The organism is Methanobrevibacter sp., assembly GCF_045116495.1.
GTDB lineage: Archaea > Methanobacteriota > Methanobacteria > Methanobacteriales > Methanobacteriaceae > Methanocatella.
Genome location: NZ_JBGULU010000089.1, coordinates 1 through 42220 on the forward strand (window position 1 = coordinate 1; position 42220 = coordinate 42220).

A 42220-nucleotide genomic window follows, 5' to 3' on the forward strand; every position below is an offset into this window, starting at 1 on the left:
ATAAATAAGGATTCTGGAGTTATACAAGTGGGTAATGTATATGCAATTGTTAGTACTGCTAAACTTCAGGGATTAGAAGGGCAGACAGTCACCGTAAAAGGTTATTTTGTTAATGATAAAGTGGATGCAGATACAGTGCTAATAAACAATAAATATGTCACTGGTGAAAGTTTTTGTATTGAAGAAGTTATTTAAATAAGATTCTTATAATAAATCTAACGGGGCCTAGAACACGCAACAGCAGAACCACAGGAAACTAAACAAGAAAGTGGTTCATTAATGTGGTTTAGATACTACACGTGTTGTGACTTCTTCTACAGTATGGCATTCACTGTCTTTTTTCATAGCTAATTCAATCTGGAAAGTAATGATGTCATTTTTAAGTTTATCTTCCAAAATGAAATCTTTAAACTCACTAATGACCCTGTCAAATTGCAATGATCTTCTAAGCAAATCTGCTTTTATAATCTGTAAATTGTTCTTTTCTTCATCACTTTCAACAACAATCTTGTCCATTGATTTTATAGCCATTTTTCTCATTTCAACTGCAAGCTCGTCATCAGCATCATCACAGGTCCATGCACAATGCAAAAGGGATAGGAATTCGGAACCAAAATCATTCTCTGCTCTGGATATTAAATAATGCTTGTAAAATCTTTCTGATAATCTGGATTTGAACTCATTGCCTTCACAGGTCAAATATTCATCACTTTTCAATATGTCCTGTGATGCTTCAAGTTCATTTTCAAGATTACTTGCTACATATCCACAGTGAGGACATTCAACAAGCCATGTGGACATTGTGCTTCTTTGCATTTCAGAAGGTCTGAAATCAAGGTCAGGGTAGCCCCAGGCGTTGGTACTCATCAAAACTGGTTGTTTACTGGTTTTGCCGCAGACGGCACATTTTTTTTCAAATTCTCTAATGATGGTCATACTCTACAAATAGTTTCAGATTATATTTAAACGTTTGTTTTTAGGAAGATATCAGCAATCAAGTGTAAAGTAAAATCTTTAATTAGATGTTTTTCAATATTTATAATTAGTCAGGGTGTTTGCTATGGGCATTGAAAAACATCAGGAAAAATTATCCGAATCATGTAAGAATTTTAAATATCTGGATGATTTGATTCATAGCGGAGAAAAAAAGATTGTTATCGACTCCGATATAATTTTAAATGAGGATGAGGTCTCCAGATATCTGGATGGAATTAAACTGAATGTTAAAGATTGTGTTATAGATGGTAATGGACATACTGTAGATGCCTGTGGAAAAACACGGATATTCGAATCCATGGGGGAGAATATCAGAATAAAAAATCTTGTTTTAAAAAATGCATTTGGAGGATTGGGCGGTGCTATAATTGTTACGGGAGGAGACCTGTCAATAATAGAATCCAGATTTACAAAAAATACCGCAGAAGGATTTTATGGCGGTGGAGCAATACTTAACTTTGGTGCAAAATTATCCATAATTGATTCCAAATTCTGTCAAAACACTTCAAGCAAGCATGGTGGCGCAATTCTTAATGCAGGAGGGGAACTGTCAATAATTGGTTCTGAATTCAATAGAAATTCCGTAAAAAATTCAGGCGGTGCTGTTAACAATGATGGCGGTAATTTGAATATATCCGATTCCACTTTCATGGAAAATAACTCTAAACATGGTGGTGCGGTTAACAATGACGGTGGCAATTTGACTATAAGCGGTTCTTCTTTCAGTGACAATACTTCAGAATATGGCGGTGCGGTTAACAATAATAACGGCACTCTAACGATTGATAATTCTCCATTTACACATAACTGTTCAAAACATGGCGGAGCTATTAACAGTGACAGAGGCAATTTTACAATAAACGGATCTAAACTCATCAAAAATTTCTCAGATGATGGCGCTGCAGTAAATCACAGTGAGGGTGATTTTAAAATTATTGGCTGTGAAATTTTAGAAAACGAATCTGAAAATAATATAATCTTAAATAATGATTCTCTACAGGTTTACAGTACGGATTTCAAAAATAACAAATCAGAATATATCATAGCTAATGAAAATGAATCTAAAACAGGTATTTTTTATGGAAAATTCGCTGAAAATAATTCTGAAAAATCGGTATTGCTCAATAAGGGCAAGTCCTGTGCTATAGAAAAAACTCTTTTTGAAAACAATTCATCAAATGAAAATCATAAAAACATCATAAACCAAAGCGAGTTGACTTTGATAAATCCTAAAATAAAGGATGAGGGGCTGTCAATATCAAATGAGGGATATATTCTTATAAAAAATCCACCGCAGGGCATTGAAAGCAAGATTTATGGTGACGGCGAAGTTGAAATTTACGGAAGGATTCCACCAGGCCAGAAATTTGATTTCGGATATCTGGATAAACTAATCAGCGAAAGCAAAACAGGAGAAATTATTCTAAAGCAGGATATTCACCTTGAAAATTATGAAAGGGACTTTTTTGAAGGCGGAATTGATTTGGATATTGATGATTTGGTCATTGACGGTAAAGGAAAAACTATCGACGGGTCAGGCAAGTCACGCATCTTTATAGTCACAGGAAAAAACATCACTCTGAAAAATATCATTTTCAAAAATGGACGCTCACATCAAAATTATGAAAATCAGTCAAATAATGATGGAGGCGCTTTTAAAATCAACCATAATGCTGAATTGACCTTGATAAATTGTGAGTTCATAAATAACATCTCGGAAGAAAGTGGCGGAGCTATTAAAACCATGGGGGATTTAACAATATATGATTCTACTCTAACGGAAAACCAAGCAAGCATGTTTGGAGGAGCAATATACAATTATGACGGCAAGCTAAAAATAAGACATTCCACACTGACTAAAAACATTTCAAACATGTATGGCGGAGCAATTGACAATGACATTAGTCTGCTGTCAGTAATTGACTCTACATTCTCTGAAAACTTCTCAGAATATGGTGGAGCAATACGAAATTATGATGCCCGGCTGATAATCATGTCTTCAAAACTCACCAATAACCGTGCAGCCTATGGTGCGGCTATAAATCATCGTGAAGGTGACTTTAAGATTTACAATTGTGAATTTTCAAATAACAAATCTGAAAACAGTATTGTTTTGAATAGAGGGTTAATGTATTTTAATAAGGCTAATTTTAAGGGCAATCAGTCACAATATGATATATTAAATGAGGAGGAAATATTTGCCTTGAGCATATTTGACGGGAATTTCACTGAAGATAAAGTTGATGAATCGATAATCTGCAATTATGGCAAGTCATGCACAATAGAGAATGCTGTTTTTGAAAACAATTTCCCCGATTCGAAGAATATAGTTAATTTCAGTGATTTGACTTTGATAAATCCCAAAATAAAAAATGATGGAAGGACAATATTGAACAGGGGACATATGATTATAAAGGAGTTGTCTGAAGAGATTGAAAATAAGATTGAAGGTAAAGGTGAGGTAGAAATTGAAATGATGAATAATCCTACGGTTGATTAAAAATCATATCAAAAAGTATATTTGAAGAAAATTTTATATTCTTATTTAAATTTTGATGGGGAAGAGCAATGATTTTCGAAGATGATTATACATATATTACTCGTAAAATTAGGTCTGATTCTGCATTTGTTTTGCTGGAAAGGGATATAGACTTGAATAATCCTGTTTCTATTCGAAATGATTCATTGGTTATCGATGGAAACGGATATACCATAAATGCTAACGGAAAAACACGTATTTTCAATATCACTGGAGGAAATATCGTTTTAAAAAATTTTATATTTAAAAATGGCAACGCTTCTGTGGACATTCCTGACGATGGTGGTTTTGGGGGCGTTATTCGAAATGAAAGTCACTTGAAGTTGGAAAATTGTCTTTTTTTCAATAATGAAGCCGAAAAAGATGGAAATGACATAATAAATCATGGGGAATTGGAAATTTCAGACTGTATGTTTTCTAGAAATAGTTCAAATCATTCCATTTTTAATTTAGGTTCCATTAAAATATCCGAAAATCAGTTTGAATCAATAAAACCCCTAATAAATGGAGGTGAAGTTAGCCTTCTTTCAGAGTCCCCTAAAGTTGAATCAGTTAAAGTTGAAACTGTACCTAATTTTAAATATTTGGATGATTTGATACACAGTGGTGAAAAAACTATCTGTTTAAATTCTGATATTTATTTAGCTTCCAATGAAGCTTATGATTATATTCATGGAATACCAATTGATGTGGATGACATTACGATAAAGGGAAATGGGTATGCTGTTGATGCCGATTTTTTAACAAGGATATTTTCTGTCAGCGGAAAAAATATTACAATTGAAAATCTGAATTTTGTGAATGGCTATTCATCTTCCAGATCAAAAGAAGAGGTGCAGGATTCTAATTATAGAACATATGGGTCAACTAGGGGTTATGGTGGTGCCATATATAATCTGGGGGAATTGAAGTTGATAAATTGTTCCTTTTCTCAAAATAATTCACTCTCATTTGGAGGTGCAATAGCAAACATGTATGGATTGTTGAAAATAATGGACTGTAATTTTTCATATAATAGTGCATATAATGGAGGAGCAATATTCTCCAAATCAAAACTGGAGATTGAAAATACTGCATTCAGTCATAATGGCGGACCTTTGTATGAAAGGGAAAATCTTCAAAAACCTGCACTATCTTTTAAGGATTATACCAGATATGGCGGTGCAATACTCAATGAAGATCAATTGGTAATGAGCAATTGTGATTTCAAATATAATTATGCAAGGCATGGTGGGGCTATTAATAATTTCTATTCAGGAGATTTAAAAGCATCAGTGTGCATGTTTTCGAGAAATGCTTCAAAATTTGTAGGTGCAATCAATAATTATAAGGGCGAAATTGAAATTGCAGATTCCGCATTTATAAATAATATTCCGTTAAAGGAATGGGGTAGGGATTCAGATATATTTGATTATTTTGATGTACATATCTACGCAGGTAGGAAGCCTCAAATATGTATTGGTGCTATACGAAATGAGGGTGTTGCCAATTTAAATGGATGTAAATTCATATCCGATGAGAATTTTCCAAAATCAATTGAAAATGTTAAAAGATGTTTGTTGAATATTAATGAATCATATTTCAGCCGCACCCGTCGTGATGAAATAAAAAACAGGGGATATTTCAAGGATAATGATTGTGTATGTGGTTGTGATGAATTCCTGAGAAAGGAAATGAACTTATAATCGATTCCAGTCCCTATAAAAAAATAAAAAGTTGATGTTCTGGAAAATTCATTTCCAGAAATCTAATTCTTCTTCACTAAATCCAACGTCAGTTGCTTTAAAAACAGGATTTTTTCCTTCTTTTTTCTGGGTTTCGTAATCTTTCAAACAGTCGAAAGCTATTTTACCCAGAAGCATACATACAGGCAGGTTTATCAGGGTCATTCCGCCCATTGTAATGTCTGCCATAGCCCATGCAGCATCCATTGGAATAATAGCTCCAACAAAAACAATTAATGAAGCTGCAATATTGAATAGTTTCATAAATCTTTTTGAAGGCATTGTTTTTCCATTTAAAAAGATTAAAGCATTATCCACATAATAAAGGTTCCCTATCAATGTTGTAAATGCAAACAGAACCATTGCAACTGTGATGAATATTGGTCCTGCAACACCAAAGACTGTTGAAATTGACATTTGCACATATGGGGCTCCGGAAACGATAGGACTAGGTGCAACGCCAGTGGAAAGGCACATCAATGCTGTAGCTGTACATAAAAGTAGCGTATCAATATAAACTGATAATGTTTGAACCAATCCCTGTTTTGCAGGGTGAGATACATTTGCGGATGCGGATGCATTTGGAGCAGAACCTACACCTGCTTCATTTGAAAACAAGCCTCTTTTGATTCCGTATACCATACATGAACCGGCCACTCCTCCGAAAATGGATTGGAAATCAAATGCATTTTTTAAAATAAGTGAAAACATTGCAGGGATATTTTGATAGTTCAGAAGGATAATGATTAGAGCAACTCCTACATACGCAAAGCCCATAAACGGCACAACAGTGCCTGTAATTTTAATAATTCTTTTACCTCCTCCAAAAAGGCAATATGCGGTTAAGATAGCCAGTATTGCACCAATGATTATGGGGGTTGTGGAATTATAAAATGGATAATCCATGAATGTAGACTGGAGGTTGAAAGAGCACAGCATATTAAATCCTACCGCATATGTGGCTATTAAAAATATGCAGAAAAGCGCTGCTGTTTTTGGCATGTTTAACCCGTGTTCGATATAGTATGCAGGACCCCCATATGCATGGCCATGATGATCTTTTTGCTTGAAGACTTGAGCTAGTGTACTTTCAATGAATGCGGAAGATGCTCCTATAATACACATGAGCCACATCCAGAAAACAGCTCCCGGACCTCCAAGACAGATTGCTGTTGATACTCCGATGATATTTCCGGTTCCTACTCTTGAAGCAGTGGATACCAGCATGGCCTGCAGAGATGATACGGAGTTTTCATCATGACTTGGCTCTAGTATGAGTCTTAAAGATTCTCTAAATAATCTGATTTGAACTCCTCTTGTTCGCAGTGTGAAATACAATCCCGCAGATGCCATGATAATTATCAGGATAGGAAAGTACATTATCTCATCGATTTGATTTAAAAGATATACAGGGTCTAACATAAATTCCTCCTTTTTTAAACTAAAAATATTTTATCGTGTTCATTTTGTTAAGAATATTTTAAAATATGTTCATTTTTACATATTATTGTATTTTTTAAAGCTATTTGTTTTCTATAATTATTATTTTGTTTTTTTTTTCATATAATAATTTATTCTATTTGTATGTTATTGTTTAAATCGTTTAATGTTGAATACTTCGAGGATTCTATTTAAAAAAACTGTTGAAATTAAATATGTTGTTTAGATATATGAATTTTAGAAAAAAACTTTTGTATAAATAGATGAAATTGATGTGAACATCATTTAACATTTAAATATTTTTTTTATTCTTTTTTTTAAATAATATAAATTATTTTTTATTTTTTAATAAATTTTTATCTTTTTTATTATTTTTTAAATAATATTCACTTAAATAAGTAATATTTAAATATTTTCAAATGCATAATTATAGTATATGTTGTGTTAATTCAACATCTAAAAATTTATTGGGAGAAAAAATTATGAGAGGACTTGCAAGAATAGACCAAGATGTAATGGACTGGGTTGAAAAACCTGATCCTGAATGTGGACCATATGATGCAATTGTAAAACCTATTGCTCTTGCCCCTTGTACTTCTGATGTACATATCGTTTGGGGAAACGCTTACATGAGCGATGCTCCAAACAGGATTTTAGGTCATGAAGCAACAGGTATTGTTGAAGAAGTTGGAAGCCACGTAAAAGACTTCAAACCTGGAGACCGTGTAATCGTACCTGCAATCACTCCTGACTGGCTTACAGTTCCAGGACAAACAGGATTCGGTCAACACTGTTACGGAATGGGTACTGGAATGAGCTTCATTACTTTTAAAGACGGAACATTCGCAGAACACTTTAATGTAAATCAAGCAGACGGTAATTTAGCACACTTGCCGGATAATGTTTCACTTGATCAGGCTGTAATGATTTCAGATATGATGACAACTGGTTTTTACGGTGCGGAACTTGCAGAAATCAAACCTGGTGACACAGTGGCTGTATTTGGTATTGGTCCTGTAGGACTTATGGGCGTAGCAGGAGCACACTTTATGGGAGCTTCAAGAATTCTTGCTGTCGGAAGTAGGCCTGTGTCAGTTAAAGTCGCAAAAGAATATGGTGCATCAGACATAGTTGATTATCATGACGGTGATACAGTACAGCAAATCATGGATTTGACTGATGGTGCTGGTGTAGATAAAGTAGTTGTTGCCGGTGGTGGCGCAAATACTGTTGGTGAAGCTTTAGAAGTACTTAAAGTCGGCGGTGTTTTAGGTAATGTAAACCACTATGACGGCGTTGCTGAAGTTCCATTGCCTGCACTTGCATGGGGTGCTGGACTTGCAGATAAAACAATCCGTGGTGGAGTATGTCCTGGTGGACGTGCTAGAATGGAACAACTTGTAAAATTAGTTGAATACGGAAGATTCGACTCAAGTAAATTAATCACTCACAGATTCACTAACTTCGATGACATCTACGAAGCTATGATCATCATGAGAGACAAACCACGTGATTTAATTAAACCTGCTGTTATTTTAGAATAAAGCTATATTATTATAGCTTTTTTATTTATTTTTTTTAGTTTAACTTTAACTGTTTTTGAAAACAAAATATTTTTATACTAATTTTTCTTAAAAATAATTTTACATTTTTTTAAGGTGATACTATGGCTCGCAAAAGCTTCAATGAAAAGTTACAAAACTCTAAAGACATGCCGAAAATAGTTGTAATCGATGATGAAAAATCTATTGAAAGATATGGTGGCTCTCAAATGTTGATTGCTCCGCCATTGGAATATAATGAGATTATGGCTCAAATTCCAGAAGGTAAACTTATTACCACTCGTGAAATAAGAGAATATTTAGCTAAAAAGCATAATGCTGAGTTTACCTGTCCGATGACTGCTGGAATTTTCATTAGCTTGTCTGCTCAAGCCAGCTGGGAGAGGACTGAAGATAGAATTCCATTCTGGAGAACCCTAAAAACTGATGGTGAATTAAATCCGAAATATCCTGGTGGAATTGAATATCAAAAGGAGAAATTAGCCTCTGAAGGCCATACATTTACAACAAAAGGTCGCAAAAACATCAGATATTTTGTTGAAAATTATGATAATTTCTTATATGATTTAGAATAAATATTAATACAATGAAGACTCTTGAAAAAACAATGAAATCTGTGACTGAAAATCCGAAATATATTTTCCGATTAACCGTTCAGGGTGTAATGGTAGGTATATTTGCAGGATTAATGGTATGTTTATATCGTTTTTTACTTTACGGCTCAGAACATGTTTTAAGAGGATATTTGACAATAATCCGCGGAAATGTATTCTATATTGTATTATTTTTCATTGCCCTGGTCATCATGGGCATTTTAATTGATTTGCTGACAAAATGGGAAGTTGACTCTTCCGGAAGCGGAATACCTCAGGTTTATGCTGAAGTAAAGGGTCACATGGAAGCCAACTGGGCAAAGGTACTTTTTTCTAAAATTGTTGCAGGTGTACTGACAGCTTTGGGCGGGCTGTCACTTGGTCCGGAAGGTCCGTCCGTCCAGATTGGTGGTATGGCAGGTAAAGGTGTTGCAAAACTTTTCAAAGGATCCAAAACCGATGAGCTGAGACTGATTCTTGTAGGTTCGGCAGTAGGTATTACAGCAGCATTCAATGCGCCTCTTGCAGGGGTATTGTTTGTTCTGGAGGAAATCAACCACGGGTTTGACAAGACATTGGTGTTCATTGCACTGGTGTCTGCAATCGTATCAGATTTCATCTCAAAACTGATATTTGGCCAATCTACTGCATTGACATTTGTAGTTCCGAATATTCCGCTTGAACATTATTGGCTATTTGTACTTCTGGGTGTTTTAATTGGTCTTTTAGGTTATGTCTATAATGTTGGAATGATAAAATCATCCGATTTGGTTTCCAACTTGAGAATGCCGTCATGGCTCAAGTTCGTATTGGTATTTATGGTATCTGGTGTTGTAGCCCTGACCATTCCTGAAATAAGCGATGGGGGACACTTCATGATGGACATGCTGGATATTGCTATGCCGTCACTTGGTGTGCTGGTGTTGCTTTTAGTGTTAAAGTATCTTTTTTCAATGTTTTCATTCTCATCAGGAGCTCCTGGAGGAATATTTTTACCAATTCTCGTATTGGGTGCATATATCGGTGCAGTATTCGGCTCTGCAGTAGTTCCAATTTTTGGATTTGAACAGGACATAATCTACAAGTTCATAGTCATTTCAATGGCAGGATTTTTCGCTGCAACTGTCCGCTCTCCAATCACAGGAATCGTGCTGATTGCAGAGATGTGCGGTTCAACAGAATCTCTTGTGGCGATGATTATAGTGTCTCTGATAGCTTACATGGTTCCGACACTTTTAGGCAACGAACCAATTTATGAATCATTATATGACAGACTGCTTTTGAATAAAAACAGGGAATTTGTAAGGGAAACTTCCAAACATGTTTTATCTGAATATCTTGTTCCTCTGGACTGCAATTACATTAACTTTAAAGTTAAGGACATTCCATTCCCGAAAAATGCTATAGTGGTGTCTGTCATCAGAAACGGCAAATACATTATTCCAACTGAAGATTTCCACATTAAATATGGTGATCAGATACATGTATTGACTGACAGCAATGATTATCCTTATGTCAGAGAAGAAATTGAAGAGTTATTTGGTGGTTAAATGAGCATAATCTTCAAAAGACAAAGCATTCGCAAATTCAAAGATGAAAAAGTCCCTGATGAGTTGATTGAAAACCTCTTAAAGGCAGGTATGCAGGCTCCCTCTTCATGCAATTCACAGCCGTGGGAGTTTATTGTGGTATCAAAAAGCGAAGACAAAATTGCAATTTCTGAAATGCACAAGTTTGCAAAGCCGGCTGCTAATGCATCACATTTAATAATTACTTTGGGAAACTTGAATCAGGCAAAGGTCATTAGGATGATAGAACAGGACCTTGGAGCATGCAATGAAAATATACTGCTTCAGGCAACCCATGAGGGATTGGGTGCAGTCTGGTTGGGTTTCCATCCGATAGAAGAGAGGACATTAAGACTGAAAGAGTATTTGGAAATCCCAGATTATTGCATTCCGTTTTCAGTAATCTGTGTTGGATGGCCTGCATATGAAAGCGAAGTAAAACTGAGATATGACAAATCCAAAGTTCATTTTGACAGGTTCTAGAAGACTGTGATTTTTTTTAAAATCCCTATAAAATTTTGTTCAGTCAAATGGCTCTGATTGATGATTTGACTCATCATCAGGTTAGTGAGTTAAGGTACTTTTCTTGATTTCTAAAATATAGTTTAAATATTTTAAAAACAAAATATAATTATCTAAATTCAAGATGGTAATATGATTAGTAAGCAACTTAGAGAATTCGAGCTATTAAATACAACCACTCAAAGCATTTATGAATTGAATGAATTAAATGTTTTAATAATCCTTAAAGACGGTTCTAATTTAACAAGATGGGAATATGTGGATGATAAAGAAGATATTATCTACATAAGTGAAGATTTGTTCGGTAAAACTGATTTGGCAAACAGATATGCAGGACTTACTTCCCTTAAAGCTATTGTAGCATTCGGTTTTGGGGATGTTAAAAACATGGAAGGAATGTTTGCAGGATGTGAAGAGCTTGCAGATGTCTCCTCTTTGAAATCATGGGACGTATCCCAGGTAACAAATATGAGCAGAATGTTTGAAGGTTGCAGCTCCCTGGAGGATATTTCATCACTTGAAGGATGGAACGTCTCCAATCTCGAAAACATGTCCAACATGTTTAGATATTGCTCAAGTCTTGAAGAATTGACCGGCCTTAATGACTGGGATGTTTCCAATGTCACTGACATGCATTACATATTCTCTGAATGTTACTCATTATATGACATTTCAGCATTGAAAAACTGGGATGTCTCCAATGTAAGGGATATGGCATGCATATTTGATTTTTGTGAATCCCTCGTAGACATTTCCCCATTGAAAAACTGGAATATGGCAAGTGCATTCAACATAACTGCAATGTTTAGAAACTGCAGTTCCCTTAAAAAGATTTCAGCACTTAAAAAATGGGATTTGTCAAAAATGGCCAATAATTCAAGTTTATTGTCATTGTTTACTAACTGTTCTTCTCTTGAAGATATTTCACCAATTAAAAATTGGGACCTTTCAAATATAACCAGAATAAGCGGTTTGTTCTGTGGCTGCAGTCGCCTGACAAACATCAATCCCCTCAAAAATTGGGACGTTTCAAATATAGCATCAATGGAAAGGCTGTTTGCCGATTGTATTCAATTGGAGGATATCACTCCTCTCGAGAATTGGGATGTTTCCAGCCTGAGAAACATGATTGAAATGTTCTGCGGATGTGAAATGCTTGAAGACATTTCACCTGTCAGTGAATGGGATGTTTCAAATGTTAAATCCTTTGATGATTTGTTCAATGGCTGTGAATCATTAATAAACATTTCCGCCCTAAAGAATTGGGATATCTCAAACATCACCAAATTAAGCGGTTTGTTTAAGGACTGCAGTTTATTGGCAGATATATCTGCCCTGAAGGAATGGGACGTTTCCAAAATAATTTCAATGGAGGAAATGCTTGACGGCTGTGAAGAGCTTGCTGATGTAACCGCCATAAAAGATTGGAATGTAAATCATGTAGCCAATATCGACAGGTTATTCAACAACTGTAAATCGCTTGAAAATCCATCATGTCTCGATTTTTGGATGCTTAAAAGCATTCAAACTGCCAGTGATGTATTTGAAAACTGTCAAAGTCTGAAATTCTATCCTATGTGGTATGCAAACGGTCAATTCACAGGTTTAAATAAATGGGTACAGGAATTCAATAAGCTCAACAGAACCACAGACAACATATTTGATTTGGGCGATTTGGAAGTTTTGATTATCCTGAAAGATGGTACTAACCTAACCAGCTGGAGTCAGGTGAAAAACAGACAGGACATATTGTTTGTTAATGAAGATTTATCCGGCAAAACAGATTTGGGTGAAAGATATGCCGGTATGACATCACTTAAGGCCATTTTTGCATTTGGAGTGGATAAGGCAGAAAAGATGATAGGAATGTTTTCAAAATGCCAGTCTCTGGAAGACATTACATTTTTAAAATTATGGGATGTTTCCAATGTTCATGAAATGAATTTCCTTTTCCACGGCTGCAGGGCATTGCGTGACTTTTCACCTTTAAGAGATTGGAATGTTGGCAATGTCGAAAATATGAACGGAATGTTTTTAAATTGCCTGTCCTTAATAGACAATTCCCCATTTAGAAACTGGAATGTAAGCAATCTTAAATATATGAGAGCGATGTTTTGGAATTGTGTCTCTTTAATTCATGTAATATCTCTCGGAAACTGGAATGTTAGCAATGTCGAAAATATGAATGGAACATTTTTCGGTTGTGTTTCACTGGAAAACATCACTTCATTGGGTAACTGGGATGTATCTAATGTAAATAACATGGGCGGAATGTTTGAACACTGCAGGGCACTTCCGAATATTACCGCATTAAGCCAATGGAATGTGGCAAATGTAAAAGCTATGGATCATATGTTTTGTGATTGCAGAACCCTGGAAGACGCTTCAACCATCAGTAACTGGGACGTGTCCGGTGTTGAAAACATGGATGCAATGTTTGAAGACTGCGCAGCACTAAATGAAACTCCTTCATGGTATAATGTTGAAAAAATTGAGGATGAAGAAGCAATAGAAGATGAAACCGAACCTCAGGAAGAGGACTCTTCAGACTAAAATGTAAAAATTATTTTTCATTTAAAGCAAAACCTTTAGTTAATTTAATTATCATTAGGTTCATATAATTAACCATAATTAGATTATCGAGGTTGTTATTTTGAAAATTTATAAATTTCTGATAGTTGGCATTCTGCTGGCTATTTTAACAATGGGTGCCGTAAGCGCATCTGATAATATAACTCAGGATGACGCAGTTTCGGCTGTAAGTGATTCATCTGACACTTTAGTCGGTGAATCTTACTGGGATGACGATTTTTATATAACAGTTCAGGAAAACTATGCCCAAGACAAGGACAAATGGAATTCAACAGATATAATGTATATTTCATCATCCTCCAAGGATAATGGAACATTCTCCATTTTGGTGGACGATGTTGAAAAGCAGTCCTTGAAGATTACAAACGGCTATTTTTCAATTGAAGATAACGGGTATGGTGGAACCTATGAAAAATACTTGCAGTATATTTATCCAGGCGATTTGGGTCTTGATTTAGGAAATTATAATGTTAAAGTTAAATACAATCAAAAAACTTTAATCGACAGCTCTGTTGGCCTAAAAGAAAAAGAGGATTTTGACATTTACATGTTTAATCCGTATTATTGCCATCAGGAATACTGGTCTACATCTAGTTTTATTACAATTGATTCCAATCATGCGAATACAGGAACATTGGAAATTCTTGTAAACGGCAACAGAAAAGTTTCATATGCCGTAAATAAAGGCGATTTTGAAGAGATTGCAGACTGCAGCAACAAATCAAGATATATATCTGCATCAGATTTATTTGATGACTATGGAACCTATGAAATTAAGATTACATTTACTGAAAATGGAACAACTAGAACTCTTAAAGATGAGAATGTTGTTGTAGCCGAAAGGGAACCGACAACAAACCCTAAACTGGAATTGTATTTCGATTTGTATACTGTAAACTTGCCTGCAGACAACAATGCTCATATTTACTTGCCTTGGGAGGCAACAGGAGTATTGAACATAAAATTCAATAATGTTGATGAAAACATAACCTATTCAAATGGACGAGCGTCCTATTTTATTCCTGCATGGAATTTAAACCATTTGGGAGAAAATGAAATCACAGCAACATATACAGGTGATGATTTCGGAACATTGACAGCTACAGAAACAGTTATTGTAGTTCCAACAATAACAGCTCCATTTTTTGTAAGTGATGGTGAAAACTTTACAATTACCATATGCACTCATGAATGGGTTAACGGTAATTTCAATGTGTATGATTACAATACTGGCAAAAAAGGTAAACTTCTGGCTTCAAATACAATAGCAAACAGATATTCAACTGTTGAACTGTCAAGCAACGTAATAGGTTTGAATAAATATTATCTGGAATTTGACTATCCTGGAGGAGACTATCCTATTGTTCAGGATGTTTATGTGGTTAAAAATTCTGAAAACATCTCAGCAGAGGTTCCAGATGCTGTGGAACTTGGATTAGATGCGACAGTTAAGTTAACTGCACCTGCCACTCCATTCGGCTTTGTATACATTTCCGTCGACGGCGGTGAAAATGAATTCTTCAGTCTGGAGTCCGGTGAAGTATCAAAAGTCATTTCCGGACTTTCAGCAGGTTGTCATAAGATAGCTGTTCAGTACAATGACGGTTATTTTGAAAACGGCAAATTGCTTGGGGAGGTATATTCAAACACTTTCAATGTTAATGTCGGAAAAATAACTGCAATAGCTGCTCCGAATATTTCAACTACTTACAACAATGCCAAAAATTTAGTTGTTACCTTAAAGGATGCAGACGGCAATGTTTTAAATGGTAAAAAAGTCACTATTGTTTTGAACGGTGAAACCTACAATAGAACCAGTGACAGCAATGGTCAGGTAAAATTATCAGTTAAATTGCCTGCAAAAACTTATAATGCAAATTTCAGATTTGATGGCGACAGCACATATTTGAAATCAAGCGGTTCTGCAAAAATCGTTGTTAAAAAAGCAACTCCAAAACTTGCTGCTTCTTCCAAAACATTTAAGGTAAAAACAAAAACCAAGAAAGTAACAGTAACACTTAAAAACAACAAGAACAGCCCTATTAAAAAGACCAAAGTTACTTTAACAGTCAACAAAAAGACATACAATGCTAAAACCAATACAAAAGGTGTAGCTACTTTCACAGTTAAATTAACTAAAAAAGGCAAATTTAATGCTGTTTATAAATATAAAGGAAGTTCCAACTATAAGGCAGCAAGTAAAAAGGTTAAAATCACAGTTAAATAAAGAGTTTAATTTCTCTTTATTTTTCACTTTTTTTAAATATTTTCAAAAACAAATAGTATTTCAGGGGTTTTTAACATGGACTTGGAATTTGATGACATGCTTGAAGAGGCAAGAAATCAGACTGATGAGGATGTTTTAGCCAATTTGGCTTTAAATGGTCCACATTGGACTATAAGAAAAGAAGCAGTTAAAAATCCTAATTTATGCAACCCGTCTGTTTTTGAAAAGGTATTGCTAAGGGAAAAAGACGATTATGTTTGTTTTTATGCTTATAGGAAGTTAAGATATTTTAACCCTGATTCCAAATTACTTATAGAACCTATAGAAGTTAGAAGATGCTCTGATGAAGGAAAACTAATAGATATAATAAAAAATTCTATTTACAAGGCACCTGCTATTGCCGGAGGAAAAAGAATCAGGCTCTGTACTGTATATCCGTATCTTGTATGTCCCGATAGACGATGGGAGGTCAGATATGAAGCGGCAAACAGCCCCATATTGGCGGATGAAGGATTATTGACTGATATAGCTTTAAACGATTATGATTTGCGTGTACGGTGCGGTGCAATTAACAATCCGAATTTAAATAATGAAGAACTTTTCTCATATCTTGCATTAAATGACTGTAAATATTCAGTTCGATATGATGCTGCTAAATACATTAAAAATGAGGATGTTTTAAAGCAAATAATAGAAAATGACTCAAAAAGCAGCGTCAGGGTCTCGGCCATTTACAATCCAAATTTGCAGGATCGGTCCTTTCTGGAAAAACTGGCATTGGATGATTATGATTATAATGTCAGGATAGCGGCCCTATTAAAGATAGAAGATGAAGAGGTTCTAAAAAATATATTTTTCAATGACGGTCATGGTTCTGTCAAGAAAGCCGTTTGTGAATGCATAAGCGATGAATCATTTTTAAATCAAATTGTAAACGGCAGAAACAAATATAGTTTGGCAAGTGCAGCGGGCTTAAGATTACATAAGCTGCACAATCCTGATTGGGATAGGGTTGATTTCGATAAAATGCATCCTGTCCACCAATTTGAACATTTAAACACTACATGTGATAGCATTTTTGATTTGAGGTATTTGGATGTTCTTATAATATTGAAGGATGGGACAAACCTGACCAGCTGGGATGACGTCAGCTATAAAAGGGAAGTCCTCTTTGTAAGTGAAAATCTCTCAAAAAAGGATGATTTGACTGAAAAATACAAGGATTTATCCAGCATGAAAGTCATTGTCACTACCGAAATATCAGATAATGTAACATCACTTGAAAACATGTTTTTCGGATGCTTTTCACTTGAACACATATTATTTGCCCCAGACTGGGACGTATCCAATATACAAAACATGAATGGAGTATTCAAGGAGTGCAACAGTCTGAAAGATCTTTCACATTTAAGGGATTGGGATGTATCGAACGTGACCAGCATGAATTCGATGTTCGAAAACTGTTTTTCATTGGGAAGCATTTCGCCGCTGGGGCAGTGGAATACTCATAATGTATGCGATATGGGGCATATGTTTGATGATTGCCATTCTCTGGAGGATATTCACGGTTTATTCAACTGGGATGTAAAAAATGTGGAAAACATGGAATACATGTTCAGCTGCTGCAACTATCTGGAAGACATTTCTTCACTGGAGTTCTGGGACATTTCAAATCTTAAGAATATGGCGCATATGTTTGACGGATGTGATTATCTCCGTGATTTTACTCCAATAAGCGCATGGGAATTTGACAAGGTGGAAAATACCGAAGCAATGTTTGCAAATTGTGCAATAAAAGAAGAGGAAATATTTGAAATTTTTAAAGAATTGGAATCTGTAAGACAAATAGATTTAAAAAGCAGGCACTTGCCTCTGGGGTAGTGGTGAAATTGAGCAAATATTTCTATAATGATGATTTAAACGAATTTGAAGCATTGAATGAAACTTGCAAAAGCATTTACGAACTTGGTGATGTTAAAGTATTGATCATCTTAAAGAACGGAGAAAACCTCACTGACTATCTTGATATTGAAAATCCGAAAGATGTGATTTACATAAGTGAAGATTTATCCGCCAGGACTGATCTGGAGAGATACTATTATCTGGGTCAGGTCTTTGAAAGGACCTATGGTGATGATTCGCCGGTTTTTATAAGATACACCCAAAATCCATTCAAAAACATTAGGGCAATGGTGGTGCAAAACGTTCAGGCCAGTGTCACTTCACTCAATGACATGTTTAGAGGTCTTGAAAGACTGAAGACTGTTTCCGGTTTGGATACATGGGATGTGAGTAATGTCCTCACAATGGATTCTCTTTTTATGGAGTGCATAAATCTCAAGGCAATTTCAGGACTTGGCAGTTGGGATGTCGGCAATGTTCATGACATGACATGGGCTTTCAATGAGTGCAAGAGCCTTGAAGATATTTCAGATTTGAAAAATTGGGATGTTGGCAATGTCAAATCAGTGAGGGGAATGTTTAAATATTGCCACAGTCTGGATGATATTTCGACAATTGAATCATGGAATTTGAATCCTGATTGCGATACTAAAAACATGTTCTACGAAACCAGGTTTGAAAACAGGTTCAAATCCAGAAAGCAGGAATTAAAAATGGAAGATGATCTTGAAGGATCAAATATTAAACCCGGATTGTCCTGCAAAAATTGCGGAAGTACTAATTTAATCTATGACTGCGGGGAAATAACCTGTAGTGACTGTAAAAAAATTGTTAAAAGTCATTTTGAACTAAAATGCCCTGATTGTGATTGCAATGATATTAAATACACTAGTTTGCATGATTTGGAATGTAAAAGGTGTGGAAGAATTATTTTAGAGAATGTTTATTTTGAGTCTTTTAAAAATTGGAAATGATGTGTATTAAGCAAAACTAATTTTCATGAAAAAATAGGATATTACAAAACGGGAGAAATGGAAGCATGATATTAAATCATGCTTTGAAAAATTATGGAAAAAAGATAATTGAAGGAAATTATATTTTCCTTCTGATTACACAAGCTCCGCCTAGAACAGCGCTGACCGCAAATAATGCAAAGATAGGGTTACCTGTTGCAGGCATTCTGTAAGCTGCAGTTGAGTTGATAATATTTTCATCTGCTGCATGACTGCTTGCATTGCCTGTTGAGTTCATCATTGCTGATTCATTGTGGCTTGCATCAGGAGGAGCTATCATTTCGTCATTAATAGCTTCAGCGTCAGGATTTTCGCGACTGGCATTTTGTGTTTCATTGTGGGAATAATCAGGAGGAATTATTATATCATCATTAACTGCTTGGGAGTCATCTGAGCCTAAATCACTGGAGTAATCTGTTACATCATCTGTTGCACTTACTGCACATGCGGAGAAAACTACGCAAAATATTGCAAGTATTGCCAATAAGTTTGTTCTAAGTTTCATTTGTATCACCAAGAGTATTGTGTGTTTTTTTTAGGTTTGTTAATTTAGGAAATAACATGTTAATTTTTGATTTAACACATCTTTGCCAAAGAAATATATAATTAAGTTCATATATAAAGTTTTTCGAATGTAAGTACTTACTTGCGTCTTAAAAATAAAAAATAGAATGATTTAATCAGTTATTTATAAAAATAATTGATTTTTTTAACTTAGATTTTACATTAACGATTGAAATTTCTAATTCTGACTAAAATTTCTATGCGGATATATCGCACTATAAAATTCGGATGTGAATTCTATAACCGTGCCGTTAATGTAAAACTGCTGTTAAAATAAGCTAACTTTCATCTTAAACTATTGAAAAAATAAGGGAATCATGAAGTTAAATTGAACTTCATGGCTATACTGTAATTACCTTTGCAAGGTTTCTTGGTTTATCAGGATTATATCCCTTTTCGATTGTCACGTAGTAGGAAACTAACTGTAATGGTACTGTATAAACCAACGGAGCAATAATGTCTGTTACTTCAGGATTGATTCCGATGATTTCCTTTGAGTTTTCAGCTATTTTCTCATCGCCTTTAGCACCAACACATAATACGATAGCTCCACGAGCTTTAACCTCTTCAATATGTGTCATTGTTTTATCATAATCCTCTCCAGGTGGGACAACTACAATGACAGGGACTTTTTCATCAATTAAAGCTAGAGGGCCGTGTTTTAACTCCCCTGCAGGATATGCTTCCGCATGGATATAAGTGATTTCCTTGAGTTTCAAAGCACCTTCAAGTGCAATCGGATAGGAAAATCCACGTCCGAGATAGAATATGTTTTCTGCAAAGGTATACATTTTAGATAACTCTTTAATTGTTTCCCTTTCTTTTACTGCTTCATCGATGTATGCCGGAACTTTGTTGAGCTCCTCAATCAATTCACCGTTTTTGGAAAGCAATCCTGCAAACAGATAAATTGCTGTCAGCTGTGCAATGTATGTTTTTGTTGCTGCCACTCCGATTTCAGGCCCTGCCTGAGTCTGAATTACAAATTCCGCTTCATCGGTCATAGCTGATCCTGCAACATTAACGATAGCTAATGTTTTTGATGTTTTTCTGGCTTCTTTTAAGGCCATACGTGAATCATAGGTTTCACCGGACTGTGAAATGAAAATGACTAATGTGTCTTCATCCCATGTTCTTGCAGTGTATTTTGACTCTGATGCAATTACGACATCACATGCAATTCCTGCCATGGATTCAATCAGGTATTTTCCTGTAATTGATGCATGATAGGATGTACCGCAGGCTACAAAGCAGATTCTTTTTACATCTCCGATTTCATCGATAATCTTTTGGATGTTTGCCTTTTGACCTAAAGTGTTTTTTACGGCTTCGGACTGTTCTATGATTTCCTTGATCATAAAGTGAGGATGACCTTCCTTTTGTGCCATTTCAGGAGTCCAGTCAATATATTTGGATTCCCATTTTACATTTTCACCGTTTTTATCATGAATTTCAATGCCATCTTTTGTAAGGACTGCAACTTCACATTCATCAGGTCTTATAACGTCACGGGCATATTCAAGTACTGCAGGTGTATCTGATGCAACGAAATAACCTTTTTCACCATATGCCACGATTAATGGAGAGTCTTTTCTTGTTGCAACAAGTTTGTCAGGCTCGTCTTTGGAAATTGCAACGATAGCATAAGATCCTTTAAGTTTTTCTGTTGTTTTTCTTAATGCATCTTCAAGGCTTTTGCCTTTTTCCATGAATTTTTTAATAAGGTTAGGAATCACTTCACTGTCTGTTGTTGATTTGAAAGTGAATCCTTCTTCAATCAGCTCTTCCTTCAAGTCAGTGTAATTTTCAAGAGTACCGTTGTGAACGACTGCAACGCTTTGTGAATTGTCCATGTGTGGATGGGCATTTGCGTCGGTTGGTCTTCCTGTTGACGCCCATCTTGTATGTGCAATTCCAAGATCTCCTTTCATATCTTCGAAATTCAGGTTTTCGTTTACAGTTTCAATGTCTCCTTTTCCTTTTTTAACATTAATTGTGTTATCATAAGTAGCAATACCTATTGAATCGTATCCTCTGTATTCCAATTTTGAAATGCAGCTGAATAAGATAGGTGCCACATCTTTATTTTCTTTTAAAATGCATCCAACAATTCCGCACATTTTATCACCTTAATATGTTAATTAGTAATTAGTTAAACTTAAGATAATATAAATCGCATAAATAAAATGCTTTATAAACAATTTGTTTTTTAAACAAAATTCTTTAAATAACCTGATTTTGAATTTCAAATCTTATTTTAGCCTAAAGCTATTACTTTACATAATTTAAATACTTTTTTTGATATAATTATCTTTAAGTGATAGTATGAAAGAAAAGATTTTGGAAAAACTTCATGAATTGGAAGTTAGAGAGAATATTACAATTTTATATGCTGCCGAATCAGGTTCAAGAACACATGGCTATTGCAATAAGGATTCGGATTACGATATCAAATTCATTTATAAACATAATGATATTTCCCAATATCTGGTTCTGGACAATTTCGAAGATGTGATTCTTGAAGAGGACGGTTTATTTGATATGGTGGGATGGGATATTAAAAAAGCATTGAACCTTCATTACAAAAGCAATGCAGGTTTAAAGGAATGGTTGGATTCCCCTATTGTTTATATTCCTGATGAAATTGGGCTGTTTAAGAATTTGCCTGAATTCAATTCCGTTACGCTAATGAACCAGTACTACGGCCAGGCTTTAAAAACAAACAAAAAATATATTGCAGGCAGCAATTTAAGGGATAAAAAAATTATTAAAAAAACATTATATGTCATTAGATGCAATTTTTCCTGGATGGAATTAAGCCAAAACCCACCACAGGTATCTGATGATGTGAAGGAAGCTATTTCCAATATGACAGAAGCTTATAAAAATTTGGCATTTGATGATATAACAGATGAGGATCTGCAGTTGATTCACACATGGATTAACGATTCTTTGGATAATTTCAGTTTTGAAAAGCCAAAATCCAAAGCTCAAAAAAAGGATGTTGAAGAATATAATGTAAGATTTCAGGAGATACTGGGTTTAAGATGATGAAGATAGTTTTTATTTGCAGCGGAAATACTTCAAGAAGTCCGATGGCTGAAGGAATCTTTAGGAAAATGGTTAAAAATGCTGATGTTTCCTCTGCAGGTTTTTCAACCGAATCCGGTGAAAAGGCAGATGAATATGCATGTTTAGTTTGCAGAAAACATGGAATTGATTTATCTGACTTTAAAACAACCAATATATCTGATGTTGACTTTAACTCCGTTGATTTGGTATTGACAGCCACAGTTAAAAACAGGGAAAAGATTAAAAAGTTCTATCCGGATATTAATGCCTATACCATCAGACAATATGGCGGATGTAACAGTAATCTGGATATTAAAGACCCGTCCGACGGTGGATTGGGTAGTTATGTGGTCTGTTATTTTAAAATAAAAGAAGCGTTGGAGAAAATTTTGAAAACTCACAGTGAATTCGAGGTGTTAATGTGAAAGTGATGTTTGTATGCACAGGAAACATTTGCAGAAGCCCGATGGCTGAAGCAATATTTAAAGACATTGCTGGTAATGTTGAGGTTTCATCTGCAGGCACTTTTGCACTTGACGGTGAAATGGCATCATACAATGCAATTGAAGTATGTAAAAGTCATGGTCTTGACCTGTCAGGTCATAGGTCAACTCCAATTGAGGATTCAGATATTGAAGAAATGGATTTGGTATTGACCGCAACAGTCAGACATAGGGATTATCTTAAGGGGGAATATCCTAATTTGAAAATATGTACAATTAAGGAATGTGCAGGATATGAAAATCTGGATATTGCAGATCCATACGGTTATAATTTAAATGTTTATGAAAATTGCTTTTTGGAGATAAAAGAAGCTTTGGAAAAGATTTGTGAATCAAAATTTGATTTTTCTAAAATTAAAATTTAGTCAATTTCTAAATTGCTTTGGTTTGGCTAATTGCTTTCAAATCAAGTAATTTTTCATCTATTTTTTAAAAAAAGAGTCATGTTATTGCTCTCGTGTTGAGCTTGTCTAATATTTCTAATTGGTATGGTTTGACTTTATTGTAATTTTGAGGTGTTTTTAAAAGTTCATCGAAGCAATTTAATGCATCTTGCAGTTTATTCATCACTCTTAACACCAGGGCTTTATTGAAAAGAGCGCAGGTATAATTTTCATCTATACTCAGGCATTTATCGAAGCATTCAATGGCTTTTTGATAGTCGCTACAGATAAACAGCACGCCTCCCTTATGGTTCAGCGTGTTGATGTCATTTTCATCCAGCTCCAAAACCAGATCCATTAATGTCAATGCCTTTTCAGGATTGTTTTCCTTGATTAATGCTTTTATGGCCTGCATTTTTAGTCTGTCGACTTTGCTGTTAATGTCAAAGTCCCCGTCATCATAAATAAATTCCCTTTCAAAGGTAGTTTTTATCTCATCAATCAGTTTGTTTGCCTGATTTTCACAGGAGGGGTCTTCTTCAATGGCCTGCATGAGAATGTCAAGTGAATCCCATAGCTTGTTTTCATCTTTAAGTTTAATCCCCTTTTCAATCAGTTCATTCACCGTTTCATCGGCATTATCATTGGCATCGATGATTTCACTTTTTAGGATATTTATGATATTTTCCAGGTTCGGATTGACTTTCAACGCCTTATCAAAATATGCCATTGCATTTTCAAAGTCATTTCTGTGTTTGGCAATCATTCCTTTATTGAGAAGCGCTGATGAGTTTTCAGAAATAGACAGAGAATGATTGAAACATTCATCCGCTTCATCAAATCTGTTCAGTTTCATCAGGGTTGACCCTTTGCCATTGATGGCTTGTGTTTTTTCAGGTTCAATTTCGAGCACTTCATCAAAAATTTCCAAGGCTTTTTCGCTGTCATTTTGCATATAATCGTAAGCTTCATTAATTTTACTGTTGATATAGTCTTCTAGCATAATATCCCTCGATAATAGTTAATAAAAAAAGTAATGGATTTTAAAAAAGAGTGATGATTAATTTGGGGTAAGGTAATGTTTTTTGGCAATATTAGTATTTCCCAACAAGTTTCATAAATTTTATTCGAGTCCAAACTAATCATAACTCAACACCTGAATGGTAGTTTGAATATTCATATTAATAAGTCACATAAAGTAAAAACTTTAATTGACCATGTTACTTCTATACCACACGATGCTTGTCCTCTCTTTTTTCATTCTTTTTATTTCCCTAAAGAAGTTTCCATTACAATCGGGTTTCTTATGAGGTGTGATAATGACCAGATTATTGCTGACTTCACCAATTCTGTAGAGAAGCATTGGAAGCATTGATTTTTCACATAAGTGCATTGCATATGAGCAAATTACAAAATCATAACGTTTTCCAATTCCATTTTGAACAATATCTTTGAAGGTCATTGGGATGCAGCTATTGCCTGTGTTTTTTTCATAGAGGCCTTTGGTGTAGGGATCAATTCCCTCAACACTGCACTCACTAAACATGTTGGACACTTCTCCGCTTCCACAGCACAAATCGAGTATGTTTCCATTAATGTTCCATTCAGTTTTAGCTTCTGTCAAGAGGTTTTCTATGTTACTTTTATGAGGATTTTCATAATCCTGGCTGTGAAGTTTGTAGAATCCGTCTACACCATGTTTTTTGTATTCGTTAATAATCGCATCCATATTGTCACCTCAAACTAATTGTTGGGGTCTTTAATATAAAAATCAGATAAAGCTTTCTGTTTATGGGATTAATTAAATATTAAATAGAATATAGTTTTAAATGAGGTTGTATATTATGTATAAAAATATAGAATCTGCGATAGGATTGCATTTTCAAAGAATATTGAAGAAATGTTGCATCCCACATTGGGAAATCCTATTTTAAATTATTGGGAGGTTAGCTTATGAAAATAATGTTTGTATGTTATGCCAATACGTCCAGAAGTGCAATGGCAGAAGCAATATTTAAAAGGATGGTTGGAGACGATATTGAGGTCTGCTCTTCAGGAATCATGGCAGTAGATGGCAAAAAATCTTCCCCTGTGACTGTTGAGGTGTGCAGATCTCATGGAATCGATATAACTTCCCACACGGCAACCAACTTCAGAAATTCAAATATTGAGGATATGGATTTGGTTTTGACTCTTGAGGACTTTTATACTCAAAGGGTAAAGGATTACTATCCTGATTTAAAAATCTGCACAATCAAGCAGTTCGTTGATGAATATCCTCCGGACATTAACGATCCTGCCGGCGGGGACTATAAGGTATATGATGCCTGTTTTTGCGAGATTGAAAGGGTATTAAAAAAAGTAGATAAAAAAATTAAACTAATTTTGGAATGAAGATTATCAGTCCGATTACTGCAGATGCAATAGCTATTGATAAAACGGCACCTGCAGATGCATCCTTGATAAATCTAATTTCCTCGCTGTAGTCACTGTCAATGTAGTCAAGTGTTTTTTCAATGGAAGTGTTAAATAATTCCGCACTTATTACAAGATCAAATAACATAATACAAATAATCCATTCGATATTGGATAATCCAACAATTAAACCGGCTGAAATAACACACATCATAATTATTACTTGGATTTTCAGATTTCTTTCAGTTGAAACAGTATTGATTATCCCGTTAACTGCATCTTTGAAACTTTTAATTATTGACATGTTAATTCATTTGATTTAGTTATAATTAACTTGATTAAAGAAATTTCTTTACTTATTTTAAATAGGTATTTTGATATATCTATTATTAGATTTTATAATATGAGAATTGAATCTGATGAATAAATATTAGGTTGGGATAATAATGAATACCGATTATTTAAAAGACTTTGAGGAAATGAATAATACAACAGAAAATGTATTTGATTTGGGAGAATCAGGTCTTCTAATCATTTTAAAGGACGGAACTAACTTTACTAGCTGGGAAGACATATATGATTTTGATGATGTTCTTTATATCAGTGAAGACCTATCCAAGCTGGAGGGCTCTTCAAAATCCCACTTATGTGATAATGCAGAAGTTATCATTATTAAAAATTACACTGATAGTCTTCAATTTGGGTTTTATAAAAAGTCTATAAAATCACTTTTTTTCAAGTTTGATTCATTAATCGCTTTCTATGCTATAAATTGGGATATTTCAAAGGAAATAGATATTCGTAACATGTTTTTTCACTGTCATTCTCTGGAATATGTTTTTCTTGAAAATTGGGATACTTCTAATGTAGAAACCTTTTGGGGCATGTTTGCCGGTTGCTGCAGCCTGAAAACATTGGACGGACTTGAAAATTTCGATTTGAGTTCCGCTGTAAAAATGGAATCCATGTTTGAATCCTGCTTTTCTTTGGAAGATGTCTCATTCGCTTCAGATTGGAACATGTCAAATGTTGAAAATATTTTTGAAATGTTTCGGGACTGTTATAGTCTAAGGGATGCGAGCTGTCTGAACTGGAAATTCGGCAATCTTGAAGATGGAGACAACCTGTTTATAAATTGCAATAACCTTGAAAAGCTTCCCGAATGGTACGATGATGAGTTTAGGGGAAAATTCGGTATAAGAAAACATCTTGAAAATGCCGATGATTCATTCATATATAAGATTATAAACGGATTTGACGAGCAGGACATTTTTGTTGCCGTAAGCTACATAGAAAATGAAGAAATGCTAAAGGAGTTAATAAATGATGATTCTTTACATTATTATGTTAAAAGGGCGGCACTGTTAAATCCTAATCTAAAGGACAGTAATATTTTAGAAGATTATGCATTGTATAGTTATGAACATATAGAAAGGGCTTATGCAATTGAAAATCCAAATTTCAGAAACGTTAAACTCTTAAAAAAGATTGCAGAAACTGATAAAAATTATTTGGTCAGATTTCAGGCAGAACTAAAATTAAAAGAATTGCTCTATGATAAGTATCAACAGAATTAGTGCTCTTAAAAATCAACCCTGGGAGGTAACTCTTCAGGGGGATATATTTGACTGGGATAATATGAATTTCAAGGAATTTGAAGAATTATTTAAAAGTGGAGCTAAAGAGATTACTTTAAAAGAAGATGTTGTATTCGAAGCCGGTGAAAAAGAAACCTATGAAAATGGCATTGAAATTAACGAAAAAGGTTTAATTATCAATGGAAATGGCCATGCCATTGACGGAAAAGCTCAGGTGTCCCTATTATACATTAAAGCTGAGGTCACTTTAAAAAATATCCTCTTCAAAAATGCATATTGTGAATACTCCGGCGGAGCAATATTCAATGATGCTGATTTGAAAATTGAAAATTGTGGCTTTTGTAATAACTCCTCTGATGAATTTGGAGGTGCCGTCTATAATAAATGTTATTCCAGATTGACTATAATCAATTCAGGATTTAGAAAAAACAGGGCGGATTATGGGGGAGCCATTTTCAATGATTCAAATTCACTGGCGAATTTGGATGGAGCAGTTTTTAAATCAAACTCTTCTGAATTTGAAGGGGGAGCTATTTACAACAAATCAAAATTATCAGTTTATGGAACTTTGTTTTACGGTAATGCTTCATTTAAGGGAGGATCCATCTATAACGAAGGTATGTTGAATATTAGGGATTGCAATTTTGAAAAAAACATTGCAAGTGAAGGCAATGACATCAAAAATCAGAATGAAAATAATTTAAATATTCATAACTGCAGTTTCCATTGACTAAAGCAATTTGTTTATACGATTTATATATAAAATGAATTAAATATTTAAATAACCAATAATGTGGGGGTGAAAACATGTTTGAATTAGCAGGAAAGTATGCAACAGCTAAAGTCTTTTCAGATGAAGTTGACAGCACAAGCATTTCACAGGTAATCCAATTTTTAAACCAGCCGATTGCCGAAGGCCAGACTGTCCGCATGATGCCGGACATTCATGCTGGAAGAGGATGTACCATTGGAACTACAATGACAATCACTGATAAGGTTGTTCCTAATCTTGTAGGATCAGATATCGGCTGCGGAATGGAAGTATTATACCTGGATACTGATGAAATAGATTTTCAACGTCTGGACAGTATCGTTCGAACAAAAGTCCCTCACGGTTATAATAAAAGAGTTGTTCCGCATCATTTCATGAAGGATTTTGATTTAACAAGACTCAAATGTTATTTCAATCTTGAAGCGGGAAGTGAAGGCAATTTCGATTTAGGAACTCTTGGTGGCGGAAATCATTTCATTGAAATAAACAGAACTCAAAACAATGAATTGATCTTGGTAATTCATTCAGGAAGTCGCAGAATCGGTGCAGATGTATGTGACTATTACCAGAATGAGGCTCTCAAGGAGTTTAAAAGACATCATAACATGGCTCAAAATAAGGATTTAATCTACTGTGAAGGAAAACTGTTCGAGGACTATATTCATGACATGAAAATCATGCAGGACTTTGCAGCCCGCAACCGTCAGGCCATTGCTGATACAATTCTTACTGAATACGGAATGGATTACACTAAACAATTCACAACTATCCATAACTATATTGATATGGACAGGATGATTTTAAGAAAGGGTGCGGTTTCAGCAAACAAAAACGAAACTTTAATCATTCCAATCAATATGCGTGACGGATCCATCATTTGCAAAGGTAAGGGAAATCCTGATTGGAATTATTCAGCTCCTCATGGTGCAGGACGTCTGTTCAGCCGTTCAAAAGCTAAAGCCGAACTGTCTTTCGACGAATATCAACGTACTATGGATGGAATCTATTCAACATCCGTTTCCCAAAAAACTATTGATGAATCTCCGATGGCATATAAACCAATAGATAATATTTTAAATAATGTTGAAGATACAGTTAAAATAATGGAAATTGTAAAACCAGTTTATAATTTCAAAGCTTAAATAAGGGTTATTAATATGTCTGGGTTAAAGTATATGGATTTATCTTTAGATGAAATCTTAAAAAATCTTCAAATGTGTAAATCAGTTGTAGCTAATCAGGAAGAATCAATTATCAAGTTTAGAGATGTTATTCTTTCAGCTTCTAATAGGCGTGTGGTTTCAGAGAGAAAAACCACAATTTTCCTTGCAGGCGCAGGAAGGTCAGGTTTTGTTGCAAAATCCTTTGCAATGAGATTGATGCATTTGGGCTTTTATGTTTATGTATTTAATGAAACAATAGCTCCTCCTGTACGGGATGGTGATATTATTATCATCATTTCAAAATCAGGCAAATCCAATTCAATCACTCAAATCGTTGAGGATTCCAAAATAGACAATGTAAAATTTTTGGCAGTTTGCGGAAATACCGAAAGCGAACTTGCACAAAAGGCTGATGCCAGAATTGTCATAGATTCCCTTCCTCAAACTTTAGTCAGACTTGAAGATAATGATGTTAAAGAATTCATGGAAACTCTGCCAAGAGCTTTAATCAACTTTGAAAGTGATGAAGTGGTAAGGGGTAAAATAGAAGCACTTCCTAAAAAATCAGCAGATTTAAGTGATAATGAATTGTGGAAGGAAATTAATGATTTGCCAAATCAGATCAGAGGAATCAGCAATATTTACCGCCCGCTTGAATTAATCTTAATGGGAACAGCTTTTGAGGTTTCAGCTCTGGTTTTACTAGATGCTTTGGTTGCTGAGTTAATGCAAAGTTTAAATTTACGTGAAAAAGATTTGAAAGCTTATCATGACGTATTAAGCAGTGCAATTTAAGTATAAAATTTATGGAGATATATTATGAACGATTCAGACATTGATAAAACAGTAATTCTTGACTCTGAAGGGTCTGATTTAATTTCAGAAAAGTTATCTGCAGTAAACAATAAGGCCAGATTTTCAATTCTTGAAATTTTAAGAGACCATCAAAAATATAATCAATCACAGTCAAAAGACCCGTTATATTCCCGTGAAATAAACAGCGAACTCTTAAATAAGTATAATATTGAAATCTCACCTCAAAGATTAGGACAGCTAATGAAACAGCTTAAAGATGCCAATATGGTTAAAGAAGTTGAAATTAAAAAGGAAGTGCCTAATAAAGTAGGTAAAAGAGGTGTTAAGGCATATGTCTTAAAGGAAGATGCCTTTGAAGATTTGTTCTTGGATATCACTTTCCTGTCAGATGAACTTTTCACATTCTTTGATTTGTATAAGTCCAATCAGAAATTCCATGAAGATGGAAACTGCGTCTTGACAGTATTCAATGGAGTGGATAAGGGCAAAACATTTAAAGTTAGAAAAGATGAAACTGTTCTGATTGGCCGTAAGGCTAATTTCTCACAGGATGACTTGGCTTCATTTTCCATTCTCCTGGACAACAGCTATGATACAGTTTCAAACATATCCAAACCTCATTTAAAACTGTTCTATAAGGATGACGACTGGTATATAATTGATGAAGCCAGTTCAAACGGAACTTTTATTGGAGATTTGGAAGTACAGAAAGGAAGACCTACTAAATTAAAACCTAATTCATTTTTAAAATTATCTAGAGGAAATGGCGGAGCAGTTATTTATTGTTCATTTTAATTAGATTTTTTTAAATCTAATTCGGTGGTTTAAGTGGACTTTGATGAGGTAAAACACTTAATTGAAGAATTTTTTAATGGCAAATTTGAAGTTAAAAAATTTCTGGGTGAAGGATCATTTGCAAAGGTGTATTTGGTAAACCATAACTACCTAGATGCCTTGATGGCAATGAAAATCATCAAAGAACCCTTAAGTGCCACAACCAATAAAAAAGACGTTTTTCGCGAAGTAACCCTTGCTTGTCAGATTAGGCATGAAAATATCATAAGTATCTATGATGCTGCGGAAATAAACAATTTTGAAGACGGCAAAAGCCATGCTTATTTTGTAATGGAATATGTTTCAGGAGGCGATTTGGAGCATTTTTTAAATTCATATGTTGAAATCAACATGTTCATGCCCATAAGCCTTTGTCTGGATTTGATGGAGCAGATTTTGAGCGGTTTGAATACTCTCCATTCTGCAAATCCTCCAATCATTCACCGTGACCTGAAGACAAATAATGTTCTTCTCAGTTTCAATGCCTGCGGCGACATTGTCATTAAGATATCAGACTTCGGTTTTGCAAAGGAAGTCACAACCACCATTTCAGACATTGATATTGCAGGAACAAGGCCATATATGGCTCCTGAACTTTTTAACAAATCTGTTTCAACCAGAAGTGACATATATGCTGTCGGTGTCATGTTCTATCAGCTATTGACAAACAGGTATCCTTATAATGTTGGTGATTACACAAATGAGGAATTGGTTGAACTGAAACCATGGAAAAAGGATTTGAAACCTCCAAGTCATTATAATCCGCAGGTTTCGGACTTATTGGATGAAATCGTACTGAAAAGTCTTGATGTCAATCCCAATAATAGGTATGGTGATGCCAGTGAGATGCTGGTTGATGTTAAAAAGGCCATTGATGAGCATGATTCAGCTCAAAGCATGCCTTCAGCTAACACTAAAGATAACTACAATGATGATTATTGCGAATATATTATCAATGATTCAATTAAAGAGGCTTTCAGGCTTGCAAAATGTGAAAATAAACTTAATGATGCTATTGAAATATTGGAAGGAGAAGTTTTGGAGAATTATGCAATCCGTAAATTCTACTCTGAAACGCTTAGAATCTGGAAATCAAAACGCCCTGATTTGAAACTGATTTCAAAAGCATTTACGGTCAATCTTAAGGGCAGGCATTATAAACTCTCCTGTAACTTTTTAAAGGAAGCTATTGCATATAATCCATCGCTTAAAAGTAAATATCAACATTATATTGATTTGTGGGAGATTTTCATTGATTTGGAAAGGCATGGCAGTCTGTACAAAGCTGTTGTGCTGCTTGAAAAGCTTATGGATTCAAATCGTGAAATCAGAAAGCTCTACAAGGACATTCTTCCAACGCTTAAGAGTTACTCAGTTGATGAAATAATAATTGAGGCTATCCGTTTAGTCAATCTGAATGATTTATCATCCGCTGCTAACCTGATGGAGTTTGCAGTTGTTATGGATGATCAGGTCAGGAAAGAATATGCATATAAACTGTCACTGTGGAAACAGAATATGAAAATGCATTTCAAGCACTCCAGCAAAATCAAGGAAGATACAATTGATTATGCAATAGATTTGGGAACAACCGACTCGGTAATATCTTATTTTAACAATGGAAATCCTATAATTATTAAAAATCACAGGACTGGAGAAGATTTCACTCCGTCAGCGGTTTTGGTTGATGAAGCTGATACTGTGGAAGTCGGCGTTAGTGCAAAGGATGCAATATTGAAAAACGACAGCAATGCAGTTACTGAATTCAAGCATAATATGGGCTTTTCCATTCCATTCAAATTTGAAAAGTCATCCCGTGTGATGTTTCCCGAAGAGCTTTCCGCTGAAGTTTTAAAGGATTTGAGAGTGTCTGTATATGATGAAACCGGTGTAAATATTGAACATGCAGTGATTTGTGTTCCTGCAAATTCAAATCCGATTAAGACAAAAGCTGTTAACGATGCAGCTGACCTTGCAGGATTCAGATCACACAGTCTCATATTGGAGCCGATTGCAGTAAGTCTTGCTTATAATCTTCATAAAACTAATGGAATCTGGATGATTTATGACTTGGGCGGTGGAACATTCAACGTTAGTCTGATTAGGGACAATAAAGGGGAACTTGAAAAACTTGCAACCGACGGATTGGAAAATCTTGGAGGAAATGCATTTGACTGGAAGATTGTCGATGATTTATTCAGGCCAAAAATAGCATATGACTTGAATCTGGATGATTTCAGACGGGGCAATCCGAAATATGTGGAAGTTTTTGCAAGACTTAAAAATGCCGCCGAAATTTCTAAAATAAATTTATCTAAAATGGGCAAGACAGACATATGCATCAGCAATCTTTTTGATGATTATGACTTTAGATATACTTTAACAAGATATAAGTTCAAGGAAATTATAGACCCTTTAATAGAATATACGTTTAAAGTAGTGAGAAACCTATTAGAGGAATACTCAGTTAGTGAGGAAGATATTGATAAAATTATCCTTGTTGGAGGCTCATCCATCAGCCCTATTGTACAGTCAATGATTAAAAAGGAATTTTCATGTGAAATAGAATCAAGCCTAAATCCGCTGACAGTAGTATCAAAAGGTGCTGCAATTTATGCGGGAAGCCTTGAAAAACCTCACATTGACGTCAAAAAAGAACCGTTGTCAGTGCTTTTAAAGCATAAGAATGGTGTTTTGAAAGGTAAGGTATTTTCAAATGATTTGAAATCGTCATTTTTAGGCTATGATATTGAAATTGCATCAGAAAGGGTGCCTTTGAAAATAGACGGAACATTCAAGTTGGAAAATCCTCCTCAAAAATATGACATTGCCATATGGGATAATGAAAATCCGGTTGAACTTGATGCTAAATCACCGGACTGCATTGATGGCGAAATGATATTTATTCCATACTTAAATAAGGAATTTGACATTAACGCTGATTCTCAATTTAAGGAATTGATGAATCGGTACTCAAAATTATTAAAGGAAATTGATTATTTAAGCGAATATTCATTGATTAATGAGTGTGAAATTCAAAAATATATAGAAACATTGCTTGAAATATCCCAAAGGGATAAAATTGCCCTTAATCAGACAGAAATTTATATAGATTATTTAACCGGTATTGTGGAGGATGCAAAAAGAAATCTGGAACATTCAATGCTTCTGGAAAATGTAGCCGGAAAAATTGAAGTTGTAAAGAACAAAGGGCTGTTTGAAATTGGAGATCGGGGCAATGATTTGGAAAAATACGATTTGGACGAACTTAGAGACATTCATGCTTCTCTGGTTGAGGAATATGTCTCATTAAATAGAGATGTTGTAATCATTGACTGCTTTTTCAATTTAAAACTTGAAGGGGTATATACGAACAATGAAAAACTGGCAGATGAGTTAATTGAAAATGCACAGTTAGCTTTAAATCTTAAAGATTATGAAGAGCTTTTAAGCATCGTTAATGTATTGTATGAACTTGATGAGCGTGATGGTAAATGAAATGCTTTATATCATTTATATACATTATCAAATAGATTAGGAAGTAGTGGTAACCTATGAAAAACCCAAAAAATTCTATAAAACCGACAGTAATACTTAATAAAAGTAATTCAGATGGATTTTTAGACTTTAACTCTCCATTTGATTTGTCTGAAGTTATTAAAGTATTGAATAAATCAAAAAGGTAGGTGAAAGTGATGGGAGACAAACTAATTGAATTACCAAACCACGGTCGTCTTATTGTTGTAACCGATTTGCATGGCAATTTGGATGATTACAATCATTACTTGAATTTATGGGATGAATCCGATCCTGATTTTCACATTGTTTTTACCGGAGATTTAATTCATGGTATGGATGAAGATACTGATGGTTCAGTTCAAATTCTTGACGATGCAATGGCCAAATCAAAGGAATATTCAAATTTCCACACACTTTTAGGAAATCATGAATGGGCACATATTACAAACAAGGAGATTTACAAAAATCGTCAGCCTCTTGTTTTAGGCTTTAAAAATGTAATTTCTTTTAGCAAAGGATTTATTGAACCTCATCTGACAAATTACATTAAATTCTTTAAAACAATGCCTTATTTCGTAAAGACTGAAAACGGATTATTCATATCTCATTCAGGACCTTCCGATAAGGTAAGAAATATGGAAGGATTCAATAAAATCTTTGAAGGAGATTATTCCGGTCCGATTTTATATGATTTTTTATGGAACAGATATAATAGTGTAACCGACTACACAAAAGCGGATGTTAGCAGATTTCTGGAAATCGTCGGCTCAAAAGTTATGGTTGTGGGTCACTGTCCGGTTGAATCATATAAAGTATTTGGCAGTCAGATAATCATGTCCTCAAGTTTCGCTACAAAAGTAAAAACTTATTTGGATATTGATTTGTCTATGGAAATAAATGATGTTAAGGATGTTCAAAAACAATTGAAATTCATTATCGGGTGATTGGATGTATTACATGTATCATCACGGAAAAAAGACTTATGAAGAAATAAAAAGATATTTTTTCAAGGACTTAGATGATACTCTCCTGGGATTTGTCCGGTCAAACGGCAGGACCGAAGGTTATCCGGAACATCTTTTGACTGTTTTTATAGCTTTTGATTTAACAACAGAATATTATTTGGACTTTGAACTGGATGAAAGAGATTATGAACATTTTAAACGTTTAAATTTTTCTTTTGAAAACTGGATGTCAGTTTATGGTCTGTTCAAACAAACATTGAAATTCAACCATAGGCTCAATCCATTCATAAGTCTGTTTTATTATAATTTAATTTATTCAGGTCCTTTTGGCGAGGATATTGAAGGCCTTGACATGTCTGATGAACTTCTGGCTTTGATGGGTGAAGAATTGAAAAAATTATATAATCTTTTCGACAAATATTTCATTAGTGATGATTCATGTCTGATAAAAGAGATTGTAGAATCCGCAAAAGCGGTTTCAATACCTGCATTTGTCGTTGTACATCTTGCTAATTGGATTAATGAACATGTTGGTGATGACAAAAAAGAGTTGGGAGACTTGATTTGTGAGCTGTACATAACAGCAATAGAGAAAATATTTAAAAAACCGGAATTAACAGACAATGATTACATGGAAATCAGTTCCATATGTTTTGAAGTGGACACTTCAAATTTCAATGAAAATCAAATTGATCATGTTTATTCTGTAATTGGAAAATATAATGTCGATAAAATGAAAAAATCAATATATAGAAGGAGCTTTATTCGTAATCCAAGATTTAGGTGTTAAGTATGACTGAAAAAGAGACTGAAAATGATTTAAAAGGTTATATCGATAAATTTTTCGATGAACTGGTATTATATGATGACTATAAAAATGGTCATTGCTATAAGGACTTGTTAAAAGCGGGAATTGATTTATTTTTTGAACATGAGAACTCCTATAATGCATATGAAATTTATAGGACATTTTTCATGATTTATCAAATCACAGATGAGGATAACTTAAAAAACAATGGTGAAGTGATAACCCTTGTAAAAGAACCTAATGTAATCCTCAATTTGGTTAAGACAATGAAAAAATATGAGGAAAGCACTGGGGATTTGATTGACAAACAAAGGGATCACCTTATTCACTCTGTAAATGTTTTCTTATTGGGTCTGGCAATTTATGCCCAAAACAGAAAATACAGGGAATTTTTCCAGGGTTATGTTTTCAAAAGTAATTATGATACATATTACAGACTTGAGAACGGTGATTTTTCCCATGAGGAATTTTTATATCGTTGGGGAATAGCTGCTTTATTCCATGATATAGGATATCCTGTTGAAATTATTGGAAAGCAACTTAAAAAATTCATTAATGGGGGAGTTAAATCAATTTCACCGACATACAGTGCAGATACTGCAATTGATTTTAAGGATTTCAATGAATTTAACACCCTTGTAAAATTGGATTGTAATTTTGCAGATGAGTTTACAAAAACATATCCTGAGGCCAAATTCCTGAATCTATTCAAACCAACAGATATTGTTGCCCATAAGATATCAACAGATTTTGGCAGCGTTAATGTTAATGATGTAACAAATCACTTGGATAATTTTGTTTATTCCATGGGTGAGCTTGGTTTTATCGACCACGGATTTTTTTCATGTATTTTGGTATTGAACTCCTATGGTTATCTAATCCAGAAATATGCTCAAAACCATGACTTTTTCTTCTATCCTATAGTGGATAGTGCATCAGCTATTTTACTGCATAACTACTACAGAAACGTATTGCAAAAAGATCCGTTTAACTTAAGGGAGCTCCATCCGTCCCAGTCTCCTCTTGCTTTCCTATTGATATTATGTGATGAGCTTCAGGAATGGGGAAGACAGGCATTTGGTGTCAAAGACAAACAGAAAGCTCATGTAAACGGATTTAAATTAACAATCGATGACGATATGTTAAATATAAGATACATTGGTCAAAGCGGATATCTTGGTAAAGGATTTCATAAAGATAAAAGGGCACTTCTTTATAATGTCTTATCTGTTGATAGTGTATTCCAATCTGGTTTAATTGTTTCTACTGATGTTCAAGAACATTTCATTACATCTGGTATCGATGATGATATTCAAGGTCCGGATATTCTTTTAAGAAATGTTGAAAACCTGGCTATTATGATTCATGAATATTATAATGACACTATCAGAAAAGAGTATGAGGATGCAGTTGAAAAAGGTGATGTCAGTGAGGAGTTACAGGAAAAATATGATGGCATAAAATCCTATCATGAACTTTCACCTCAGCTTAAGATTGCCAATATCAGGCAAGCAAGGTCCATTCCAACCAAATTGGCAATGATTGGATGTGAAATTGCAAACAAATCCGATGAAAGGCCAGCAATAACAGAATTTTCACCAGATGAAGTGGAGGATTTGGCAATTTTCGAGCATGATGAGTGGTGCAAGGAAAAAGAAGGAACCGGCTGGACATACGGTGAAGTTAAAGATACTGATAATTTCATTACTCCATATTTGGTTCCATGGGATGAGTTAACAGAGGAAATCAAGGAATACGATAGAGATCCTGCAAGAAACATTCCATCTTTAATGCAATCAATAGGATTAAAAGTTGTTACAAGCAAAATCAGATTATTGACATTTGAAATGCATGATTCTTATCAACAAGATGTTGCATTTGATGATTTGCCGGAATATGTCAAATATACTAACTACAAACAGGCTGATTACTTAATTAAAATATTGTCCCTTATGGGTTATTCCGTTGTTGATGCAGATTCATCCGGTGAAGCCATAACAGGTTTTGATTATGACACATTGGATTATTTTGCTGAAAGGGAACATGAAGCATGGTGTAAACTTAAATTTAATTTGGGTTGGAGATATGGTCCTGTAAAAGATGAAATATCAAAAACTAACCCTAATCTTGTTGAATGGGATGTCCTTGACTTCGATAACAAAGAAGCCAATAGAAACACCTTCAAGAATCTTCCTGAAATGTGCAGAAAAGTCGATTTGAAAATTGTTAAAAACTAATTAACAATTTTTATTATTTTTTTTAAAATTTTTTTGATGTAAACTATTTTTTCCATCATGTTAAACTTATCTATAATTAAATATATATTTAACTTTAATTAGTTAAGGTGGAACAACGATGAGTAATGACGCTATTGATAATGAAAATTTCAAAAAATACATCGATGATTTTTTTGATGGTCTGGAGTTGTATGATGATTACAAGGGAAGGCATCACTATAAAAAATTATTAAAGGCATCAATTGATGTTTTTTTACAGTATGAAAGTAAATATACTGCTAAAGATGTATATAGAATGTTTTTCATGATTTACCAAATCACCGATGAGGATAAATCAAAAAGACAGGAAAAAAAGGATCTTGTTGGCGAACCGAACACTGTTTTAAACCTCATAGAGGTAATGGAAAAATATGAAAAGAATACCGGTGAACTAATCGACCGTCAAAGGGACCATTTTATCCATTCAGTCAATGTTTTCCTGTTGGGTTTGGCAATATATTCCCAAAATCAAAACTATCGGGAGATATTCACTGATTACATCGAAGAAAGCGATTATGAAAAATATTATGGTTATAAAGAGGGTATCGTATCTCGTGAAGAGTTTCTGTATCGCTGGGGAATAGCTTCACTATTGCATGATATAGGCTATCCGTTTGAAATTGTTGGAAAGCAATTGAAGAAGATAATCAATGAGGGTGTCAAATCCATTTCTAATTCTTATGATGTTAAACTGGGCATTGATTTTGCCGAATTTGATGAATTCAATTCAATTGTAAAAATTCCTCCATATTGCTTTGCTGAAAAATACCGTGAGAAAAATGATGATACAAGAATTTTAAACTTATTTAAACCTACAGATATCCTTGGTTACAAAATTGCGAAGGATTTTGGTTTTGATGAGAACTACACTAAGCTTTTAATTGATGATTTAAATTCATTTGTTGAATATATGAAAAAAGAGGATTTCATTGATCATGGTTTTTACTCTGCAATTTTGGTTTTAAACTCATATGGTAAGGTTCTCCAGAAATATAAAAAAGATTATGATTTCTTTTTCTATCCTGTTGTAGACAGTGCATCTGCCATATTATTGCATAATTATTATAATAAGACATTGCAGAATAAAAAGAAACCATTCAAATTAAAAGTAATGGATCCTCATAAGTCACCTATTGCTTATTTGTTGATTTTATGTGATGAACTTCAGGAATGGAACCGACAACCATTTGGAATACTGGACCAGAAGAAATTACATGTAAATGAGTTGCTCATTGAAATCAGTAACAGAAAAATGACTATTGAATACATTTTAAAAGATGGTTTCATAGGTTTGGGCTTTTCAAAAGATAAACAGGAATTCATAAATGGCGTTTTAGATATTAATCCAGTTTTCGAAAATGGACTTGATGTTGGCAGTGAAGTTCGACCTGAAGTACAAAATGAAATAATGAGGCACAGTGACATTGAAGATATTCAGGCTCCGGACATATTTATGAGAAATATTGAAAAAATAGCTATACAAATCAATAAAAATTATAATGAATCTATTAGAAAGCGATATGCCCGTGCAAAGAAAAAGGGAAAAATACCTGAGGATTTAGAAAAAGCACATAGCTATTTAGAAGATGATTTCTTTAAATTAGCCCCTGAATTCCAATTATCCAATTTAAGGCAAGCAAGATCAATTCCAAAAAAATTAAACCTGATAGGTTGTGAAATTGCTCCTAAAAAGGATCCAAGACATAGAATAGGGCCAAGAGGTTTTGATGAAAGCGAAATTGAAAATTTGGCAAGGTATGAACATCAGGAGTGGTGTGAAGAAAAAAGAGGCAATGGCTGGATTTTTGGAGAAGTAAAGGATAATAAAAAAAGAATTTCTCCTTATTTGGTGAAATGGGAAGAATTAGATGATAAAACAAAGAATTTGGATGAGAATGCTATAAAAAACATACCTAAACTTTTAGAGTCAATCGGCTTAAAGGTTGTCAGAAGCAAAATCAGGCTTCTTACATATAAAATGCAGGAGTATTATGAAAAGGATAATCCTCAAGAAACAAAAGACCAGAATGCAAAAGTTAAAAAGAATGCCACTTCCGAAGAGAAATTTAATGCATTGGACAATCATGTAAAATATGCAAATTACAAGCAGGCAAATTTCATTGTTCAAATTCTCAAGGAGAAGGGTTATGAACTGGTGGACATTAATGATAAAAGAGATTCAATCCCTGAATTTGGCAATAATGACATCGAACATTTTGCAAAAAGGGAGCATTATGGCTGGTGCAGGCTTAAATATGATTTAGGTTGGAAATTCGGTGAAAATTTCAACGAAGAGAAAAAACTATCTCCAAATCTTGTAAAATGGGAGAAATTAAACAAAAAGGTTAAAGATAATAATAGAAATACTTTTAAAAATCTCCCAGTCATGTGTGCTGAGGAGGATGTCAGCTTAAAGATTGTCAAAAGTGAATAATTTTTTTATTCACTCTTTTTTTTATTTTTTTCAAATCGATTTTAAACTATAGCAATTTTATATTACATCAGCTAATATATTTGTAATGCAGACCAGTGACAATATAGAATCGATTATCAATAACCCGAGAAAAGCCATTAATAGATTGGCATTTCCAACTATTTTTTCAATGCTATTAATGTTTCTGAATAATCTAATTGACAGCTTTTGGGTTTCAGGGATAAATGCTGATGCATTGGCCGCTTTAGGTTTCATATCTCCATTATATCTAGTTATAATAGGTCTTGGAAGCGGTGTCGGAGCAGGTGCAAATTCTCTGATTTCCAGATATGTCGGTGCCGAAAGATTTGACGATGCAAACAATGCAGTTATTCACTCATTGATTTTGATGGTAATAGTATCTGTCATTGTTTTAATTGTCGGTGTTTTCTTTTTGGATGATTTGGTTGTTCTTCTTGGTGCGGCAGGTGTCAAATCATATTGTCTAAGCTATGGATTTATAATATTTTTGCTCAATATTGTATTTCTGGCTCCAAATGTTACTGCAAGCATATTCAGAGCTGAAGGTGATGTGGCACGTGCTACAAATCCTTTGATTTTAACTGCAATTGTCAATATGATTTTGGATCCGATTCTGATTTATGCTCTAAATCTGGGCATTTTTGGAGCGGGCCTTGCAACAGTAATATCTTCATTTATCGGATGGCTGTGGATGCTTTACTGGATTTATGTTAAAAGGGATACATTCTTTAGGTTTGATTTATCCTATTATAAACGCAATTTTGAAATATATAAGGAAATTCTTGTTGTTTCTCTTCCTGCAGGAACAGAAGAGATTATCTTTTCTCTGGTTGCAATAATTCTTAATTATCTGATTATGGTAACAGCTGGCGTCAATGAGGTTGCATCATTTACAATAGCCTGGAGATTCATTTGCATTGCATTTTTGCCGTGCATGGCAATTGGAATAGCTACGATAACTGTTTCAGGTATTGCATATGGTGCAAGAAACTGGCAAAACTTCAATGAAACAATTAAATACTCTACAATGCTGAGTCTTGCAATTACATTGGCTATTTGCTTTGCCTTTTATGTTTTTGCATTTCCAATATGCGGACTGTTTAACTTGCAGGCGGCAAATCCCGCTTTGGTTGGCCGTGCAGCCGAAATATTGCAGCTTCTGGTCTTTTACAATTGTCTGATTTCTTTTGGAGCTACCGCTGCATATACCTATCAGGGTGTCGGTGCAGGATTCAAATCATTGGGTTTGACAGTTTTAAGGGAATTGATATTGAGCATGGCCTTTGCTTATGTGATGGGCATTACATTTTCAATGGGTGTTTTTGGAGTGTATCTGGGAGCAATTATCGGAATGAATATAGGTTCGATTCTGGGTTTTGCCTGCATTTGGATATTCAAT

The 42220-nt window shown here is 34.4% G+C and carries 34 protein-coding genes; 27 read left to right on the forward strand and 7 right to left on the reverse strand.

Translation table 11 applies throughout. From position 1 onward, the window contains the following. Positions 1–195: hypothetical protein (locus ACJMLH_RS04535; RefSeq protein ID WP_405275137.1), on the forward strand; the 195-nt coding region annotated here is incomplete at its 5' end. 81 nt (positions 196–276) lie between these two features. On the opposite strand, the gene ACJMLH_RS04540 is transcribed toward ACJMLH_RS04535, so the two are convergent. Next, on the reverse strand, positions 277–936 hold the full coding sequence (locus tag ACJMLH_RS04540; RefSeq protein ID WP_405275139.1) for a hypothetical protein: 660 nt from the start codon (positions 934–936) through the stop codon (positions 277–279). A 124-nt stretch (positions 937–1060) separates the two neighbouring features. On the opposite strand from ACJMLH_RS04540, the gene ACJMLH_RS04545 reads away from it, so the two are divergent. Both ACJMLH_RS04545 and ACJMLH_RS04550 read left to right on the forward strand, forming a co-directional pair. Next, positions 1061–3496: a hypothetical protein gene (locus ACJMLH_RS04545; protein WP_405275141.1), complete on the forward strand. Its 2436-nt coding sequence runs from the start codon at positions 1061–1063 to the stop codon at positions 3494–3496. Between the two features lie 68 nt (positions 3497–3564). Further along, complete coding sequence (locus ACJMLH_RS04550) at positions 3565–5220, forward strand: hypothetical protein (RefSeq protein WP_405275143.1); 1656 nt, start codon at positions 3565–3567, stop codon at positions 5218–5220. 48 nt (positions 5221–5268) lie between these two features. Here the strand turns inward: ACJMLH_RS04550 and ACJMLH_RS04555 are convergent, their stop codons facing one another. Next, on the reverse strand, positions 5269–6681 hold the full coding sequence (locus tag ACJMLH_RS04555) for an alanine/glycine:cation symporter family protein (RefSeq protein WP_405275145.1): 1413 nt from the start codon (positions 6679–6681) through the stop codon (positions 5269–5271). 500 nt (positions 6682–7181) lie between these two features. On the opposite strand from ACJMLH_RS04555, the gene ACJMLH_RS04560 reads away from it, so the two are divergent. The 8 genes from ACJMLH_RS04560 to ACJMLH_RS04595 all read left to right on the forward strand — a co-directional run bounded on the left by ACJMLH_RS04560 (position 7182) and on the right by ACJMLH_RS04595 (position 18639). Next, positions 7182–8243, forward strand: a complete 1062-nt coding sequence (locus ACJMLH_RS04560; RefSeq protein ID WP_405275147.1) for an NAD(P)-dependent alcohol dehydrogenase — start codon at positions 7182–7184, stop codon at positions 8241–8243. A gap of 122 nt (positions 8244–8365) precedes the next feature. After that, positions 8366–8836 (forward strand): methylated DNA-protein cysteine methyltransferase, encoded by a 471-nt coding sequence (locus ACJMLH_RS04565; RefSeq protein ID WP_405275149.1) that lies wholly within the window; start codon positions 8366–8368, stop codon positions 8834–8836. A gap of 11 nt (positions 8837–8847) precedes the next feature. Beyond that, complete coding sequence (locus ACJMLH_RS04570; RefSeq protein WP_405275151.1) at positions 8848–10404, forward strand: chloride channel protein; 1557 nt, start codon at positions 8848–8850, stop codon at positions 10402–10404. After that, on the forward strand, positions 10405–10905 hold the full coding sequence (locus ACJMLH_RS04575) for a nitroreductase family protein (protein WP_405275153.1): 501 nt from the start codon (positions 10405–10407) through the stop codon (positions 10903–10905). Positions 10906–11076: 171 nt separating this feature from the next. Further along, on the forward strand, positions 11077–13497 hold the full coding sequence (locus ACJMLH_RS04580) for a BspA family leucine-rich repeat surface protein (protein WP_405275155.1): 2421 nt from the start codon (positions 11077–11079) through the stop codon (positions 13495–13497). Between the two features lie 100 nt (positions 13498–13597). Then, the gene (locus ACJMLH_RS04585; RefSeq protein WP_405275157.1) at positions 13598–15763 is read left to right on the forward strand and encodes a hypothetical protein; all 2166 of its coding nucleotides are present in this window, start codon (positions 13598–13600) and stop codon (positions 15761–15763) included. Between the two features lie 75 nt (positions 15764–15838). Further along, entirely contained in the window at positions 15839–17644 is a 1806-nt protein-coding gene (locus ACJMLH_RS04590; protein WP_405275159.1) for a BspA family leucine-rich repeat surface protein, read from the forward strand. A gap of 2 nt (positions 17645–17646) precedes the next feature. After that, complete coding sequence (locus ACJMLH_RS04595; protein ID WP_405275161.1) at positions 17647–18639, forward strand: BspA family leucine-rich repeat surface protein; 993 nt, start codon at positions 17647–17649, stop codon at positions 18637–18639. A 118-nt stretch (positions 18640–18757) separates the two neighbouring features. Here ACJMLH_RS04595 and ACJMLH_RS04600 read toward each other — a convergent pair whose 3' ends face one another. Both ACJMLH_RS04600 and glmS read right to left on the reverse strand, forming a co-directional pair. After that, complete coding sequence (locus ACJMLH_RS04600) at positions 18758–19183, reverse strand: hypothetical protein (RefSeq protein WP_405275163.1); 426 nt, start codon at positions 19181–19183, stop codon at positions 18758–18760. A gap of 400 nt (positions 19184–19583) precedes the next feature. Further along, positions 19584–21362 (reverse strand): glutamine--fructose-6-phosphate transaminase (isomerizing), encoded by a 1779-nt coding sequence (glmS, locus tag ACJMLH_RS04605; RefSeq protein ID WP_405275165.1) that lies wholly within the window; start codon positions 21360–21362, stop codon positions 19584–19586. A gap of 205 nt (positions 21363–21567) precedes the next feature. On the opposite strand from glmS, the gene ACJMLH_RS04610 reads away from it, so the two are divergent. From ACJMLH_RS04610 to ACJMLH_RS04620, 3 genes are read left to right on the forward strand one after another with little or no spacing between them, the layout of a single operon-like run. Then, entirely contained in the window at positions 21568–22293 is a 726-nt protein-coding gene (locus ACJMLH_RS04610) for a DNA polymerase beta superfamily protein (RefSeq protein ID WP_405275167.1), read from the forward strand. Continuing rightward, positions 22290–22739, forward strand: a complete 450-nt coding sequence (locus ACJMLH_RS04615; protein WP_405275169.1) for a hypothetical protein — start codon at positions 22290–22292, stop codon at positions 22737–22739. Before ACJMLH_RS04610 ends, ACJMLH_RS04615 begins: the two co-directional genes overlap by 4 nt. A gap of 5 nt (positions 22740–22744) precedes the next feature. Beyond that, positions 22745–23182, forward strand: coding sequence for a low molecular weight protein arginine phosphatase (locus tag ACJMLH_RS04620; protein ID WP_405275171.1), 438 nt, complete (start codon positions 22745–22747; stop codon positions 23180–23182). Positions 23183–23258: 76 nt separating this feature from the next. On the opposite strand, the gene ACJMLH_RS04625 is transcribed toward ACJMLH_RS04620, so the two are convergent. Further along, entirely contained in the window at positions 23259–24203 is a 945-nt protein-coding gene (locus tag ACJMLH_RS04625; protein WP_405275173.1) for a tetratricopeptide repeat protein, read from the reverse strand. Positions 24204–24407: 204 nt separating this feature from the next. After that, positions 24408–24929, reverse strand: a complete 522-nt coding sequence (locus ACJMLH_RS04630; protein WP_405275175.1) for a hypothetical protein — start codon at positions 24927–24929, stop codon at positions 24408–24410. Positions 24930–25153: 224 nt separating this feature from the next. On the opposite strand from ACJMLH_RS04630, the gene ACJMLH_RS04635 reads away from it, so the two are divergent. Continuing rightward, positions 25154–25594, forward strand: a complete 441-nt coding sequence (locus tag ACJMLH_RS04635; RefSeq protein WP_405275177.1) for a hypothetical protein — start codon at positions 25154–25156, stop codon at positions 25592–25594. Here the strand turns inward: ACJMLH_RS04635 and ACJMLH_RS04640 are convergent. After that, the gene (locus ACJMLH_RS04640; RefSeq protein ID WP_405275179.1) at positions 25575–25919 is read right to left on the reverse strand and encodes a diacylglycerol kinase family protein; all 345 of its coding nucleotides are present in this window, start codon (positions 25917–25919) and stop codon (positions 25575–25577) included. The two genes, ACJMLH_RS04635 and ACJMLH_RS04640, sit on opposite strands and share 20 nt — an antisense overlap. Positions 25920–26061: 142 nt before the next feature. Here ACJMLH_RS04640 and ACJMLH_RS04645 point away from each other — a divergent pair, with 142 nt between their 5' ends. The 12 genes from ACJMLH_RS04645 to ACJMLH_RS04700 form a co-directional block, all read left to right on the forward strand. Then, entirely contained in the window at positions 26062–27192 is a 1131-nt protein-coding gene (locus ACJMLH_RS04645; protein WP_405275181.1) for a BspA family leucine-rich repeat surface protein, read from the forward strand. A 61-nt stretch (positions 27193–27253) separates the two neighbouring features. Continuing rightward, positions 27254–27943 carry a hypothetical protein gene (locus tag ACJMLH_RS04650; protein ID WP_405275183.1) on the forward strand — a complete coding sequence of 230 codons (690 nt, stop codon included), beginning with the start codon at positions 27254–27256 and terminating at the stop codon, positions 27941–27943. A gap of 77 nt (positions 27944–28020) precedes the next feature. Next, positions 28021–29127: an RtcB family protein gene (locus ACJMLH_RS04655; protein ID WP_405275185.1), complete on the forward strand. Its 1107-nt coding sequence runs from the start codon at positions 28021–28023 to the stop codon at positions 29125–29127. A gap of 15 nt (positions 29128–29142) precedes the next feature. Continuing rightward, the gene (locus ACJMLH_RS04660; protein WP_405275187.1) at positions 29143–29943 is read left to right on the forward strand and encodes an SIS domain-containing protein; all 801 of its coding nucleotides are present in this window, start codon (positions 29143–29145) and stop codon (positions 29941–29943) included. A gap of 24 nt (positions 29944–29967) precedes the next feature. Then, positions 29968–30759 carry an FHA domain-containing protein gene (locus tag ACJMLH_RS04665; RefSeq protein ID WP_405275189.1) on the forward strand — a complete coding sequence of 264 codons (792 nt, stop codon included), beginning with the start codon at positions 29968–29970 and terminating at the stop codon, positions 30757–30759. 33 nt (positions 30760–30792) lie between these two features. Beyond that, entirely contained in the window at positions 30793–34296 is a 3504-nt protein-coding gene (locus ACJMLH_RS04670; RefSeq protein WP_405275191.1) for an Hsp70 family protein, read from the forward strand. A 56-nt stretch (positions 34297–34352) separates the two neighbouring features. Beyond that, positions 34353–34484, forward strand: coding sequence for a hypothetical protein (locus ACJMLH_RS04675; protein WP_405275193.1), 132 nt, complete (start codon positions 34353–34355; stop codon positions 34482–34484). A gap of 9 nt (positions 34485–34493) precedes the next feature. After that, on the forward strand, positions 34494–35261 hold the full coding sequence (locus ACJMLH_RS04680) for a metallophosphoesterase (protein WP_405275195.1): 768 nt from the start codon (positions 34494–34496) through the stop codon (positions 35259–35261). A 4-nt stretch (positions 35262–35265) separates the two neighbouring features. Next, entirely contained in the window at positions 35266–36072 is an 807-nt protein-coding gene (locus ACJMLH_RS04685) for a hypothetical protein (protein ID WP_405275197.1), read from the forward strand. Between the two features lie 2 nt (positions 36073–36074). Further along, positions 36075–38327 (forward strand): RyR domain-containing protein, encoded by a 2253-nt coding sequence (locus ACJMLH_RS04690; protein WP_405275199.1) that lies wholly within the window; start codon positions 36075–36077, stop codon positions 38325–38327. Positions 38328–38445: 118 nt separating this feature from the next. Beyond that, positions 38446–40800 carry a RyR domain-containing protein gene (locus ACJMLH_RS04695; protein WP_405275201.1) on the forward strand — a complete coding sequence of 785 codons (2355 nt, stop codon included), beginning with the start codon at positions 38446–38448 and terminating at the stop codon, positions 40798–40800. A gap of 85 nt (positions 40801–40885) precedes the next feature. Beyond that, the coding region (locus ACJMLH_RS04700) for an MATE family efflux transporter (protein ID WP_405275203.1) at positions 40886–42220 on the forward strand (1335 nt) is incomplete at its 3' end.

Bases quoted from the DNA above. Each gene is read 5' to 3' on its own strand.
- ACJMLH_RS04575 (WP_405275153.1), top strand. From the start codon at position 10,405: ATGAGCATAATCTTCAAAAGACAAAGCATTCGCAAATTCAAAGATGAA.
- ACJMLH_RS04570 (WP_405275151.1), top strand. From the start codon at position 8,848: ATGAAGACTCTTGAAAAAACAATGAAATCTGTGACTGAAAATCCGAAA.
- ACJMLH_RS04640 (WP_405275179.1), bottom strand. From the start codon at position 25,919: ATGTCAATAATTAAAAGTTTCAAAGATGCAGTTAACGGGATAATCAAT.
- ACJMLH_RS04660 (WP_405275187.1), top strand. From the start codon at position 29,143: ATGTCTGGGTTAAAGTATATGGATTTATCTTTAGATGAAATCTTAAAA.
- ACJMLH_RS04680 (WP_405275195.1), top strand. From the start codon at position 34,494: ATGGGAGACAAACTAATTGAATTACCAAACCACGGTCGTCTTATTGTT.
- ACJMLH_RS04645 (WP_405275181.1), top strand. From the start codon at position 26,062: ATGAATACCGATTATTTAAAAGACTTTGAGGAAATGAATAATACAACA.
- ACJMLH_RS04615 (WP_405275169.1), top strand. From the start codon at position 22,290: ATGATGAAGATAGTTTTTATTTGCAGCGGAAATACTTCAAGAAGTCCG.
- ACJMLH_RS04580 (WP_405275155.1), top strand. From the start codon at position 11,077: ATGATTAGTAAGCAACTTAGAGAATTCGAGCTATTAAATACAACCACT.
- ACJMLH_RS04550 (WP_405275143.1), top strand. From the start codon at position 3,565: ATGATTTTCGAAGATGATTATACATATATTACTCGTAAAATTAGGTCT.
- ACJMLH_RS04610 (WP_405275167.1), top strand. From the start codon at position 21,568: ATGAAAGAAAAGATTTTGGAAAAACTTCATGAATTGGAAGTTAGAGAG.
- ACJMLH_RS04685 (WP_405275197.1), top strand. From the start codon at position 35,266: ATGTATTACATGTATCATCACGGAAAAAAGACTTATGAAGAAATAAAA.
- ACJMLH_RS04545 (WP_405275141.1), top strand. From the start codon at position 1,061: ATGGGCATTGAAAAACATCAGGAAAAATTATCCGAATCATGTAAGAAT.
- ACJMLH_RS04600 (WP_405275163.1), bottom strand. From the start codon at position 19,183: ATGAAACTTAGAACAAACTTATTGGCAATACTTGCAATATTTTGCGTA.
- ACJMLH_RS04630 (WP_405275175.1), bottom strand. From the start codon at position 24,929: ATGGATGCGATTATTAACGAATACAAAAAACATGGTGTAGACGGATTC.
- ACJMLH_RS04675 (WP_405275193.1), top strand. From the start codon at position 34,353: ATGAAAAACCCAAAAAATTCTATAAAACCGACAGTAATACTTAATAAA.
- ACJMLH_RS04625 (WP_405275173.1), bottom strand. From the start codon at position 24,203: ATGCTAGAAGACTATATCAACAGTAAAATTAATGAAGCTTACGATTAT.
- ACJMLH_RS04565 (WP_405275149.1), top strand. From the start codon at position 8,366: ATGGCTCGCAAAAGCTTCAATGAAAAGTTACAAAACTCTAAAGACATG.
- ACJMLH_RS04690 (WP_405275199.1), top strand. From the start codon at position 36,075: ATGACTGAAAAAGAGACTGAAAATGATTTAAAAGGTTATATCGATAAA.
- ACJMLH_RS04635 (WP_405275177.1), top strand. From the start codon at position 25,154: ATGAAAATAATGTTTGTATGTTATGCCAATACGTCCAGAAGTGCAATG.
- ACJMLH_RS04665 (WP_405275189.1), top strand. From the start codon at position 29,968: ATGAACGATTCAGACATTGATAAAACAGTAATTCTTGACTCTGAAGGG.
- ACJMLH_RS04540 (WP_405275139.1), bottom strand. From the start codon at position 936: ATGACCATCATTAGAGAATTTGAAAAAAAATGTGCCGTCTGCGGCAAA.
- ACJMLH_RS04655 (WP_405275185.1), top strand. From the start codon at position 28,021: ATGTTTGAATTAGCAGGAAAGTATGCAACAGCTAAAGTCTTTTCAGAT.
- ACJMLH_RS04560 (WP_405275147.1), top strand. From the start codon at position 7,182: ATGAGAGGACTTGCAAGAATAGACCAAGATGTAATGGACTGGGTTGAA.
- ACJMLH_RS04650 (WP_405275183.1), top strand. From the start codon at position 27,254: ATGAATTTCAAGGAATTTGAAGAATTATTTAAAAGTGGAGCTAAAGAG.
- ACJMLH_RS04620 (WP_405275171.1), top strand. From the start codon at position 22,745: ATGTTTGTATGCACAGGAAACATTTGCAGAAGCCCGATGGCTGAAGCA.
- ACJMLH_RS04555 (WP_405275145.1), bottom strand. From the start codon at position 6,681: ATGTTAGACCCTGTATATCTTTTAAATCAAATCGATGAGATAATGTAC.
- ACJMLH_RS04590 (WP_405275159.1), top strand. From the start codon at position 15,839: ATGGACTTGGAATTTGATGACATGCTTGAAGAGGCAAGAAATCAGACT.
- glmS (WP_405275165.1), bottom strand. From the start codon at position 21,362: ATGTGCGGAATTGTTGGATGCATTTTAAAAGAAAATAAAGATGTGGCA.
- ACJMLH_RS04695 (WP_405275201.1), top strand. From the start codon at position 38,446: ATGAGTAATGACGCTATTGATAATGAAAATTTCAAAAAATACATCGAT.